General features: G+C 62.3%; 53 protein-coding genes, 1 tRNA gene and 1 pseudogene. 31 read left to right on the top strand and 24 right to left on the bottom strand.

Features of this window, described 5'->3' with window-relative positions; all coding sequences use genetic code 11:
• Nucleotides 1–315 (top strand): annotated as a pseudogene (locus tag ACIOTL_RS17760) (HNH endonuclease); the annotation flags it as partial.
• Between the two features lie 122 nt (nt 316–437).
• On the opposite strand, the gene ACIOTL_RS17755 reads toward ACIOTL_RS17760, so the two are convergent.
• Nucleotides 438–3,269 carry an FAD-binding and (Fe-S)-binding domain-containing protein gene (locus ACIOTL_RS17755; protein WP_400344150.1) on the bottom strand — a complete coding sequence of 944 codons (2,832 nt, stop codon included), beginning with the start codon at nt 3,267–3,269 and terminating at the stop codon, nt 438–440.
• A 130-nt stretch (nt 3,270–3,399) separates the two neighbouring features.
• Here ACIOTL_RS17755 and ACIOTL_RS17750 point away from each other — a divergent pair, with 130 nt between their 5' ends.
• The 9 genes from ACIOTL_RS17750 (at nt 3,400) to ACIOTL_RS17710 (ending at nt 9,401) form a co-directional block, all read left to right on the top strand.
• Nucleotides 3,400–4,068 carry a GntR family transcriptional regulator gene (locus ACIOTL_RS17750; RefSeq protein ID WP_400344147.1) on the top strand — a complete coding sequence of 223 codons (669 nt, stop codon included), beginning with the start codon at nt 3,400–3,402 and terminating at the stop codon, nt 4,066–4,068.
• 4 nt (nt 4,069–4,072) lie between these two features.
• Entirely contained in the window at nt 4,073–4,525 is a 453-nt protein-coding gene (locus tag ACIOTL_RS17745; protein WP_105658975.1) for a hypothetical protein, read from the top strand.
• A gap of 119 nt (nt 4,526–4,644) precedes the next feature.
• The gene (locus tag ACIOTL_RS17740; RefSeq protein ID WP_105658976.1) at nt 4,645–6,030 is read left to right on the top strand and encodes an MBL fold metallo-hydrolase; all 1,386 of its coding nucleotides are present in this window, start codon (nt 4,645–4,647) and stop codon (nt 6,028–6,030) included.
• A 32-nt stretch (nt 6,031–6,062) separates the two neighbouring features.
• Nucleotides 6,063–6,602 (top strand): rhodanese-like domain-containing protein, encoded by a 540-nt coding sequence (locus tag ACIOTL_RS17735; RefSeq protein ID WP_105658977.1) that lies wholly within the window; start codon nt 6,063–6,065, stop codon nt 6,600–6,602.
• Nucleotides 6,603–6,605: 3 nt separating this feature from the next.
• Nucleotides 6,606–7,475, top strand: coding sequence for a sulfite exporter TauE/SafE family protein (locus tag ACIOTL_RS17730; RefSeq protein WP_400344144.1), 870 nt, complete (start codon nt 6,606–6,608; stop codon nt 7,473–7,475).
• Complete coding sequence (trxA, locus tag ACIOTL_RS17725) at nt 7,472–7,816, top strand: thioredoxin (protein ID WP_105658979.1); 345 nt, start codon at nt 7,472–7,474, stop codon at nt 7,814–7,816. The genes ACIOTL_RS17730 and trxA overlap by 4 nt, the downstream gene beginning before the upstream one ends.
• A 27-nt stretch (nt 7,817–7,843) precedes the next feature.
• Nucleotides 7,844–8,122 carry a metal-sensitive transcriptional regulator gene (locus ACIOTL_RS17720; RefSeq protein ID WP_105658980.1) on the top strand — a complete coding sequence of 93 codons (279 nt, stop codon included), beginning with the start codon at nt 7,844–7,846 and terminating at the stop codon, nt 8,120–8,122.
• Between the two features lie 22 nt (nt 8,123–8,144).
• Nucleotides 8,145–8,303, top strand: a complete 159-nt coding sequence (locus ACIOTL_RS17715; RefSeq protein ID WP_166650877.1) for a hypothetical protein — start codon at nt 8,145–8,147, stop codon at nt 8,301–8,303.
• A gap of 114 nt (nt 8,304–8,417) precedes the next feature.
• Nucleotides 8,418–9,401, top strand: a complete 984-nt coding sequence (locus ACIOTL_RS17710; RefSeq protein ID WP_400344141.1) for a diaminopimelate dehydrogenase — start codon at nt 8,418–8,420, stop codon at nt 9,399–9,401.
• A 20-nt stretch (nt 9,402–9,421) separates the two neighbouring features.
• On the opposite strand, the gene ACIOTL_RS17705 is transcribed toward ACIOTL_RS17710, so the two are convergent.
• The 7 genes from ACIOTL_RS17705 to ACIOTL_RS17675 form a co-directional block, all read right to left on the bottom strand.
• Nucleotides 9,422–9,874 carry a pyrimidine dimer DNA glycosylase/endonuclease V gene (locus ACIOTL_RS17705; RefSeq protein WP_105658982.1) on the bottom strand — a complete coding sequence of 151 codons (453 nt, stop codon included), beginning with the start codon at nt 9,872–9,874 and terminating at the stop codon, nt 9,422–9,424.
• A 9-nt stretch (nt 9,875–9,883) separates the two neighbouring features.
• Nucleotides 9,884–10,309, bottom strand: coding sequence for a DUF779 domain-containing protein (locus tag ACIOTL_RS17700; RefSeq protein WP_013347532.1), 426 nt, complete (start codon nt 10,307–10,309; stop codon nt 9,884–9,886).
• A 168-nt stretch (nt 10,310–10,477) separates the two neighbouring features.
• Nucleotides 10,478–11,509 (bottom strand): alcohol dehydrogenase AdhP, encoded by a 1,032-nt coding sequence (gene adhP, locus ACIOTL_RS17695; RefSeq protein ID WP_400344138.1) that lies wholly within the window; start codon nt 11,507–11,509, stop codon nt 10,478–10,480.
• A gap of 149 nt (nt 11,510–11,658) precedes the next feature.
• On the bottom strand, nt 11,659–13,182 hold the full coding sequence (gene adh, locus ACIOTL_RS17690) for an aldehyde dehydrogenase (RefSeq protein WP_400344135.1): 1,524 nt from the start codon (nt 13,180–13,182) through the stop codon (nt 11,659–11,661).
• Between the two features lie 163 nt (nt 13,183–13,345).
• Entirely contained in the window at nt 13,346–14,566 is a 1,221-nt protein-coding gene (locus ACIOTL_RS17685; RefSeq protein WP_105658985.1) for a GAF domain-containing protein, read from the bottom strand.
• A gap of 93 nt (nt 14,567–14,659) precedes the next feature.
• Nucleotides 14,660–16,438 carry an alpha/beta fold hydrolase gene (locus ACIOTL_RS17680; RefSeq protein ID WP_133835049.1) on the bottom strand — a complete coding sequence of 593 codons (1,779 nt, stop codon included), beginning with the start codon at nt 16,436–16,438 and terminating at the stop codon, nt 14,660–14,662.
• Nucleotides 16,438–17,037, bottom strand: coding sequence for a TetR/AcrR family transcriptional regulator (locus ACIOTL_RS17675; protein ID WP_105658987.1), 600 nt, complete (start codon nt 17,035–17,037; stop codon nt 16,438–16,440). The genes ACIOTL_RS17680 and ACIOTL_RS17675 overlap by 1 nt, the downstream gene beginning before the upstream one ends.
• A gap of 502 nt (nt 17,038–17,539) precedes the next feature.
• Here ACIOTL_RS17675 and ACIOTL_RS17670 point away from each other — a divergent pair.
• The 7 genes from ACIOTL_RS17670 to ACIOTL_RS17640 all read left to right on the top strand — a co-directional run bounded on the left by ACIOTL_RS17670 (nt 17,540) and on the right by ACIOTL_RS17640 (nt 23,317).
• Complete coding sequence (locus tag ACIOTL_RS17670) at nt 17,540–17,878, top strand: helix-turn-helix transcriptional regulator (protein WP_105658988.1); 339 nt, start codon at nt 17,540–17,542, stop codon at nt 17,876–17,878.
• 11 nt (nt 17,879–17,889) lie between these two features.
• Nucleotides 17,890–18,861, top strand: coding sequence for an SRPBCC domain-containing protein (locus ACIOTL_RS17665; protein ID WP_400344131.1), 972 nt, complete (start codon nt 17,890–17,892; stop codon nt 18,859–18,861).
• Between the two features lie 59 nt (nt 18,862–18,920).
• The gene (locus ACIOTL_RS17660) at nt 18,921–19,622 is read left to right on the top strand and encodes a demethylmenaquinone methyltransferase (RefSeq protein ID WP_105658990.1); all 702 of its coding nucleotides are present in this window, start codon (nt 18,921–18,923) and stop codon (nt 19,620–19,622) included.
• Nucleotides 19,623–19,781: 159 nt separating this feature from the next.
• The gene (locus ACIOTL_RS17655; protein WP_400344153.1) at nt 19,782–20,564 is read left to right on the top strand and encodes a CPBP family intramembrane glutamic endopeptidase; all 783 of its coding nucleotides are present in this window, start codon (nt 19,782–19,784) and stop codon (nt 20,562–20,564) included.
• Between the two features lie 212 nt (nt 20,565–20,776).
• On the top strand, nt 20,777–22,381 hold the full coding sequence (locus tag ACIOTL_RS17650; protein WP_400344126.1) for an ABC-F family ATP-binding cassette domain-containing protein: 1,605 nt from the start codon (nt 20,777–20,779) through the stop codon (nt 22,379–22,381).
• Nucleotides 22,382–22,456: 75 nt separating this feature from the next.
• A complete protein-coding gene (locus ACIOTL_RS17645; protein ID WP_105658992.1) occupies nt 22,457–22,708 on the top strand; it encodes a hypothetical protein in 252 nt (83 codons plus the stop codon).
• 18 nt (nt 22,709–22,726) lie between these two features.
• Entirely contained in the window at nt 22,727–23,317 is a 591-nt protein-coding gene (locus ACIOTL_RS17640; RefSeq protein ID WP_105658993.1) for a dienelactone hydrolase family protein, read from the top strand.
• A 90-nt stretch (nt 23,318–23,407) separates the two neighbouring features.
• Here the strand turns inward: ACIOTL_RS17640 and ACIOTL_RS17635 are convergent.
• Nucleotides 23,408–23,480, bottom strand: a tRNA-Lys gene (locus ACIOTL_RS17635).
• 160 nt (nt 23,481–23,640) lie between these two features.
• Between ACIOTL_RS17635 and ACIOTL_RS17630 the strand changes: the two genes are divergently transcribed.
• Together ACIOTL_RS17630 and ACIOTL_RS17625 are read left to right on the top strand one after the other, a co-directional pair.
• Nucleotides 23,641–24,306, top strand: coding sequence for a hypothetical protein (locus ACIOTL_RS17630; RefSeq protein ID WP_105658994.1), 666 nt, complete (start codon nt 23,641–23,643; stop codon nt 24,304–24,306).
• 63 nt (nt 24,307–24,369) lie between these two features.
• A complete protein-coding gene (locus ACIOTL_RS17625; RefSeq protein ID WP_400344123.1) occupies nt 24,370–25,581 on the top strand; it encodes an MFS transporter in 1,212 nt (403 codons plus the stop codon).
• Nucleotides 25,582–25,640: 59 nt separating this feature from the next.
• On the opposite strand, the gene ACIOTL_RS17620 is transcribed toward ACIOTL_RS17625, so the two are convergent.
• Entirely contained in the window at nt 25,641–25,886 is a 246-nt protein-coding gene (locus ACIOTL_RS17620) for a hypothetical protein (protein ID WP_181148953.1), read from the bottom strand.
• On the opposite strand from ACIOTL_RS17620, the gene ACIOTL_RS17615 reads away from it, so the two are divergent.
• Nucleotides 25,873–26,433 (top strand): hypothetical protein, encoded by a 561-nt coding sequence (locus ACIOTL_RS17615; RefSeq protein ID WP_286134712.1) that lies wholly within the window; start codon nt 25,873–25,875, stop codon nt 26,431–26,433. The two genes, ACIOTL_RS17620 and ACIOTL_RS17615, sit on opposite strands and share 14 nt — an antisense overlap.
• 5 nt (nt 26,434–26,438) lie before the next feature.
• On the top strand, nt 26,439–27,467 hold the full coding sequence (locus tag ACIOTL_RS17610) for an inorganic phosphate transporter (RefSeq protein ID WP_105658997.1): 1,029 nt from the start codon (nt 26,439–26,441) through the stop codon (nt 27,465–27,467).
• Here ACIOTL_RS17610 and ACIOTL_RS17605 read toward each other — a convergent pair.
• The 6 genes from ACIOTL_RS17605 to pstS all read right to left on the bottom strand — a co-directional run bounded on the left by ACIOTL_RS17605 (nt 27,464) and on the right by pstS (nt 32,465).
• A complete protein-coding gene (locus ACIOTL_RS17605; protein ID WP_105658998.1) occupies nt 27,464–27,661 on the bottom strand; it encodes a helix-turn-helix transcriptional regulator in 198 nt (65 codons plus the stop codon). The two genes, ACIOTL_RS17610 and ACIOTL_RS17605, sit on opposite strands and share 4 nt — an antisense overlap.
• Nucleotides 27,661–28,125, bottom strand: coding sequence for a hypothetical protein (locus ACIOTL_RS17600; RefSeq protein ID WP_105658999.1), 465 nt, complete (start codon nt 28,123–28,125; stop codon nt 27,661–27,663). Before ACIOTL_RS17600 ends, ACIOTL_RS17605 begins: the two co-directional genes overlap by 1 nt.
• 203 nt (nt 28,126–28,328) lie before the next feature.
• Nucleotides 28,329–29,108, bottom strand: coding sequence for a phosphate ABC transporter ATP-binding protein PstB (gene pstB, locus ACIOTL_RS17595; RefSeq protein WP_105659000.1), 780 nt, complete (start codon nt 29,106–29,108; stop codon nt 28,329–28,331).
• 47 nt (nt 29,109–29,155) lie between these two features.
• Nucleotides 29,156–30,295 (bottom strand): phosphate ABC transporter permease PstA, encoded by a 1,140-nt coding sequence (gene pstA / locus ACIOTL_RS17590; RefSeq protein ID WP_105659001.1) that lies wholly within the window; start codon nt 30,293–30,295, stop codon nt 29,156–29,158.
• Nucleotides 30,295–31,230, bottom strand: a complete 936-nt coding sequence (gene pstC / locus ACIOTL_RS17585; protein ID WP_105659002.1) for a phosphate ABC transporter permease subunit PstC — start codon at nt 31,228–31,230, stop codon at nt 30,295–30,297. Before pstC ends, pstA begins: the two co-directional genes overlap by 1 nt.
• Before the next feature lie 119 nt (nt 31,231–31,349).
• Nucleotides 31,350–32,465 (bottom strand): phosphate ABC transporter substrate-binding protein PstS, encoded by a 1,116-nt coding sequence (pstS, locus tag ACIOTL_RS17580; protein ID WP_105659003.1) that lies wholly within the window; start codon nt 32,463–32,465, stop codon nt 31,350–31,352.
• 326 nt (nt 32,466–32,791) lie between these two features.
• Here pstS and ACIOTL_RS17575 point away from each other — a divergent pair, with 326 nt between their 5' ends.
• Genes ACIOTL_RS17575 through disA form a run of 3 tightly spaced genes read left to right on the top strand, consistent with a single transcriptional unit; the run spans nt 32,792 to nt 36,358 of the window.
• Nucleotides 32,792–33,820 (top strand): aromatic acid exporter family protein, encoded by a 1,029-nt coding sequence (locus tag ACIOTL_RS17575; protein WP_286134711.1) that lies wholly within the window; start codon nt 32,792–32,794, stop codon nt 33,818–33,820.
• 35 nt (nt 33,821–33,855) lie between these two features.
• Nucleotides 33,856–35,250: a DNA repair protein RadA gene (gene radA, locus ACIOTL_RS17570; protein WP_105659005.1), complete on the top strand. Its 1,395-nt coding sequence runs from the start codon at nt 33,856–33,858 to the stop codon at nt 35,248–35,250.
• 34 nt (nt 35,251–35,284) lie between these two features.
• On the top strand, nt 35,285–36,358 hold the full coding sequence (disA, locus tag ACIOTL_RS17565) for a DNA integrity scanning diadenylate cyclase DisA (RefSeq protein ID WP_105659006.1): 1,074 nt from the start codon (nt 35,285–35,287) through the stop codon (nt 36,356–36,358).
• 6 nt (nt 36,359–36,364) lie between these two features.
• On the opposite strand, the gene ACIOTL_RS17560 is transcribed toward disA, so the two are convergent.
• Complete coding sequence (locus tag ACIOTL_RS17560; protein WP_400344118.1) at nt 36,365–36,982, bottom strand: hypothetical protein; 618 nt, start codon at nt 36,980–36,982, stop codon at nt 36,365–36,367.
• A gap of 123 nt (nt 36,983–37,105) precedes the next feature.
• On the opposite strand from ACIOTL_RS17560, the gene ACIOTL_RS17555 reads away from it, so the two are divergent.
• The 3 genes from ACIOTL_RS17555 to ACIOTL_RS17545 all read left to right on the top strand — a co-directional run bounded on the left by ACIOTL_RS17555 (nt 37,106) and on the right by ACIOTL_RS17545 (nt 38,878).
• Nucleotides 37,106–38,014 carry an A/G-specific adenine glycosylase gene (locus ACIOTL_RS17555; RefSeq protein ID WP_105659008.1) on the top strand — a complete coding sequence of 303 codons (909 nt, stop codon included), beginning with the start codon at nt 37,106–37,108 and terminating at the stop codon, nt 38,012–38,014.
• 64 nt (nt 38,015–38,078) lie between these two features.
• Nucleotides 38,079–38,597 carry a DUF1206 domain-containing protein gene (locus ACIOTL_RS17550; protein WP_400344116.1) on the top strand — a complete coding sequence of 173 codons (519 nt, stop codon included), beginning with the start codon at nt 38,079–38,081 and terminating at the stop codon, nt 38,595–38,597.
• Nucleotides 38,552–38,878 (top strand): DUF1206 domain-containing protein, encoded by a 327-nt coding sequence (locus ACIOTL_RS17545; protein ID WP_400344114.1) that lies wholly within the window; start codon nt 38,552–38,554, stop codon nt 38,876–38,878. The genes ACIOTL_RS17550 and ACIOTL_RS17545 overlap by 46 nt, the downstream gene beginning before the upstream one ends.
• A 5-nt stretch (nt 38,879–38,883) precedes the next feature.
• Here the strand turns inward: ACIOTL_RS17545 and ACIOTL_RS17540 are convergent, their stop codons facing one another.
• Nucleotides 38,884–39,393 (bottom strand): amino-acid N-acetyltransferase, encoded by a 510-nt coding sequence (locus ACIOTL_RS17540; protein ID WP_105659010.1) that lies wholly within the window; start codon nt 39,391–39,393, stop codon nt 38,884–38,886.
• 130 nt (nt 39,394–39,523) lie between these two features.
• Here ACIOTL_RS17540 and ACIOTL_RS17535 point away from each other — a divergent pair, with 130 nt between their 5' ends.
• From ACIOTL_RS17535 to ACIOTL_RS17520, 4 genes are read left to right on the top strand one after another with little or no spacing between them, the layout of a single operon-like run.
• A complete protein-coding gene (locus tag ACIOTL_RS17535) occupies nt 39,524–40,741 on the top strand; it encodes an MFS transporter (protein WP_400344113.1) in 1,218 nt (405 codons plus the stop codon).
• A 57-nt stretch (nt 40,742–40,798) separates the two neighbouring features.
• Nucleotides 40,799–41,143 carry a helix-turn-helix transcriptional regulator gene (locus ACIOTL_RS17530; RefSeq protein ID WP_219844379.1) on the top strand — a complete coding sequence of 115 codons (345 nt, stop codon included), beginning with the start codon at nt 40,799–40,801 and terminating at the stop codon, nt 41,141–41,143.
• Nucleotides 41,144–41,191: 48 nt separating this feature from the next.
• Nucleotides 41,192–41,614 (top strand): VOC family protein, encoded by a 423-nt coding sequence (locus tag ACIOTL_RS17525; protein WP_105659013.1) that lies wholly within the window; start codon nt 41,192–41,194, stop codon nt 41,612–41,614.
• Entirely contained in the window at nt 41,611–42,057 is a 447-nt protein-coding gene (locus ACIOTL_RS17520; protein WP_105659014.1) for an iron chaperone, read from the top strand. Before ACIOTL_RS17525 ends, ACIOTL_RS17520 begins: the two co-directional genes overlap by 4 nt.
• Nucleotides 42,058–42,089: 32 nt before the next feature.
• On the opposite strand, the gene ACIOTL_RS17515 is transcribed toward ACIOTL_RS17520, so the two are convergent.
• The 6 genes from ACIOTL_RS17515 to ACIOTL_RS17490 form a co-directional block, all read right to left on the bottom strand.
• A complete protein-coding gene (locus ACIOTL_RS17515; protein ID WP_105662701.1) occupies nt 42,090–42,557 on the bottom strand; it encodes a hypothetical protein in 468 nt (155 codons plus the stop codon).
• Between the two features lie 90 nt (nt 42,558–42,647).
• A complete protein-coding gene (locus ACIOTL_RS17510) occupies nt 42,648–45,161 on the bottom strand; it encodes an ATP-dependent Clp protease ATP-binding subunit (protein ID WP_105659016.1) in 2,514 nt (837 codons plus the stop codon).
• 269 nt (nt 45,162–45,430) lie between these two features.
• On the bottom strand, nt 45,431–45,751 hold the full coding sequence (locus tag ACIOTL_RS17505; protein ID WP_105659017.1) for an Lsr2 family protein: 321 nt from the start codon (nt 45,749–45,751) through the stop codon (nt 45,431–45,433).
• Nucleotides 45,752–45,888: 137 nt separating this feature from the next.
• Complete coding sequence (locus ACIOTL_RS17500; protein ID WP_166650875.1) at nt 45,889–46,056, bottom strand: hypothetical protein; 168 nt, start codon at nt 46,054–46,056, stop codon at nt 45,889–45,891.
• A 2-nt stretch (nt 46,057–46,058) separates the two neighbouring features.
• Nucleotides 46,059–47,573 (bottom strand): lysine--tRNA ligase, encoded by a 1,515-nt coding sequence (lysS, locus tag ACIOTL_RS17495; RefSeq protein ID WP_400344112.1) that lies wholly within the window; start codon nt 47,571–47,573, stop codon nt 46,059–46,061.
• A gap of 138 nt (nt 47,574–47,711) precedes the next feature.
• The gene (locus tag ACIOTL_RS17490; RefSeq protein ID WP_105662699.1) at nt 47,712–49,685 is read right to left on the bottom strand and encodes a M13 family metallopeptidase; all 1,974 of its coding nucleotides are present in this window, start codon (nt 49,683–49,685) and stop codon (nt 47,712–47,714) included.
• Nucleotides 49,686–49,890: the final 205 nt, after the last annotated feature.

The following is a 49,890-nucleotide window of genomic DNA, read 5'->3' as shown; positions in this document are numbered from 1 at the left end:
GGCATCGTGGAGGAAATAGACCACGTCAAGCAATACGCCCGCGGCGGCAAGAGCACCGTCTTCAACGGCGATGGCCGATGCGCTACTTGCAACAAGGCCAAGGAAGCCGCCGGCTGGTACGAATACACGACCTACGGCAACGGCCACACCATCATGATCTGTCCCGGCTCGGCGATGTCCTACAAGTCCACCGCCCCACCAGCCACGGGCTACGCGCACAAGCCGTTCCCGCAATTGAGACGCGACTCGAAATGGATACAGCAGCTCAAGGAACGGCTGAAGCCCAAGGACGGCCCCGAAGACCTCGCAGCCTGACTCCCGGCAATCAACCATTGCGCGTACCCATGGCTTAATGCCGCTCGACGCCACCGGCTTTGCGCAGCATCCTGCGACAAAGCCGCCTGGAAACTACTTTCCAAGCGGCTTTGCTCCGACCTCTACTTGCTGGCGGCGTCTGCCAGCAGTTCAACGATGTGGCGGTATTCTTTGCCCGTCGCACGGGTCATGCCCAGTTCACAGGTGCGGTTGCACGAAGCGTGTTCCTGCGCATCCAGTTCACGAACCTCGGCAGCTTCGCGAGCGGTAGCCGACTCGGTCAGCTCCGGATGCAGCATGCCGCGGTCACCGGCAAAACCACAGCAGCCCCAGTTCACCGGGGTGTTCACGGTATCTGCCACAGCCTCTGCGATCTTCTGCATGTCCGGGTTCAGGCCCATCTGCGTGGACGAGCAGGTTGGGTGCAAGGTGACCGAGGAGATCTTCTCGAGCGCTGGCAGCTTTTCCAGCAGGTGCTGCGAAGTGAACGCCAGCAGGTCAACCACTTCGTAGCCATGCTCGGCCAGGGTATGCGCAAAGCCTTCGGTGCAGCTGGAGGCATCGGAGATGATCGGCAGGGCCTTGCCCGGCATGGCCGCACGGACTTCTTCCAGCACGCGCTGGCCCATGACCTCATGGCCCTGTTCGTAGCCCTTGGAAGTCCACGGGGTACCGCAGCAGGTGGATTCAATGCCCTCGGGGACGTAAACCGAGACGCCAGCAGCGTGCAGCAGCTTGGTGAACGCCGGGGCAACTCCTTCCCCGTCTCCTGCAGGGCCGAACATCGAATTCACGCAGGCTGGCAGGTAGATGGCCAGCGGCTCGGTGCCAGCTGCACCCAAGTTGCCGGCCATGGGCTTGCGCGCCTTGCCGCCGCCGGGAAGGTCGGCGTCATAACGTGGCATGGTGTCGGTACTGACTACCTTGCGCGCAGCATCGGTGGCACCGCGGACCAGCGAAGCAGGGAATTTATCGGCGATGCTCAGGGCCAGCGAACCAGCACGCGTGGCAGGTCCCCATGCCTTGGCCGCGGCCTTGAAGCCGGCTTCCAGGACCGGGTGCGCGTCTTCGCGGCGCAGGCGCTTGACCAGCAGGCCCGTGTTGATGCCCACCGGGCAGGCGGTGACGCACATGCCGTCCACGGCACAGGTCTGCACGCCGTTGTATTCGTAGTCGCGCTCCAGTTCGGCCGCCAGCTCGGCGTTGCCCTCGGCTTCGGCCTTGGCGATGGCCCGGCGCACGACGATGCGCTGGCGCGGGGTCAGGGTCAGGTCCTTGGACGGGCAGGCCGGCTCGCAATAGCCGCATTCCACGCAGTGGTCGGCCTCGATCTCGATGGTCTCGTTGAGCTTGATGTTGCGGATGTGCGCGGCGTGGTCTTCGTCGATGATCACCCCGGGGTTCATCATCAGGCGCGGGTCGCAGGCGGCTTTCAGCTCCAGGTGCACCTCGTAGAGCTCATCGCCGTACTGCGCGCGCACGAACGGCGCCATGGCGCGGCCGGTGCCGTGCTCCGCCTTGAGGTTGCCGTCCTTGTCCAGAATCAGCTGGACCATCTTGTCGTTGAAGGAGTTGTAGCGGTTCAACGCCGCATCGCCTTCGAAACGGTCGGTGAGCATGAAGTGGATGTTGCCGTCCTTGGCGTGGCCGAAGATCACCGAATCCGCGTAGCCGTACTCGGTGAACAGCTCCTGCAGGCTGTCGCAGGTTTCGGCCAAGGACTCTACCGGGACCACGACGTCCTCGAGCAGCGCGGTGGTGCCTGTGGCGCGGGCACCGGCCACCGAAGCATACAGGCCCTTGCGGAACTTCCACGCGGCCTGGCGGTTCTTCGCATCTGGGGACAGCACCGCTGAGGCGCGCAATGCCGATGCGTCGAGCAGCGACTGGCCAGCGGAGCGCAGCCCGGCCAGTTCCTCTTCGGTGTCCGCATGGTATTCGACCAGCAAGGCGGCCTGCTGGTCGACGTCGAAGCCCATGATGGCATCCGGCACGCCGGGCAGCGACTGGCCCACGCGCAGCGAGGTGGAATCCATCAGCTCCAGGGTGGCAGCACCGGAATCCACGAGTTCAGGCAGCGCCCGGGTGGCCAGATCCAGGTTATCGAAGACGGCCAAGGTGGCGATGGCCAGCTTGCGGATCGGCACGGTGCGGAAGACGGCCTCGGCGACGAAAGCCAGGGTGCCCTCGGAGCCGATGATCAGGTGGGCCATCAGCTCTGCCGGGGTGTCGTAGTCCAGGAAGGCATTGATGCCATAGCCCATGGTGTTCTTCAGCGCGAAGTGCTTCTCAATCTTGGCGACCGAGGCCGGGTTGCTGCGCACGCGCTGGCCCAGCTTGTCCAGCGTGGCGACCAGTTGCGGTTCAGCGGCGGCCAGCTTGCGGTCGGCCTGCGGATCCGCGGTGTCGATCATGGTGCCCGAGGGGAGCACGAAAGTCATGGATTCCAGGGTGCGGTAGGTGTTGAATTCGGTGCCGCAGGCCATGCCCGAGGAGTTGTTCGCGATCACGCCTCCGATGGTGCAGGCCGCCTCGCTGGCCGGATCCGGCCCCAGCTTGCTGCCATAGACGGCCAGGCGCGCGTTGACCTGGCGGACGGTGGCACCGGGCTGCACACGCACGCGCGCTCCGTTATCGAGCACGGTGATGCCGCGGAAGTTGCGGCGCACATCAATCATCAGTCCGTCGCCGCTGGCTTGCCCGGCCAGCGAGGTGCCGCCCGAGCGCAGGGTGACCGGCTGGTTGCCGCGCGCGGCCGCAGCCAGCAGCGCGGAGACTTCCGCGGTGTCCTTGGCCAGCACGACAGCTTGCGGCGTGTACAGGTAGTGCGAGGCATCCGAGGCGTAGGCAACGCGGTCGATGGATCGGGTCTTGACGCGATCCTGGTCGCCGACCAGATCGAGGATGCCGGATGAAACCGTCGTTTCTCCGAGTGCTGGCGTGCTCAATGCCATGGTGCGCTCCTGTGCAGTTGGCAAGCGGCGCTTGCCGAATACGAAAATTGTCTTACAAGTACACAAGCCATAGTAGTACTATTCATGGGATACTTGTTAGGTAAATTTTCCGCGGCTCGAAAGGACCCTGATGGCGGCCCGTTTAGGTGTGGTTTCCGTGGTTCAGGCCGTCATCGCGTCACTGCGTGCCCGGATTTTCAGCGGGGAACTGTCCCCCGGCACCCCGCTGGGCGAAGTGGACGTCGCCGCGCACTATGAAGTGGCCCGGCCAACCGCCAAGGCCGCGCTGGAGAACCTCGTTGCCAGCGGCCTGCTGACGCGCAACGCGCATCAGAGCGCGAAAGTCACGCTGCTCTCATCCGCCGACGCCCGCGACATCTACCGCACCCGCGCCATCATCGAAGCAGAGGCCGTGCGGCTGCTGGCCAGCACCGGACAGGTCCCGGAAGCTGCACGCGAGGCCAATGCCGAAATCACCGCACTGCGCGATGCTTCCCCGATCCAGATCGTCGATCCGGATGTCCGCTTCCACTCCGCACTGGTCCAGGCCCTGGATTCGACCCGTACCAGCGCAATCTACGGCCAGCTCAGCGATGAGATCCGCCTGTGCATGACCCACGTCCAGGATGCAACGCTGCTGAACACCGCGGACATCGCCAGCGAACATGAACGCCTGCTCGAATGCATCGCCGCCGGCGATGCCCAGGGCGCGGCAGAGGTTTTGGCCCAGCACCTCTCCCGCGCCAGCACCCGATTGGCCGAGCACCTCGACAGCCTTTCCCAAGGTAGGCGAAGATAGGAGCATGGGCATTTTCGCAAGCAGGAAAAGCATTGAGCAGGACTTCGCGCGCATGACACAGCGCCTGGATGCGGTAGCCGCCTTCCAGGCCGAGGGGCTCAGCGCGAAAGCGCGCGTCCTGGCCACGGGCCTGCGCAAGATTGTTCCCGAAGCCGGGTTCGAGCTGGCTGCCAAGGATGCCACCGCATGGATCCACGCGCACGAGGCCCTGCGCCTGCTGGAAGGCACCATCTCGATCCTCGAGGGTTGGAACGGTTCACCCGACGAGGTCTTCATCTCCAGGGCGGCGAGCGCATCGCCCGATTCCCCGGCTGGCGAGGCGATGTCCGATGTTCCAGCCGATCACCTGGGTATTCTGCGCCCCGCAGACGACGGCACCCTGCAGCTATTGGCAACCTTGGACCCCGCGGAGCAGCTGCGGCTAACCGGCTGGCTGCGCACTTTCACCCGGGCATAAAAACACCTTTCCCACCTAGCGGCATTGCGGGCCTCCGCACATACCCCCACCCGTATTTTTGACATACCCCCGGGGGTATAGTTTAGTCTGGTTCCAATCCACCTTGAAAGGAACCAACCATGCTGCTTGAACGCCTCTACGACGAAGATCTCGCGCAGGCCAGCTACTTCATCGGCTGCCAGGCCAAAGGCGAAGCTCTCGTGGTCGACGCGCGCCGCGACATCGCCGACTACCTTGCCCTGGCTGCCAAGCACGGCATGCGCATCACGGCCGTCGCTGAAACCCACATCCACGCCGACTACCTTTCCGGAACCCGCGAACTAGCCGCCGCCACCGGCGCCACCAGCTACGTTTCGGGCGAGGGCGGCAAAGATTGGCAGTACGGATTCGAGGCAGAACGTTTGATGGATGGCGATATCATCACGCTGGGCAACCTGCGCATCGCCGCCCGCCACACCCCGGGCCACACCCCGGAGCACCTGGCTTACGCCATCACCGACGGAGCCTTCAGCCAAGACCCTGGCTACCTGCTCTCCGGCGACTTCATCTTCGCCGGCGACCTAGGCCGTCCGGATTTGCTGGACGAGGCCGCCGGCGGTGTCGATACCCGCTTCGAAGGCGCCCGCGATCTCTTTGCTTCGCTGAAGAAAACCCTGGCAGAATTGCCCGATTACATCCAGGTGCATCCAGGCCACGGCTCGGGCAGCGCCTGCGGCAAAGCGCTGGGCGCGGTCCCTTCCACCACGTTGGGCTACGAACGCGAGTTCGCCTGGTGGAGCACCTACCTGGCCAACGACGACCAGGACGGCTTCATCGCCGAACTGCTCAACGGCCAGCCTGACGCCCACGCCTACTTCGGCCGCATGAAGCGGCAGAACCGCCTGGGCCCAGCCATCCTGGGCCAGCTCGACCCCCTAGCTGAAATACCCGTCCAGCAGCTCCTCCAGCAGCTGGAGGCGGGGGTCTCGGTGTTCGTCGATACCCGTGGGCACACCCAGATCGCCGCAGGCACCGTTCCCGGCGCGCTGTCCATCCCGGGTACGGCGAAGACCGCCAGCTTCGGCGCCTGGGCCTACGATCCGGAAAAGGACCAACGCGCCCTGATCGTGCTGGCCGAGACCGGCGAACACGCCGCGACGATCCGCGCCCACCTAATGCGCGTGGGCATCGACGCGGTCAAGGGTTTCACCACCAGCTTGGAAGGCCTGCCAACGGTGAAGCCGAAGTCGATCACCCCGGCACAGCTGGACGATTTCGAGTACGAGATGCTGCTGGATGTCCGCAACAAGACCGAGTTCGCCGCCGGGCATATCCCGGGCGCCAAGCAGCTGTCCGGCGGACGGGTGTTGTGGAATCTCGATCAGCTGCCCGCCGGCGGCACCATCGTCACCTACTGCCAAAGCGGCATGCGCAATGCCGTGGCCGCCAGCGCACTGCGCGATGCCGGCTACAACGTCGTCGAGCTTGAGGGCAGCTACCTCGGCTGGTCCTCCTTCGCCAACTAGCCACCCCCGCCACGAAAGCTGAACTGCATTCAATGACTACCCCTTTGACCACCATGGACGCCGAAGCACTTAAATGCCTGGTGGAAGCCCCCGACACGGACCTCGCCTTGATTGACGTGCGCACCGCGGGCGAATTCGAAACCCTCCACATTCCCGGCTCGTACAACGTGCCGCTCGAAGAATTCACCGCCAACGCCACCGAGGTGCTCGCCAAGATTCCAGGCAAGCCGGTGCTGATCTGCCACAGCGGCAACCGTGCTTCCAAGGCGCAGCGTGCCCTGCAGGAGCAACAGATCGAGCACAGCACGGTACTGCTTGGCGGCGTCACCGCCTACGAAAATGCCGGCGGCACCATGGTGCGCGGCGTGCAGCGTTGGGCGCTGGACCGCCAGATGCGCATGACCGCAGGTTCCGTGGTGCTCGCCGGGTTGCTCGGAGCGAAGTTCATCTCCCCGAAGTTCGCCTATCTTTCGGCGGCCATCGGTGGCGGACTGGTGTTCTCAGCCCTGCGGGATTCTTGCCCGATGATCAGCTTCTTGGGCAAGATGCCCTGGAACAAAGTAAAGAAGTAGGCCATGGAGTTCGGACCGCTGCTGGTTCTGGCCCTTGCACTAGCGAGCATCGTCGGGCTGTCCCTGGGACTGTTCGGCGGCGGCGGTTCAATCCTGATGGTTCCCCTGCTCAGCTATGTAGCCGGGTTGCCCGCCAAGGAAGCGATCGCCACCTCCCTGCTGGTGGTCGGTGCGACCTCGGCAACGAGCCTGATCCCGCATGCCCGCAAGGCCAATGTGCGTTGGAAACAGGGGATGGTCTTCGCGGCCACCAGCATGCTTGGCGCCTTTGGCGGCGGGCTGCTGGCCAGCGGGATCCCTGCCCAGCTGCTGATGCTCGGTTTCGCGATCATCATGCTGGCCAGTGCCCGCGGGATGATCCACGGACGGAAAAACACTGGCAGCGCAACACAGTCGTTGTGGCTGTCCGCCCCGGTCGGCTTGGGCATTGGCATGGTCACCGGCCTGGTCGGTGCCGGAGGCGGTTTCCTGCTCGTCCCTGCACTGGCTTTGCTGGCCGGGCTGTCCATGCAACAGGCGGTGGGCACCTCCCTGCTGGTGATCACCCTGAATTCGATCACTGGCCTGGCCGGGCAGTTGAATTCAGTTGCACTGGATTGGCCGCTGGCCGCAGGGCTGGCGACCACCGCGATCCTCGGTTCGTTGATCGGCGCACGGCTTTCGCGCAGGATCGACGAACGCGCTTTGCGCAAGGGTTTTGGCTACTTCGTCTTGGCCATGGGCGTGTTCGTGCTCAGCCAGGAACTGCCGGCTCCCGGCGGGCTGGTCGTAGTTGCGGTTGCAGCCCTCGCGGGCGCATTGGTGCTGCTGTGCAACAAAATTCCGGCGATGGGGGCGCGCTGCCCGCTCGTTCTGAAAGGAGAAACCCGATGAAGCCGCTTGAATTGTCAGCTTCGAACTTCGCTGGGTTCATCGCAAGGAACCGGCTGGTGCTCGTGGATTTCTGGGCGCCTTGGTGCGGTCCTTGCCGCGGCTTTGCCCCGATTTTCGACGAAGCATCCGCGGCGCATCCTGAAATCGCCTTCGCCAAGGTGAATACCGAAACCCAGCCGGATTTGGCGCAGGCAGCCCGGATTGCATCCATACCGACGCTCATGGCGTTCAAGGATGGGATACTTGTACATTCAAAACCCGGAGCGTTGAGCTCTGGCGCTATGGAGCAGTTGCTCGTCCAACTCAAACACCTGGATGCCGAAATTGCAGAAGACGACTAACCCGCTACCCGTACCAAGGAGAAATTGATGCGTACTGCTGACGAAGCGACCCGCAAGCGGATCCTCAACCGCCTTAAGCGTGCCCGAGGCCAGCTTGATGCGGTGATCAACGCCGTGGAAACCGATGGTTCGTGCAAAGAGGTAGTCACTCAGCTGGCCGCCGTCTCCACCGCGCTGGACCGGGCCGGATTCGCCATTGTCTCCACCGCGATGCAGTACTGCATCGCCGATCCCGAGAAGGCTTCCGAGGAAGAAGACGGCCTGAGCGTCGAAGAACTCGAAAAGCTCTTCCTCTCCCTGTCCTAACCACTACCCCAAGGAAAAAATTATGTGCCGCCAGGTTCAATGCAAGATCTGCCAGAAGACCACGTGGGCTGGCTGCGGCCAGCACGTTGAAGCAACTATGCGCAATGTCCCCAATAAGGACCGCTGCCAGGGTCACGAAGCCGAACCGAAGAAGGGCTTCTTCAAGCGCCTGTTCGGCTAAGCCGGGGTCATAGAGGGTCAAGGGTTTCACTGCCCCGGGATTCGTTGGCATAATCCGAAGTATTTAGCCCATCCGCGGCTGAGCAAACTTCACTCCCCCAAGGAAACGGCAGGCATGACTTCAAAGATCCGCATCGGTATTGCTGGCTATGGGAATCTGGGACGCGGCGTCCAAGCCGCGATCGCCAAGAATCCCGATATGGAGCTGGCGGGCGTCTACACCCGCCGTGACCCGCAGGCCCTCCAACTGGCTCAGCCGGCACCGCGGTTCGGCATCGATGAGCTGGAAAAGCACGCCGCGCAGATCGACGTATTGATCCTTTGCGGCGGCTCGAAATCGGACTTGCCGCAGCAGGGCCCGAAGTTCGCGGCGCTGTTCAACACCGTGGACAGCTTCGATACCCACGCCCGCATCCCCGAGTACTACGCGTCCATCGACGGCCCGGCGAAGGCAGCTGGCAAGACCGCGCTGCTCTCCGTGGGCTGGGATCCGGGCATGTTCTCGATCAACCGGGTCTTCGGGGAGGCCTTGCTTCCCGACGGCGAAACCTACACCTTCTGGGGCCGCGGGCTGAGCCAGGGGCATTCGGATGCGATCCGCCGCGTCCCGGGCGTCGCCGCCGGTGTGCAGTACACCATCCCGAGCCAGGAGGCTATCGACCGGGTCCGGGCCGGCGAGCGCCCTTCCTTGAGCACCCGCGAGAAGCACCAGCGCGAATGCTTTGTCGTGCTCGAAGACGGTGCCGATCCGGAGTCGGTGCGCGAAGCCATCGTGACCATGGAGCACTACTTCGACCAGTACGACACCACGGTGCAGTTCATCGACGAGCAGACCTTGGCCGCCGAGCATTCGAGTATGCCGCATGGCGGGTTCGTGATCCGTTCGGGCAATACCAGCGACGAGCAGAAGCAGGTCATCGAGTATTCGCTGGCCCTTGGCTCCAACCCGGAATTCACTTCCAGCGTGCTGGTGGCTTACGCCCGGGCCGCCTTCCGGATGAACCAGCGCGGCATCACCGGTGCGCAGACCGTTTACGATGTGGCCCCGGGGCTGCTCTCGCCCAAGTCCCCCGCACAGTTGCGCGCAGAGCTGCTCTAGGATTTTGCCGGGCCAGCAGCTCACCCGCTGGCGAGCGCATCCTTCTCCCAGGCCTCCACTGGCCCCGGGACCTGCACGAACAGCGGATGCAGGGCCACCTGCCCTGCCGGTTCCAAGCGGGCGATGCGCGCGGGATCCCGGACGGAGAGCTTGCGCAGCAGGTGCTCGCGCTCGAAGTGCACCTGCCCCTGGGTGACCGGGATCTTTTCCAGCTGCGCGGCGGCTGCCGGATGCAGGATTTTCGCGGCGTCGAAGCGATAGCCCCGGACAGCCGCTTCATCCCACAAGCCCTGCAGATAGCCGCCCATATGCACCAGCGGGGCGGGCTGCGCCTTGAACCGGAGAAGCTGCGGGTGCCCGGTATAGCCCTTGGTCTGGCCGGCGAGCACCTTCTGGGCCAGCAGTGTTTCACGCCAACAGGCAACCAGCCCTTTGGCGTCGAGCAATGAGGGGTGCAGGGACCACAGTCGCATGGGCCAAGCCTAGTCGGGGTTCGGGCCAGCCGGGAACTCGATGATCTCGCTGCGGATCAAGAAGCGCTTGCCCTCCGGGGCTTCGACGGAGAAACCGGATCCCCGCCCGTTGACCACGTCCACGGTGAGCTTGGTGTGCTTCCAGTATTCGAATTGCTCCTTGGACATCCAGAAATCAATGTCGCCCAGGGCGGTGCCATCAGCGCCGTCCAGGGAAAGCACGCCGAGCCGGATGTCCGATCCCCCGGTGCGGAACTCGCCGGCCGGATAGCACATCGGCGAGGACCCGTCGCAGCATCCTCCGGACTGGTGGAACATCAGCGGGCCATGGATCCCCCACAGCTTGCGCAGCAGGTCCAGGGCTTCGGAGGTGAAGGCCACCCGCGAGAACTCTTCGCCCTCGATTGCGGCGCGTGTTTCGGTTACGGTGCTCATGTCCTGCTCCTGCCTCGTTGTCCACGTCCGGATTTATCTCGTTGTGGCCAGTGTCCTCTTTTTGGGCCGCACCGTCCATCGCTCGGCCAGGGCGGCCAGGGCACCGGTACCGGATGCCGCTTCGAAAAGCCGCATCCGGTACCGTGCCATCAACCGTTGCGGATCCGGCTACGCCCTGCCGGTGTAGTCGATGACAACGCGCCCATCGATCTTGCCATGGCGCATTTCGTCGAATACGGCGTTGATATCTTCCAGCGGGCGGGTATGGAAGGTCGGCTTGATCTTCCCTGCCGCATAGAATTCCAGCGCCTCGATCATGTCCTGCCGCGTTCCCACGATCGATCCGCGGATGGTCAGGCCCTTGAGCACGATGTCGAAAATGGGTGCGGGGAAATCACCGGCGGGCAGCCCGTTGAACACGATCGTTCCGCCGCGCCGGGTCATGCCGATCGCTTGCCCGAACGCCTTTGGATGCACCGCCGTAACCAGCACGCCGTGCGTTCCGCCAACCTTCTGCTGGATGATCTCGGCCGGGTCCTGGGCGAAGGCATTGACGGTGATTTCCGCTCCATGCTTCGAGGCCAGCGCCAGCTTGTCATCGGCCACGTCAATGGCGATCACCCGCATTCCCATGGCCACCGCGTACTGCACCGCGATATGGCCCAGTCCGCCGATACCCGAAATAGCCACCCACTGGCCGGGCTTGACCTCAGTCATCTTCAGGCCCTTGTAGACAGTCACTCCCGCGCACAGCACCGGCGCGATTTCATGGGGATCCGAGCCCTCCGGGATGTGCGCGGCATAGCGGGAATCCACCAGCATGTACTGGCCGAAGGAACCGTCCACGGAGTACCCGCCATTGGACTGGGCTTCGCACAGCGTCTCCCAGCCGGTGCGGCAGTACTGGCAGTGCCCGCAGGCGCTAGCCAGCCACGCGTTGCCGATCATGTCCCCGAGCGCGACCTCGGTGACTCCTTCGCCGAGCTTTTCCACGATGCCCACGCCTTCATGCCCGGGAATCAGCGGAAGCTTCGGCTTGACCGGCCAATCGCCCTCGGCGGCGTGCAGGTCGGTGTGGCAGACGCCCGAGGCGATCAGCTTCACCAGCACCTGGCCGGGGCCGGGCTCGGGGATCGCGGCGTCCTTCACCTGGAACTCTTCGCCGAAGCCCTCGACTATTGCAGCTTTCATCTTGCTCATGTACTTTGTCCTTTGCATGGCATTCGAAGGTGCGGGGTGCCGGCTGGTGTTCGGGGGATGAGGCCAATCGATCCCCGGACGCTGTCCCGGCTGGCCCCGTACCTTCGAGGTCTGTTGTCATCTCATGCTGCTCGTGGCAGCTACTGCTCCTAGAAGAAGCCCAGCTTGTCTTCCGAGTAGGAAACCAGCAGGTTCTTGGTCTGCTGGTAGTGGTCCAGCATCATCAGGTGGTTCTCGCGGCCGATGCCCGAGGACTTGTATCCGCCGAAGGCCGAGTGCGCCGGGTAGGCGTGGTACTGGTTGACCCACACGCGTCCGGCCTGGATCGCGCGGCCGGCACGGTAGGCCACGTTGCCATTGCGGCTCCACACCCCCGAACCCAACCCGTACAGGGTGTCGTTGGCGATGGAGATCGCGTCGTCGTAGTCCTTGAACTTGGTCACCGCTACCACCGGCCCGAAGATCTCCTCCTGGAAGATGCGCATGTCGTTAGTGCCCTCGAAGATGGTCGGCTGCACGTAGTAGCCGCCGGAGAGCTCTCCGCCCAGATCCGCCCGTCCCCCGCCGAGCAGCACCTTGGCGCCCTCGGACTTGCCGATGTCCATGTAGGAGAGGATCTTCTCCAGCTGGTCGTTGGATGCCTGGGCACCCATCATGGTGCCGGTATCCAGCGGGTGTCCCTGCTTGATGGCCTTGGTGCGGGCCACCACATCGCCCATGAATCGGTCGTAGATGCTTTCCTGGATCAGCGCACGCGATGGGCAGGTGCAGACTTCACCCTGGTTCAGCGCGAACAGCGTGAATCCTTCCTGCGCCTTGTCGTAGAAGGCGTCATCCTTGGCCGCGATGTCCTCGAAGAAGATGTTCGGGGACTTGCCGCCCAGTTCCAGGGTGACCGGGATCAGGTTTTCCGACGCGTACTGCATGATCAGCCGGCCGGTAGTGGTTTCGCCGGTGAAGGCGATCTTGCGGATGCGCTTGTTGGAGGCCAGCGGCTTGCCCGCTTCCACGCCGAAGCCGTTGACCACGTTCAGCACGCCTGCCGGCAACAGGTCGCCGATCAGTTCCATGAGAACCAGGATGGAGACCGGGGTCTGCTCGGCGGGCTTGAGCACGATCGCATTGCCGGCAGCCAGGGCCGGGGCGAGCTTCCACACGGCCATGAGCAGCGGGAAGTTCCACGGGATGATCTGCCCGACCACGCCCAGCGGCTCGTGGTAGTGGTACGCGGTGGTGTCCTCGTCGAGCTGGGAGAGGCTGCCTTCCTGGGCGCGGATGGCGCCGGCGAAGTAGCGGAAGTGGTCAACTGCCAGCGGCAGGTCGGCATTCAGGCACTCGCGGATCGCCTTGCCGTTATCCCAGGTCTCGGCCACGGAGAGCATTTCAAGGTTTTCCTCGATGCGGTCCGCGATCTTGTTCAGGATGACTGCGCGTTCGGCCGGGCTGGTCTTGCCCCAGGCGCCAGCCGCCGCATGCGCCGCGTCGAGCGCCACTTCGACGTCCTCTGCGGTGGAACGGGCCACCTCGCAGAAGACCTTGCCGGTGACCGGGGTGATGTTCTCGAAGTACATGCCCTTGACCGGGGCTACCCATTCACCGCCGATGTAGTTCTCGTAGCGCGGCTTGAAATTGACCAGTGCTCCATCGGTATTCGGGTTTGCGTAAACCGCCATTGCTCCACGTCTCCTTAATCGGATGTCCTGGCCGCGACGGCATCATCGCGGAACCATGCTTGTGACTCTAATCACATAAAGGTTGCAGGCAGGTTGCAACGGGTCCCAGATGACCGCAATGGCATGTTCGTGCCTGGCGGGAGGAACGGCAATGGCAAGGAACCTAGTTCTCGAGGGCCTGGACCTCGGCGACGACAAGTGAGCGCGCTGGCGATTGCGCAGGCAATTCGCGCAAGGCAGCTCGCAAGAGGCCAGGGTCAGCCAGCTGGCGGCCCAGGTTCAGCAGCTGATGCGCAGTTCCTCGATCCAGCACCATTTCACGCAGCGCGGCCTCGGTCCGGTACAGCAGCGAGACGATGCCTGGCGCCTGGGAGCGGGCCAGCAGGCCCGGGGAGTACAGCGGCAGGGCGGAATCGAGATCGCCCTGCTCCAGTGCACGCCATAGGCGGCCAAGGGTCGTATGCAGGTCCCACTGAAGGCGGTACGGGCGTGAAGTCAAGGCACGCCCGCCTGGGCCCGCGAGTACCTTGCGCAGCCTGACGATTTCGGCGCGGACCGTGCCCTCGGCCGCGGAATCGGGACGCTCGAACAGCTCTTCCACCAGCTGGGCAGTGCTCAGGCCTTCCCGGTAGTGCGCCAGAAGGGTCAATATTTCTGCATGGCGAAGGGAAATCGGCACTGATCCCAGATGGGCCCCATCAGAGCGCCCCAAGTCCAGGTAGTCGGGATCGGCCACGACTCCGGCACCCGGCAAGAGCAGCTGCGTTTCCGCAGCCATGACCGCCGCTTGCAGCAGCGGCAAGGAGTGCGTGGCAACGGCTTCCGGGCCACCGGTCAGGTCGATTGCGCCAATTACCTGACCAGTGCGCGGATCGCGGATCGGTACCGCCGAGCAGCTGTACTGCTGGGCTTGCTCATAGAGATGCTCAGCCCCCGAGACCTGCGAACCGGCCCCGGTTGCCAGCGCCATTCCCGGCGCGGATGTGCCAACACTCTTTTCTGCCCAGTCGGCACCTGCCATGAAGCCCACGTGCTCGGCTTGGCTCATCGAACTGGTGCTTCCCGCAACCCACAACAAGGTTCCGCCGGCATCCGCAAGGGCGACCAAGAGATTGGCGTCGGTTGCGGCGGGAACAAGGAGCTTTTCGAAAACAGGCCAAATCCGCTGGAGCTCGCTGCGCTCGCGGGCAAGGCGCAACCGGTCGTTGCTCAGAACCGGCGGTTCTTGAACCGAGCCTGTTTGGGCCAGCGACCGTTTCCAGGATTCGCGCACGTCATTGCGCAATGGGAGGTCGCCCAGTCCGGTTTCCTGCGAGGAGAGCAGCTCGCGGGCTTTTTGTGCGCGGCGAGTTGCGTTGGACCAGTCGATGGCAGATGTGCTCACGCTCCCCCTTCACCCCGTCGGAAAGATGGTTCTGTGCAGTTCCAACCAGACTAGGCGAAGAGGGGATGCTTGAGAAGAGGCGTGCTCCAACCCCTACTTCAACAGTTCAATCAGGGCATCCTCGTGGGTCAGCTGCGGGTGGTGCCCCGCGGAGGGAATGGAGTGCAGTCCAGCCTCGGGCCGGGACTCCAGCTGCCGGATTGCGGCGGGGTCCAATGGGTCTTCGGCTCCCCAGATAATTCGGAGCGGACCGTCATAGCGATCGAGCATCTCCCGCAACTGCCGGCGCCACTGCTTGGAACTCGCCAGGGCGAGATGGCCAGCTACCGCGGCGGCGGTACTTCGCTTCAGATCGCTGACGCTGGAGACCAAGGCAGTTGAGCTCGCCTCGTTGCCGGTCAATTGACGTGAGAGTTGCTCCGCGGTCGCATGGCGCAAATAGCCGCGGACCAGCGGCTGGAACCTTGGCGCCTTCCCTGCGTGCCCTTGCAAGAAAAACGGCGCAACCAAGGTCAGCGAGCGGACCTTGCCCGGCAGTCGACCCGCGGCGAGCGTGGCGGCGGCTGCCCCGATGGAGTGCCCGATCAGATCCACCGGGCCGCCTGCCAGGAGAGCGGGAAGCCACCGGTCCCAATCCGGGACGCCCCGTCCGCCGCTGAGCCCAAGCCCTGGCAGGTCAACGGCCCGTCCGCCAATGCCCTGAGCTACTGCGGCCCAGGTATCGGCATTTACCGGAAGGCCAGGGAAGATCAACCGGCGTTCCTCGCGGTCGCCCAGCTCAAAAGTTCTCACTCCCCCGACATCTACATAGCGGCGTGCCCCAGATGCCGCGGCCCCGAATCGGTGGGCGGCCAGATAGTCGGCCCAGCGCTCCAGAGAGGAACCAACATCAGGCATCTGGATTCCGTGCCGGTTGGCGAATTCGATCGCGGGCCCGGTCGGATAGCGGTCCGCGGACATGAAGTGGAGCGTTTCCGGATCGGCTTTGGTGACCCACGAAGGAAGAGCCTTGATTAGACCCACGGGCAAGCGCAGCTTGGGGACTTTCGCGCCAAGATGCCGGCCAGTTTCGGCCAGCAAGCGCCCCAGTGGCGCAGTGGCATCATCCAGCAGCCAGTAGGATTTGCCTATCGCCTCCGGCGCAATGGCCACGGCCGCCATGAACGCAGCCATATAGTCGACCGTGAGCACCGGCAAGAAAGTCGAGTCACCTGCGGGAAGAGCTGCGGTTTTCCCTTCCCAGAGCTGCTCAATGGTGCCGGCCAGCCCGATGTGCTGGTCGGATTCCCCGGTAATGCTGTGGCCGATGACGCTGGCCGGATTGACGATGGTCCAAGGGATTCCGTGTTCTTTGCCGAGGGCTTGGAAGACCGCGTCGGACTCCACTTTCGAGGCTTCGTAAGCGCCTAGTTTCCGGTAGAGATGATCGCGGCAGTCCTGCGGCCACGGAACCTTCGAGGGATCCTGCCCGCCGACTCGGTAGCCGGAAATATGCACAATGCGCTGCAGCTCTGGCAGTGCTGCAGCAAAATCCACCAGCTTCTCGACAATGCCAACATTAGCGCTGCGGGCTTCCTGCGCACTCATGCCGAATCGGTAGGTTCCGGCGCAATTGTGAATTTCGGTGACGCTGGTGAAGGCCGCAGGTCCGCCAGCCAGGATTTCAGGGGCGTCGAAGTCGACGATCGCGGTATTGATCTCTTGTTCCAGTCCGTGCTGGCTCAGCCAATTCTTGACCTTCGCTGCGGATTCAGCATTCCGGACAGCTGCTGTTACCTGCGTTCGGGCGTCGAGGAGGGCAAGGATCAGATGCCTGCCGATTAGTCCCGATGCCCCGAAAACCAGCGCATGGCGAAGGTTGGCTCCGTGCATCAATTCTGGTCCCCTTCGCCCTGTTGGCGCAGGCCAATGAGGTCGGCTACCGCGTCGGCGGCGGCGAGAAGCGGCCGGGTGCTTTTCATCGCCCGGGAAACGATGGCGGCCCCTTCGATGGTCGAGACGATAACAGTTGCCAGGGACTTCGCTTGGGCATTGCCCACGCCATCGGCTTCGAGCAGGGCAGTGGTCGGAGTGATCCATGACTCGAATGCGGTGGCGCAGGCTTGCCGCAGGCGTTCACTTGAGTCTCCCATTTCCAAGGTCACCACTGACACGGGGCAGCCTAAGCGGAAGCCGCTATCGCTGATGATGGCGGCCAACGCTTGGATAGCAAGCTTGGCGGCTTCGGCAGCACCTCCTGCGCTCTGGGCGACCTGGATAATCATGGTCTCGAATTGCTTGGCGGCCAGTTCTACTGCGGCCACGCCCAGCCCCTCTTTCCCATCGGGGAAGTGGAAATAGACCGACCCCTTTGGTGCTGCAGCGTGCTCGATCACTGCATTGAGGCCGGTGCCGCTGTATCCGCTGGTCTGGATGAGTTCAAGCATGGACTCTGCGAGCCGTGCCTTGGTGAGGTCTCCTTTGGAAGTCATACAATTAAAAATAGACCAGTCTATATATTTTTACAATCCGGCCTCTCGAACGCCCCGGGCAGCGCATCCACTTGCCACGCGCGCCCAAGCAATCCTGGGCGCGACGCTGCAGAAGCGCTGAATCATGATCACCGGAGCCATGGATGATGCTTGCCCCGTCCAGGCTTTGCGCAAGCAGTCGCCTCAGGGCGCACTGGGGAATTCGCTCCGCTCATGCCCGACGCCTCGCCGAGGCAAGGGATGCGATCGCATCGGCCACCGCCTCGGGTTCGGCAAATCGGAAATCCGCGCACGATGCGCATCAGCACCCTGTTCCCGACATGGGAACGGCTGCTCGCGAGTGGCATGGGGGCGGCCCCGCGGCGCGCAATCCCAAGGCTAAAATTCGCAGGTGACATATCACCTATACAATGTCGATTATATAGGGGATAAGTACACTACCTCCAAAAGTTTTGATCCACCTCTTTACTTCCAGCCCATTCCGGGCGTAACATACAACCAAATGGTTGTATATGAGTTGAGCGAAGAACAGGCAAACAAGGTCTTCCGCGCCTTGGCAGATGCCACACGACGAGACATCGTGCGGCGGACGCTAAACGCCGAGGTGAGCGTTTCGGAAATTGCTGCAAGCTATGACATGTCTTTTGCGGCAGTTCAGAAGCACGTCGCGGCATTGGAATCCGCTGGTCTGGTCACAAAAATCGCACGTGGTCGCGAACGCATAGTTCGCGGGCAGCCGGATACCATCCGGCACGCGCAAGAGCTACTCTCTTCCCTCGAAGACATCTGGCGCCAACGCATCAGCCGGCTCGATGATTTCCTCGCCGATGGGGACAAATAAGGAGCATTCCCATGCCTGTCACATCCGTTGTCAAAGATTCCGAAGCACTCTCACTGACTGTCCACGCAGAATTTCCGGTCAAGGTTTCCCGCCTGTGGGATGCTTACCTGGACGCCCGGCAACTTGAAAAATTCTGGGGGCCGGTGGAATACCCGGCAACTTTCACCCGGCACGATGCCACCCCTGGTGGCCGCTCGAACTACCACATGACTTCTCCCGAAGGCGAAGAATTCCACGGTTACTGGATCTGGAATGAAGTCGTCGAGCACAAATTCTTTGAGGTCAGCGACGGCTTTGCGCACGCCGACGGCACTCCGAACCCCGACCTGCCCCTCAACCGCATGGTTTTCTCCTTCGACCCGACGCCTGAAGGATCAAAACTGACGATTACAGCAGTTTTCGATTCCGTTGAGGAGCTGGAACAAGTCGTCTCCATGGGCATGATCGATGGCACCCGCTCGGCCATGAGCCAGATCGAGCAAGTCCTCATCGACCTGCGCAATTATGCCGAAAATTTCATCACCGACGCACAGATCCTGTCGGACACCCAGGTGCGCATTACCCGCTTGGTTCGCGGGTCAGTGGAGCAAGTCTGGCAGGCCCACCATGACCAGCGGCTCATGAAGCGTTGGATGCTCGGCCCCGACGGATGGCAGTTGGCTGAATGCGTGACGGCGCAAGAGGCCGGCGAGACCTACCGGTACTGGTGGGAACCGCTATCTGCCGATGACGGCTCCGGTTTCGGTTTCACTGGAACCGTGCTTGAAACGCTGCCCCAGTTCTACGAGCGGACCACGGAGCAAATGATCGGCACCGATTACCCGGCCACGGTGAATGAATTAACGCTGACATCCAACCAGGGCGGCACCCTGCTGACGATCCTGATCACCTACCCAGATGCGCAAACCCGCGACATGGTGCTCGCCACCGGAATGACCGACGGGATGGAGGCCAGCTACGCCCGGCTCGAATCGATTCTCTAAAGGGCGATTCGCCCCACATCCGGCGCCTTGGCGCGCGCAAATATGGAAGACTTAGACCCATGAGTTCTCAGAATGCGCGCGCAGGCCTGGACAAGAAGGCCGAACAGGTTCAGGAAATGTTTGACAAGCTGGCTCCTCGCTACGACTTGCTCAATACCTTGATGACCGGCGGCATCGTGAACTACTGGCGCAAGATCACCACCGAAGCGATCGCGCCAAAGCCCGGCGAGCGCATTCTCGACCTCGCCGCAGGCACCGGCACCTCCTCGGTCCCGCTCGCGGAAGCCGGCGCTGACGTCACCGCTTGCGACATGTCCCACGGCATGCTCGATGAGGGCCGCAAGCGCTACCCGCAGCTGAACTTCGTCTACGGAGACGGAACCGACCTGCCGTTCGAAGACAACACCTTCGATGCAGTGACCATCTCCTACGGTCTGCGCAATATCGCGGATACCGAGAAGGCCCTGTCCGAAATGCGCCGCGTGGCCAAGCCCGGCGGACGGATCGTCGTCGCCGAGTTCTCCACTCCGACCGTCGCCCCGATCAAGACGGCCTACAAGCAGTTCCTGCCGCGCGCCATTCCTGCGCTGGGCTATCTGGTTTCCCCTAACCCGACCGCTTACGCCTACTTGGCTGAATCCATTGCAGCTTGGCCAGACCAGGACGAACTGGGTGCCAAGTTCGTCAACGTTGGCTGGAAGAACGTGGAATACCGCAACCTGACCGGTGGCATCGTCGCCGTGCACCGCGCCTGGAAGTAGCACTTCTCCAGAGTTCTCTTTTGGCCCGCATCCACTGGTGGATGCGGGCCAAAATCCTTTAAGCGCCTGATCCGCGAAACCGGACGGTGTTTTTCTGCCCGCCCAGCTGGCATGCTGGTGTCCGTGAGCCAGACCCCTACCGAATCGCACCGCTCCGCTATGAGCTGGAAGCTGCTGCCTGCCTCCTTGCTCTCGGGGTCCGCAGTGCTGCTCTTCGGCGCCGGCAACGACCCGGTGGGCTACGGCCTGCTGGCCCTGAGCCTGCTGTGCGCAGCGGTCATCCAGCGCAGGCTCGCTCGGCATCTGGCATTGATCGCTGCAGGGCTGGTGATCATCAGCCTGGTTCCGCTCAACGCCGATCTGGACCTGGGCCACATGGCGCTGATGGGCGCAGCGCTGGCCGCCGCAGCCCTGCTACCCTGGCTGATCTCGCGCTTCGCCTTGCGCGAGCAGATCATCAAGTTCCCGGTGAATACCGGCCGCAAGTGGCCGCTGGCGGCGAAGCTGTACTTGCTGGGGGTGGCGGCCCTGGGCTTCTTCATCCTCCCGGTGTACCTGATCAGCACCGGTGTCTACCAGAACTGGCCGGACGCCTCGGACCCAGCCATCTTCTGGCGGCTCTTCCTCGGAGTTAATTCGGTGGGCATCTGGGACGAGCTGTTCTTCATCTGCACGGCATTCTCATTGCTGCGCCAGCACTTCCCGGACTGGCAGGCCAACATCCTGCAAGCGGTGATCTTCTCGTCATTCCTGTGGGAGATCGGCTACCAATCCTGGGGGCCATTACTGACCTTCCCCTTCGCCCTGCTGCAGGGGTATACCTTCAAGCTGACGAAGTCCCTGTCCTACGTAGTTAGCGTGCACCTGATCTTCGACCTTGTCCTGTTCCTCGCGCTGGTCCACGCGCACAACCGGGAATGGCTCCCGGTCTTCTTGTACTGAGGGGTTAACACCTGAATTCCTCCCTGCTACACTCGTTGGCATGGATACCTACTGAGCCAGCCAATGACCCCGCACCGATTCCGACCGGTGCATCTTGTTCATTTCGGCTACCGGCTTCGGTATCCTTTTACTTTCCGGCTCCCCTGCGGGGTTGAGCCAATTCTGCGATCCCCCAAGCCGGCAGCCCCTTCGCAATTGCGGGAGGAACCTGCATGTCTTTGACACCACCAATTACCCTGAATAACCTCAGCTTCGCCTGGCCCTCGGGAGAACGCGCCCTGGCCAATCTGGACGGTACGTTTCCATCCGGACGGACCGGGTTGATCGGCGCCAACGGGAGCGGCAAATCGACGCTGCTCAAGCTGATCGCCGGGCAGCTGCACCCAACCAGCGGAACGGCAGAAACGAGCGCGCCGCTGAGCTACCTTCCGCAAACGCTGGCTTTGGAACAGGACGCAACCGTCGCCCAGCTGCTGGGGGTTCATCGGGTCCTGGCGGCCTTGGAAGCTATCGAGTCCGGCAGTGTCGACCCAGCGGATTTCGATGCGGTGGGCGCGAACTGGGATGTGGAAGCCCGGGTTCGAGCTGAACTGGCGCCGCTGGGCTTCGACGGGCTGGATCTGGGCCGCAAGGTAGCCACGCTATCGGGCGGGGAAGCAATGCTGCTGGCAGTGATCGGCTTGCGCATCGCCGATTCACCCATCACGTTGCTCGACGAGCCGACGAATAACCTCGATCGCCCCACCCGTGAACTGCTCTACGACCTTGTACGCGCCTGGAAGGGCACGCTGGTCGTGGTCAGCCACGATATCGAGCTGCTCGAGCTCATGGAGCATACGGTGGAGCTCTACGACGGGAAGCTCAGCGTTTTCGGAGGGCCCTACAGCTCATACCGCGAGCAGCTTGAAACCGAGCAGCAGGCGGCCGAGCAGGCAGCCAGAACTGCCCAGGCCTCCCTGAAAGTGGAAAAGCGCCAACGGACAGAAGCCGAAACGAAGTTGGCGCGGGCCAAGCGCAAGGGTCGGGCCACCCAGCTTTCCGGAGGCATGCCGAAGATCCTTGCCAACCACCTTCGCCAGAAATCCGAGGCGAACGCCGGGAAGATGCGTTCAAACCTGGATGGCAAGGTCGATTCGGCCCAGGCCAGGCTCGACGATGCCGATCGGCGGGTTCGGCAGGCCGAGCACATCAGCATCGAGCTGCCCGATCCCCAGTTGCCCTCGGGCAAGCAGGTCGCGGCGCTAGGTGCAGAAGATCACCAGTTCATCATCCAGGGAGCCGAACGCGTGGGCCTTGTCGGCCCCAACGGTTCCGGGAAGACCCGGCTGATCCAGCAGATGCTCGCCGGCGAAGATCCCGGCCCCGGACTGGGCGGACAGCTCTTCCTGGACCGGGTTGGGTATCTGCCCCAGCGCCTGGACGGCCTGGATGGGGAACTGAGCGCCATGCAGAACGTGACATCGGTGGCGCCAGAAGCAACCGCGAACGACGTGCGCAAGATGCTTGCCCGGTTGCTGCTGCGCGGTGACAGCGCCGACCGGCCATTGGCGGTGCTTTCCGGCGGCGAGCGTTTCCGGGTCTATCTGGCGACGCTGCTGCTGGCAGAACCAACTGCGCAGCTGCTCATCCTCGATGAGCCGACGAATAATCTGGATATGGACAGCGTGCGCCAGCTCAGTGAAGCACTGGGCGCCTATAAGGGTGCGTTGCTGGTAGTCAGCCACGATCAGCATTTCCTGTCGCAGCTGGATCTGGACTATTTGCTGGAGCTGGATGCGCAGGGAACCTTGGCGAAGTCCTACCCGAATCCAGTTTGATAACCCCACGGCGGTGTGCTGCCGGTTTAGACTTGTTCAAAGCACACCGCCAAGGACCCCGAAAGCAAGTTGAGTATGTCCTACCCCCAGCGCACCGTCGAAGTCGTCAAGAGCGGCCTCGTGATCGACCAGTCCGCAACCCTGCTCTGGCAGGACATCAAACGTGCCTTCATCTATGAAACCGGTTCCGGCCAGGAAATCCTCACCTGCGCAGAATTCATGCTGGTCGAGGGGTACAGCGTGGAGATCAATAGCCAGATGCCCGGCTGGGACATGGCCATTGAGCACTTGCCGCAGCGCATCGAGAACCTGGTCGACGAACGCTAGAAACCGCTAGGAGCACCCATGGCTACGATTGTTCTTTTCCATCACGTCCAGGGCCTGACCCCCGGGGTGCAGGAGATGGCCGCAGAATTGCGCGCCGCTGGCCACACCGTGCACGCACTGGATCTGTACGCCGGCAAGCTGCCCAAGGATTTCGATGCCGGGATGCGCATGGCAGGCAAGCTGACCGCGGACAAGATCCAGGAACGCGTCGACAAGCTATTTGGCAAACTGCCCGAAGAGCTGGTCTACATCGGCACTTCCTGGGGCGCGGCCCTGGCCCAGCAGTGCGCGCAGCAACGTCCCGGCGCCATCGCCGCGATCCTGCTCGAATCCTTCGTGGATCTGGACGCCGACTGGAGCTTCGGGCCGTGGCCGGAAAATGTCCCGGTGCAGATCCATGGCATGGACCAGGACCCGTTCTTCGCGAAGGAAGGCGACCTGGAGGCAGCTCAGCGCTTCGTTGAAGCAGAGGGCGGCGATATCGCCCAGCTCTTCACCTACCCTGGCAAGCAGCACCTGTTCACCGACAGCTCGCTTCGCTCGCATGATCCAGAAGCTCGCGCGTTGGTGATGGAACGCATGGTCAAGTTCCTTCAGCCCTACGTCTAGCACGAGGGCAGTCCGCTGGTTCCATGCCGGACAATAAATCGAAAAACCGGACCCGGCTTGCGTTAGCAAGCCGGGTCCGGTTTCATTTTGTGCGCCCTGCGGGGATCGAACCCGCGACCAATGGATTAAAAGTCCAGTGCTCTACCAGCTGAGCTAAAGGCGCACGGCACAAGGCCAAAATCCATACTACCTGATGGACCGGCATGAGTATTAATCGGCGTATTCCGCAATTCGGCAGCCCGTAATTTCCGCTGGATCTTGGGGTTTGCAAGCTAAATCACTTGTTGGCGCAGAACTCAGGATCAGCGAGTATTCTGGAGCGCATGAGAGGTGCACGTGCAGGATCAAAAGTTGCCCAGGATGCGGGATTCCGCCATCACAAACCACGCCCCTTCGCCCCGGCAGATTTCGAGCCCTACGAGGGAGGCGCTGATCCGGCGCGCGTATCCGAGGCAGCCCATCTGTCCGCCCAGGCTTTCGTGCAGCGCGGCATTGCCAACAACGACCCCGAAGTTTCACGCCGGCTGATTGCGGTGGCCGAAGAAGAAGGGCTGGAGGTGCTCGCGCAGCTGTGGAGCGAGGCTCCGGCCCGCTCCCTGCCAGGTGCCCTGTGGCGCTTGTATGCGGTTCGCGCGGCAACAATGAGCAAGCCCGAGGTGCATTCTGCACGCTTCCAGGCTGGAGCCCATCGTGCCCAGGTCGAACGCATCGTCGCCGGAGTGGCCGAGCCGCCGACCGCCGAGGAGATGAAGAAGATGACCGGGTCGATTCTCTCCGGCGCCTTCGACGGCGACTTCGCCCACGCCTTGGAACGCACCGCCGCCTATTGCCGGGTACTGGCGCTGGGCATGACCGAGCATGCCGATGCCGCGGATTTTTCCAGCAGCGATCGGGGAACCAAGCTGACCCAGCAGGCCAAGGCCCTGATGGGCACCGCCGTGGATCTGGAAGCCTGCGCCCGGCTTTGGCGCCAGGACGCATTGGACTGAAACATGATCCCGCGCCCTTAGGATGGGTTGAGGAAGTTGCCCCTCAATTTTAGGCAGGTGGGTGTGGGCGCCGCATCGAGGACCAACTCTTCAGGGCTCGTACGCTGGTTGCTGATCCTGATCGCAACGGCGTTGCTTTCCCAAACGGCGCTGAACCTCATTCGTCCGGTGACCACCTATAAGCTCATCTCTTTTGGCTCCGGCGAGTTCACCGTCGGCGTGGTGACCGCCGCCTATGCCATCCTCCCGCTGTTCACCGCAATGATGCTGGGCCGGGCCAGTTCGCGGATCCGCAGGATCCGGTTCCTGATGGTTGCCGGCGTGGCCTTGCTGGCCGCGGGCGGCATCGGCATCAATTTCTCCCCGAATGCCTTGACCGTGGCGCTGGCCAGTGCCGTGCTCGGGCTCGGGCATCTGATGTTTACCATTGGCGGGCAATCTTCCATCGCCCGGTTCTTCCCCGACAGCGATCTGGACAAGGGCTTTGGCTGGTTCACGGCCGCCTACGCGGCTGGGCAATTCATCGGGCCGCTGATTGGCGGAGTGGTGCTCGGCTCCGGTACCGATGCCGCCTCCCCTGAGCGCATCGCCGGCATCAGCCTGTCGCTGTGGATTGCGGCCGGGTGCTCACTGCTAGCTGTCCCCTTCTTGCTTCCGAGCTGGCAGCCGAGGATTTCCAAGACGGCGCCGCAAACCCGCCCGGCGAAGTCCGAAGCCTCCATTCCCTCGGTCTTGCGCATCAAGGGCATGGCTTCGCACATGTTCGCCTCGATGACCTTGCTGGCCATGCTGGACATCCTCACGGCCTTCTTGCCGCTGGTGGCGGAGAAACATGGCGTCACACCCGAAGATGTTGGTGTGCTTTTGGCCATTCGAGGTTTCGCTTCGGTAGTTTCCCGGCTGTTCATCCCCAAGCTCTCGGCCCACTTCGAACGCAACCACCTGCTAGTCACCAGTTTGTACATTTCGGGCATAGCCATCGCGCTGGCCCCGATCTTCATCGATTCGCTGTGGGCCTCCGGGGCCGCGTTGCTGGTCGGCGGCTTCTTCCTGGGCCTGGGCCAGCCGATGACCATGACTATGATTTCCACCTCGGTACCGGCGGTGGACCGCGGTGCCGCATTGGCCGTGCGGCTCATGGGAAACCGGGTCGGACAAGTAGCTTTGCCGATCATCTCGAGTACGGTCGCCGCGGGTTTGGGGCCGGCGGGAGCGATCTGGTTCTGCTGCGCGCTGCTCTGCCTGAGCGGAGCGGAGAAGAGCGTGCGCCGCTAGCGTGAGAAAACGCACGAGCGCCGCCCTGCGGTTGACAGCACACCGGTAGGGCGAGAACACTAGGTAACGGTGCCGGGCCGCTGGTAACCCCGGGCTCCAAAATTCTGCCGCTTCGAGCGGCCTTCCGCCGAGAGGCGTTCCCGGTCCGGCACCTTCAAATACCCGGTGTTAACTTCCACGTCGTAAACTGTTCTGCGTTGGTACCAATAGCCGTCGAATCGAATGGTGCGCCGTAAAGTGAAGTTCCAGATCTTTCCCTCCGCCTCGCGCGGCATCGAGTTGCTGTGCGGGTTGACGACGACCATTCGCACCTCCGTTGCCAATGTCGCCGAGATGATCGGCTCACCCGATACCCGTGCGGACCAGCTGCGGGATCTGGCCTCCGCGGAAGCCGAGGCCTCCGATCTGGTGCACGCGGTGCTCACCCACCTGCGAACCAGCTATATCAGCCCGCTTCCCCGCGAAGACATGTACACGCTTTCGCGCTTGCTGCACGAAACCATGGAACAGCTGCGCGGCACCGGCGAACTGATCATGACCGTTGGCTCTACCCCGCTTTCCGAGCGTTCCTCGGAGCAGCTTGAACTCATTTCGCAGCTGGCCGAGCTGGCCTCCGATTCGGTCCAGCGCCTGCATAACCTCGATGACCTGGAAGACAACTGGCTGCAGATGCTGCAGTTCTCCAAGCGCGCGGCCCGAACCCACCTGGTGTGGGTCAATGAGATCGCGAAGTTCGCCAAGCCAGGGACCATCCACCGCCACCAGCGCGTGGCCGACCACCTGATGCTTACCGCCAACACCCTGCGCCAGTTCGCCGACCACCTGGGTCGCGTGCTGGTGAAGGAGTCCTAGGGGAAATGACCATCCTTTCGGTCCTCACCGGATTCGCGATCGTCCTGACCCTGGGCTATGGCGTGCTCAACGGCTTCAGGGATTCCTCTACGGCCGTTGCGGCCTCCGTCCGCACTAGGGCGCTGCGCCCGGCCATTGCGGTCTCTGTGGCGGCGGTATTCGCCTTCCTCGGCACCTTGGCGACCTCGGGGCTGAGCGTGGCGCTGGTGGACAAGCTGAACTTCAATCTCCCCGATGGCGTCGTCGGATTGAAGCTGCTGATCTGCGGCCTGCTGACCGCCGGCGCGTGGGGCCTGTATTGCTGGTGGCGCGGCCTGCCGGTCAGTTCCACCCATGCGCTGTTCTCCGGCTTGGTGGGCGCCAGCGGCGCCTCGGCTTTCATGGGCGACCTGTCGATGTCCGGGGCCTGGGGTCTGCTGCTCGGCTCGGTGCTGCTGCCCATGCTGATCACCCCGGTCATCGCCTACCTGTTGTCCTATGCGCTGGTGATTCCGGCGACCTGGCTGATGCGCCACAACTCCTCGCGTTCGGTCAACAACGGCTCGCGCGCAGGCCAGGCCATCACCGCCTGCGCCGTGGCTCTGGGACTGGGGCTGCAAGATGGCCAGCGCACCGGCGCGATGATCGCACTGGTGCTGATCACCGGTCATGCAATGGACCCGGGGCCCGTGACATGGGCTATCCAGCTGGCCGCGGCCTCGGCACTGGGGCTTGGCGTGCTCCTGGGCGGATGGCGCATCACCTATACGCTCGGCCGCCGGCTGGTGAACTTCGATCCGCTGCGCGGCATGATCGCCCAGGGCGTAGCCGCGGCAATGCTGTTCCTCGGCTCGCTCGTCTTGCACCTGCCGCTGTCCACCACGCAGGCGGTAACCAGCGGCATCGTCGGTGCCGGCAATAACCAGTCTTTCGAATCGGTGGTGTGGCGCAATGTCACCAAGGTGCTGCTGCACTGGGTGCTGACCCCGATTGCCTGCGTTGCCTGCGGCGCGATTCTCACCCTGGCGGTGCACCCGCTGCTGGGCAACGCCTAGTCTTCGCCCGGAATGAAGAGGTCTTCGATCTTGCAGCCGAAGACCGCCGAGAGCTTGAATGCCAGCGGCAGGGACGGGTCGTAGCGGCCTTTTTCAAGCGAGATGACGGTCTGCCGGGAGACGCCCAGCAGGTCGGCCAATGCTTGCTGGGAGAACCCGCGTTCCCTGCGGTATGCACTGAGATTGTTCTCCACTAGCTTTCTGCCCGCTTAATGATGAAATAGCGGATTCCGAAGTCAAGCAACGCCAGCAGCACGACACCAGCCAGAACGAGGCCAAGTGATGCTTGGATCTGAATGAACGAAAACACTGCACCACCGAGGCCGCAAACTAACAGCAAATCCTGGAACACTCCGATGGCAGCTCGGTCATACCACTGGCTCTCCACCGATATCTCGGGGTTCCTTGTGGCACCGCGCAGGGTGTCGCGATCCAGCAGCAACGCCCAGCAAGCTGTAGAAAGCACCGGCAGCAAGCCGGCGGCCATGAGCAACGCTGCCAAGACGAAATGCTCCGGGGCGTTCAGCCGGGCGAAGAGCACACCTGCACCGGCTGAAAGCACTGCCCCTGCGCTGAGGCTGACGGCAATCAGGGCGCCCGACCCGCCACCGAAGCGCGAACGGCCCCATTTGCTCTGGCCAACTGCTTTTGAATCCATCGTTGTCCCCTATCCCTATTGATGTAAACCACACTTTACTGACAAGCGTGCTTTACAGTCAAGGGTGCTTTACATGAATAGTTAAAGTGCAGCGGCGCACCGTAATCGGCGCGCCGCTGGCGGTGATCCCCTCCAGGATCCCCGGAAGACCCCCCTTCCGGTCCGTCTACCGCCGGCTCAAGGAGCGGCGGTATCCGAAATCTTTATCCGAAGCGTCCGGAGACGTAATCCTCGGTGGCCTTCTGCTCCGGGTTGGAGAAGATGGCTGCAGTGTCGTTGTACTCGATGAGCTTGCCCGGCTTGCCGGTGCCCGCAATGTTGAAGAACGCGGTCTTGTCGCTCACGCGTGCAGCCTGCTGCATATTGTGGGTCACGATCACTACGGTGTAGTCGTTCTTCAGCTCGTTGATCAGGTCCTCGATAGCCAGGGTGGAGATCGGGTCCAATGCCGAGCAAGGCTCATCCATCAGGATCACGTCCGGCTTGACCGCAATGGTGCGGGCGATGCACAGGCGCTGCTGCTGGCCGCCGGAGAGTCCCGAGCCCGGCTTGTCCAGGCGATCCTTGACTTCGTTCCACAAGTTGGCGCCGCGTAGCGACTTCTCGACCAGGGCATCGGCATCGGACTTGGAAATCCGCTGGCCGTTCAGCTTCACTCCGGCGAGCACGTTGTCCTTGATGGACATGGTCGGGAACGGATTCGGACGCTGGAAGACCATGCCGATCTGGCTGCGCACGGTGACCGGGTCGACGCCGGCGCCGTACAGGTCATCGCCGTCCAGCAGGACCTGGCCCTCGACGCGGCCGCCCGGGATGACCTCGTGCATGCGGTTCAGGGTGCGCAGGAAGGTGGACTTGCCGCAGCCCGAGGGGCCGATGAAAGCGGTGACGGACTTCGGCTCGATGTTGATCGAGACGCCTTCAACGGCGAGGAACTTGGAGTAGTAGACGTTCAGGTCGTTGACGTCAATGCGTTTTGCCATGATGTAATCCTTGAAAAGTTCGGGTTTGTCCGGACCGGAGCCTTAGCTCAACGGCCCTTCTTTGGGGCGAAGATCGAAGCGACCAGGCGGGCGATGAGGTTCAAAGCCATGACCATGAAGATCAGCAGCAGGGCAGCAGCCCAGGCGCGCTGCACCGACGGGTCGATGTTCGTCGGGCTGGTCGGAGTCAGGATCTGGTAGTAGATGAACGTCGGCAGCGTGGACATCCAGTTTGCGAAGACGTTCATGTTGATCTGGCTTGCGATGCCTGCGGTGACCAGGATTGGCGCGGTCTCGCCGATCACGCGGGCGATGGCCAGGGTGACGCCCGAGGCGATGCCGGAGATCGCGGTCGGGATGACGACCTTCAAGATGGTGCGCCAGCGGCGCACGCCCAGCGCGAAGGAAGCTTCACGCAGTTCGTTGGGAACGATCTTGAGCATTTCCTCGGTGGAGCGGACCACCGTTGGGATCATCAGCACGCTCAACGCGACCGCCGCGACGATGCCCATGCGGGCGTTCGGACCCAGGATCATGCCGAAGAAGGCCGCTGCGAACAGGCCGGCAACGATCGAAGGGATGCCGGTCATCACGTCGACGAAGAAGGTGATCGCCTTGGACAGCGCCTTGCCCTGCCCGTATTCCACCAGGTAGACAGCGGTCAGCATGCCCACCGGAACAGAGATCAAGGTGGCCCACAGGGTGATCAGCAAGGTGCCCATCACCGCGTGGTACGCGCCGCCGACTACCGGGGTGCCATTGGCGACGGATTCATTGTCCACCGCGCCGGTCACGCCGTTCATGGAGCTGAACAGGAAGTGGCTATTCAGGCCCGGCATGCCCTTTTCCAGCACCGTATAGAGCACGGATACCAGCGGGATTACGGCGACGATGAACGCCGCGTAGATCAGGTAGGTCCACATCGCGTTCTTGCCGCGGCGCTTGCCTTCAGCTGCGGTGGTGATCACGGAGGCGGCCACCAGGAAGATGAGCGCCGAGTAGATGGCGAAGGAGGCAACGTTGAAGCCGGTCAGCGTGGACGCTGCCGCGCCGACAATGATGGCGCCTGCGGCGATCGCCCAGATGGCCCACTTCGGCAGCTTGCCCTTGGCCAAGGAGTTGCGCTTGCGCACCGGTGGAGTCGGGGCCCCGGGCCTGTTGCTCTGGTTAGTAGTCATGGTGCTCATCAGTTAGCTCCCGAGAATTCCTTGTGGCGGGCGATGATTCCACGAGCGATCATGTTCACGACCAGGGTGATCAGGAACAGGACCAGGCCGGCAGCGATCAGCTCTGCCAGGCGCAGGCCGAAGGCCTCAGGGAAGTTCAAGGCGATTTCCGCGGCGATAGTCTGGTTGCCGGTCTTGATCAGCGATGGGATCAGGTTGCCGGTGGAGAGCACCAGCGCAACGGCCATGGTCTCGCCCAAGGCGCGGCCCAGACCCAGCATGACGGCGGAAATGATGCCCGGACGGGCGAACGGGATCACCGCGGTGGTGATCATTTCCCAGCGGGTTGCGCCCAGTGCCAGCGCGGCTTCCTCGTGCAGCTTGGGAGTCTGCAAGAAGATCTCGCGGCTCAGCGAGGTGATGATCGGCAGCACCATCACGGCCAGCACGATGCCGGCGGTGAGCATGGTCTTGCCGGTCTGGCTGGCGGGGCCTTCGAAGATGGGGATGAAGCCCAGATTCTTGGCCAGCCATTCGTAGCCTGGAACCAGAGCCGGAGCGAGCACCATGTAGCCCCACGCGCCGTAGATCACCGAGGGGATCGCGGCGAGCAGATCGATCAGGTAGCCCAGCGGGCCTGCGACCTTGCGTGGAGCGAAGTGCGAGATGAACAGCGCCACGCCGATGCCGATCGGGGTGGCGATCAGCAGCGCGATAGCCGCTGCGATCACGGTGCCGATAACAATCGGCCAGATGTAAGCGAAGAATCCTGCGCCGCCGGAAATCTCCGCCGGATCGGCGAAGAACGTCGGCAGGGCTTGGATCAGCAAGAAGACCGCGACCGCGAAGAGCGTGATCAGGATCAGGACACCGGCGCCCAGGGCGGCACCGGAGAAGATCTTGTCACCAGCGCGGCCGGAAGTCGATGACTTGCTTGTCAAAGCATTGGTAGTCATGGCTAGAGCCTTTACGAAACGGGGGTGGTGCAGTTTTCACTGCGGGGGTGGAGGGGTACTGCTGGTGCGGGTGGGTGAGTTCGTCCACCCGCACCTGGTGCCGGTTGCCCGGCGGGGTACTACTCGGCGACGGTGATGCCGTCGATCGACTTCTTTGCCTTCTCGGCAATGGCTGCCGAGATCGGGGCGTTGCCTGCCGAAGCCTGCGCGGTCTTCTGGCCATCTTCGGAGATGACGTAGTTGCCGAAGGCCTTGACCAGATCGGCTGTTGCCTGGTCCTTGTAGCTGCTGCAGAAGATGTGGTACGAAACCAGGACGATTGGGTAGGTGCCCGCTTCGGTGGTGTCGCGCTCCAGGTCCAGAGCCAGGTCGTTCTCGGCTGCGCCTTCAACTGGGGTTGCGGTCTCCAGGGCCTTGGCAGCTGCTTCAGCAGAAATCTTGGTGTATTCCTCGCCGACCTTCACGTTCACGGTGGACAGGCCGCCCACTGCGGAGAAGTCGGCGTAGGTGATTGCGCCGTTGGTGGAGGTGGTGGTCGAAACCACGCCAGAGGTGCCCTTGGCATTCTCCGACTGGATGTCGCTTGGCCAGTCGCCGGAAACATCGTAGCTCCAAACGTCAGCCGCTGCGGCCTTCAGGTACTCGACGAAGTTCTCGGTGGTACCGGACTCATCATTGCGGTGCACCACGGTGATTGCGGTGTCCGGGAGTTCAACGCCTTCGTTCTGCTTGGCGATAGCCTCATCGTTCCACTTGGTGATTTCCTTCTTGAACACCTTGGCGATGGTGGCTGCGTCCATGTTGATCTCTTCAACGCCTTCGAGGTTGAAAGCGATCGCGATCGGCGAAACGTAGGCCGGGATGTTGAATGCGCCTTCTGGGCCGCAAACTTCCTTGGCCTTTTCGGCTTCGTCTTCCTTCAGGTATGCATCCGAGCCGGCGAACTGCGCGCCACCTGCCAGGAATGCTTCGCGGCCTGCGCCGGAGCCATCTGGCGAGTACTGCACGTTGGCTTCCGGGTTGGCGGTCTTGAAGCCGGTGGTCCATGCTTCCATGGCCGAGTTCTGGCTGGATGCGCCGATGCCGGTCAGGGTTCCGGTGACACCGGATGCTGCCGACGCCTCGGCACCTTCAGAACCTGCTGCGGCGGTTGGGTTATCCGAGCCGCAAGCGGTCAGCGCGAGTGCCGCTACGGAAAGAACAGCAGCTGCGCTGCCAAAGCGATTGAGCTTCACGAGATTTACTCCCCATGTTGGTAGATCGATGTAAAACCTTCAGCGGCGTCTTCCCGCTTCATCTACGACGTTAAAGATCGAAAGTAACCAGCTCCCCCGGCAAAGGTGAACATAAGGTTAACAACATACCTGAAGCCAAGTGATCCTGCTCACCAGCGCAATATCCCGGCAGCTTCTGCCACCTGCCGCCGAACACGTGGAAGACTGAAGCCATGGCAACTGGGCGGAAAGTGAAGCGCATGCCAGCGCATCTATTCGGATTCATAGCGCAGCGCAATCGCGCTGGGCTGATACGCTCGCGCAACTCCCTGCCTAGAATCCTGCGCATGACGCTTGGCGCAATCGGAGCCTTTTGGATCGCCGAAAGCATCTGGGGACATTCCCAACCGATTTTCGCAGCCACCAGCGCGCTGGTTTCCCTGGGCTTCGGCGCCTCCACCACCGTGCGCAAAACCGCCGAAGTCGCCCTGGGGTGCACCCTGGGGGTGGCGCTGGGCGATACCCTCATGCACTGGTTCGGGCAGGGGATCTGGCAGGCCGCACTGGTGATGTCGCTGAGCCTGGTCATTGCCCGCTATTTGGATTCCGGTGCCATCTTCTCCACCCAGCTGGGCATGCAATCGGCACTGGTAGTGCTGCTGCCCATCAGCGCGGATGGGCCATTTGCCCGTTCCATCGATGCCCTGACCGGGTCCCTGCTTGCCCTGCTGGTGATTATTTTCTGGCCTACCGACCCGCGGCGCAGCCCGGTGTCCGCGTTATCGGATCTGTTCAAGGAGCTCTCCGAAGCGCTTTTGGAATGCGCCTGGGCCATCCGCGACGATGACCGGCGCGCAGCCTTCCACGCACTGATCAAGGCTCGCGGAACCCAGAAGTACCTGGATATGCTGCCAGCCGCCTTCCGCGCTTCGAAGGAAATCGCAACGATTTCCCCCACCGGGCGTCGCCACCGCCATGAACTGAACCGGCTATCCAAGCGTTTCAACCACTACGACTGGGCCGCCCGCAACTCGCGGGTCTTCGCCCGGCGCCTTGCTTCCGTGCTCAGCAACAGCGCACTGACCCCGGAAGGCGCGCAAACCTTGGCTCCCCTGATGCGCGAGCTATCCGAGGCGGTCAACACCTTGGCGCACTCGGTGCGCGAAACCACGGTGGCTGGCCAACGCAAATACGAGAAGGCCGCCCAGCTGCAGCTCGAAGGCGTCGCCGCCCAACTGGATCCGCGCGCCCTGGGAGTTGAGGGGCTCCAGGGCGAAGGCCTGGTCTTGCTGCTGCGCCCGATGGTGGTGGATCTGCTCGAAGCGGCAGGCCGCGAACACGAGGAAGCCATCGAAGTGCTGCCCAAGCTGTCCTGAACGAAAATGTCCGCATAGCTCGATAGCATTGAGCCATGGCCAAAACCTCCACTCGCAGCAAGTCTTCCGCATCGTTCAAATGCTCTGAATGCGGGTGGACCACGATTAAGTGGGTGGGCCGCTGCGGCGAATGCCAGGCCTGGGGCACTGTCGAAGAAGTGGGTGTCGTCTCCGCCCGTACCGTAGCCGCGGCCAAGGTGGCCCACCCAGCCAAGCCGATCGCGCAGATTGACGGCTCCGAAGCGGCCTTCCGCCCCAGCGGCGTCTCCGAACTTGACCGCGTGCTCGGTGGCGGCCTGGTTCCGGCAGCCGCGATCCTGCTGGCCGGCGAACCTGGCGTGGGCAAGTCCACGCTGCTCTTGGACGTTGCCGCGAAAGCCGCGCAAACCGGCTTGCGCGTGCTCTATCTAACCGGTGAAGAGTCCGCCGCGCAGGTAAAGTCCCGCGCCGAACGCATCAACGCCATCGCCGATACGCTGTTCCTGGCCGCCGAAACCGACCTGGCTCTGGCCTTGGGCCAGATCCAGGAGATCGATCCGCAGCTGCTGATCCTGGACTCGGTGCAGACCTTCTCCTCGGCAGAGGTGGACGGCGCTGCCGGCGGCGTTTCCCAGGTGCGCGAAGTCGCTGCCTCGATCATCAACGCGGCCAAGACCCGAGCCATGTCCACCATCATGGTCGGCCACGTGACCAAGGAAGGTTCGGTCGCCGGCCCACGGCTGCTCGAGCACCTGGTGGACGTGGTCTGCCAGTTCGATGGCGAGAAGCATTCGCGGTTGCGCATCCTGCGCGCGCTGAAGAACCGCTACGGAGCCACCGACGAGGTGGGCTGCTTCGATTTGAATGAAGACGGCATTGAATCGCTGACCGATCCTTCCAAGCTTTTCGTCACCCGAACCCGCACCCCGGTGCCGGGCACCTGCATCACCGTCACGATGGAGGGCCGCCGGCCGCTGGTTGCCGAGGTGCAGACCTTGCTCTCGCGCAGCAATGCCCCTGCTGCCCGCCGGGCCACCAGTGGCTTGGATGCCGCGCGGGCGCAAATGGTTGTGGCGGTGCTGCAGGCCCGCGCGCATATGGATCTGTCGTCCATGGACTCGTATATCGCCACCGTGGGTGGCGTGAAAATTGCCGAACCCGCCTCGGATCTGGCCTGCGCGCTGGCATTGGCTTCTTCGATGAATGAATTCCCGCTGCCGCAGGACTTCGTGGCCTTCGGCGAAGTCGGCTTGGCCGGCGAAGTTCGGCAAGTACCGGAAATCTCACGGCGCATCACCGAGGCGCAGCGTCTGGGCTTCTCTTTCGCGATGGCTCCGGCCACCCCGGAACCGTTGAAGAATATCCCCGAGGGCATCCGCGTATTCCAGGTGGAGAACATCGCGCAGGCGCTGGATATTGCGTTTAACCAGCGACAGAAGCCCGCAGGATAAACTTGATTGTTGCTGCCCGCCGAAAGGACGCAAGTTGAAAGCGCACCCAACCCCCGGATTCCTTGCCGTTCTGGCCCAGATTGCCCCGGGTACCGAGCTCGCCCAGGGTCTTGAACGGATCCAGCGCGGCCGTACTGGCGCTCTCATAGTGCTGGGCCATGACAGGCTCGTGGAGTCGATCAGCTCCGGCGGCTTCAGGATCAACACCGAATACACGCCTACACGCATCCGCGAACTGGCCAAGATGGACGGCGCGATCATTCTGGACGGCACAGGACGCCAGATCCAGCAGGCCGGCGTGCAGCTGATGCCGGATGCGCAGATTGAAACCCAGGAGTCCGGCACCCGCCACCGCACGGCAGAACGCGTAGCCGCGCAAACCGGGTTCCCGACGATTTCGGTTTCGCAGTCCATGCAGACCATCACCCTCTATGCCGACGGCGAGCGCCATGTGCTCGAGCCAGCCGAGCGCCTGCTGGCCCGCGGCAACCAGGCTATTGCTACCTTGGAACGGTACCGCCACCGCCTGGACCAGGTCACCAGCGCCCTGTCAGCTGCGGAAATTGAAGATGTCGCCACCGCGCGGGAAGTGCTCGCTGTCTTGCAGCGCACCGAGATGCTGCGCCGTACCAGCGAAGAAATCTCCCGCTACGTGCTGGAGCTGGGCATCGATGGGCGCCTGCTGGCGGCCCAGCATGCGGAATTGCTCTCCGGCATCCAGGCGGATAACCAGTTGCTCCTGCGGGACTATTCCGACGCTGAAGGCCAGGAGCTGGATATCGAGCGTGCCCTGGAGACGCTGCATGAAGTTTCCGATGCCCAGCTCATTGAGCTTGATGGCCTGACCAAGATCCTGTTCCCGCACTCCACCATTGGCCAAGACGACCAGCTGACCCCGAAGGGCTACCGCCTGCTTTCGCAGATCCGCACAGTGCCCAAGCTGGTCGGGGACCGCCTGGTGGCGTCCTTCGATAACTTGCAGCTGCTCATGGCAGCGTCCACCAGCCAGCTCATGGAAATCGAGGGCGTCGGCGAGCAGCGTGCACGCTCCATCCGGGAAGGGCTGGCCCGCATGGCCGAATCCTCGTTGCTGGATCGCTACATCTAGGCGTTTTCACTCCAAGGTGAAGGTGACCGGCTCCGAAACGAAGTCGCCGATAGCGGCGGTGAACTTGTAGGTTCCCGGACGCGGCTGCACGCTGACCGACTTGCACCCGGGAGCCGAACGCTCGCGGTTCCAGGTGAAGCGCGCGTTCTCCTTCTGCCCCGGCTTGAAGGCCAGATTCACATCTTCTGCGCCATCCAGGCAATCGATGGTGGAGAAGATGCGGTCCGCGCCGCTGGAAACCAGGAACTCCTGCTGCGTGGTTCCGACGTTCAATTCGCATTCGCGCTTGGAAACATTTTCGATGCCCAGCAGCAAGGTCGGCTTCTTGTCCGAGGCGTAGCTTTTCGCATCGGTAGTCGCAGTAATCTCGACCTCGTCGCTCTTGCACTTCTTGGCCGCAGCTTCGTCGTCTTCCGGCTCTGGCGATGGCGAAGGAACCGACTGGGTTTGCTGGGCGCTTGACTCATTGCCTGCAGTTTTCTTCTCATCAGGGGAGAACAATCCGGCCAGCGCAACGACGCCCCAGACAAGCAGGCCGACGAGCACCAGGGCAAGTACTGCCACGGTGATCCGCCTGCGCCGGTAGACGCTGGCCGATGGTTTCCCCCCTGATGCGTTGCTCATGGCTTAAGGCTAATTCATTTGCCTGCCCGAAGCCGGTAATGGCGTAGGATCCAGGGCAAATCACGTTCTGCAATCCATTCCCGCTGATTCCGGGCCGACGGTGCGCTGGCTTAGAGTGGTGGGGTGCAGCAAATCCACAACACCATCAACACCTGGTACCTAGAGAACGCCCGCGACCTGCCTTGGCGACGCCCCGGAGTGAGCGGCTGGGAAGTCATGGTCAGCGAGTTCATGCTCCAGCAGACTCCGGTAGTTCGTGTCTTGCCGGTTTGGGAAGAATGGATGCGCCGCTGGCCACGGCCGCAGGATCTGGCTGCGGAACCGCTGTCCGAAGCACTGAAAGCGTGGGGACGGCTGGGCTATCCGCGGCGCGCGCAGCGCTTGCATGCCGCCGCCGTGGAGATCACCACCGAGTACAACGGCGAAGTCCCGCGCACCGAAGCCGAGCTCCTGGCCTTGCCGGGCATCGGCTCCTACACCGCGGCCGCCATTGCCTGCTTTGCCTTCGGCGAGCGCACCGTTGTCGTGGACACGAACATTCGCCGCGTGCATGCACGGCTCTTTGGCGGCATGGCATTGCCCGAGCCAAGCCCGCGTGCCAGTGAATTCGCCCGGGCTGCAGAAGTCCAGCCCGAGGATCATCAGGCAGCGAATCTGTGGAATATTTCGGTAATGGAACTCGGTGCCCTGGTGTGCACCGCTCGCAGCCCGAAGTGCGAGCAATGCCCGGTCTTCCAACAGTGCGCATGGATTGCCCAGGGGCAGCCGGCCCCGCACTACATCCCGAAGGGACAAGCTTGGAAGGGTACGGACCGGCAGGTCCGCGGCGCCATCATGGCGATCCTGCGCGAGCATGAGCAGGCGGTGCCAGAGCAGTCCTTCCTGGCCGAGCTGTCCCATGAATCGCATGCAAGGTATGTGGCGCTTGACCAATTGCAATCACCATTGGAGCAGCGTGAACGGGCACTGGCCGGGCTGCTCAAAGATGGCCTGGCGATCGCCGAAGAAGATGGAATCCGCCTGCCTTCGTAGCATCGGCCCGGAACGAGCCAGAAGCGGCTAGCTTTATGCCCTGATGCCTACCTATGCTTAGCCCATGAACGCTTCAGTTGATCCGGCCGCTGCTGTTCGCCACGTAGCCAAGCACCCATGGTTCGAACGCGCCGCACGCCTGGGATACGTCGCCAACGGCGTACTTCACGCAACCGTGGGAATCCTCGCAGCTTTCGTCGCTGCCGGCGGCAAGGCGGAAGCCGATCAGGGCGGAGCCATGGGCGCCTTGGCAGAGCAGCCTTTCGGCATGGTCTTGCTGTGGATCTGCGCAATCGGCGCACTATTGCTGGGCCTATGGTCCTTGGCGCAGGCCTTCTTGCCCGAAAACGAGCTGAAGGGCAGGCTCAAGTCCGCGGCCATCTCGGTGTCCTTCTTGGCTGTCGGCTTCACCTTTGGGCGGTTTGCGGTGGGAATTCCCAGTGATTCGGGAAAGACTGCCACCAGCTTCAGCGGAGAAATGATGAAGACCGGACTTGGCCGGGGGTTGCTGATCGCCTTGGGCCTGGGCTGCTGGCCATGGCCGGCTACTACATCTACAAGGGTGCCACCCGGAAGTTCTTGAAGGATCTCTCCGGTTCCGGAAATACCGAGGTATCGCGCGCGATCAAGTACTCGGGCATGCTGGGCTATCCTGCCAAAGGCGTAGTCCTCGGTGCCGTGGGCCTGCTCTTCATCGTGGCCACGGTACAGCGCGACCCGGAAGAGGCCAGCGGCATCGATGGCGCGCTGAAGGCCATCCAGGATCAGCCGTTTGGGCCGGTTGCCCTGGTTGCTATCGGTGCGGGCCTGGTTTGCTACGCGCTGTACCTGATATTCCGTGCGCGCTACGACCGGATGGACTAGAAGTATCAGTCCAGCGTAATGATCATCCGGGTGTTGCCCAAGGTATTCGGCTTCACGCGGGCGAGGTCCAGGAATTCAGCAACGCCTTCATCCCGGGAGAGCAGGATCTCCTGGTATACCGCTGGATCCACGGCGCTCTGGTCAGCCATCACCTTGAAGCCTTGGCGTATGAAGAAATCCACTTCGAAGGTCAGGCAGAAGACGCGGCCAACCCCGACTTCCCGGGCACGTTCCAAGAGTTCGGAGAGCAGGACATGGCCTACGCCCTTGCCACGCAGCTCGCCCGAGGTCGCCAAGGTACGGATTTCGGCGATGTCTTCCCAGATGACGTGCAAACCGCCGCAGCCGACAACATTGCCGTCCGCGTCCTCGGCGACCAGGAATTCCTGGATGGACTCGTAGTAGGTGACCGCTTCCTTATCCAGCAGGATCCGTTCCTCGGCCAACGGGCGCACAAGATTGCGGATAGCGTTGACATCACTGGTTCTGGCTGAGCGGACGGTAAAAGAGTTCACGTTCTAAATCCTATGCCCCACCGTTTGCAGAATCGAAGCAGATGCCGGATATGTCATTGAAGGAACATCCCGCAACACGGTGTGCCAAGATAAACTTGAACATTGAAGTCGCACTGGAGCAAGGATGAGGATGCCAGCTAGAACAGCACGCCCCGGATTCGGGTTGCTTGCCATCCTCCTATCCGCCGTCGGCATCGCTCCCCTGCTTAATTACGGGTTGAACGCCACCAGCGACCTGGTCATCAGGGATTTGGGAATCACCGAATCCCAGTTCGGCCTGTTGGCGACAGTGTGCTTCGGCTGCGCCGCACTGGGTAACGCCGTCTTCGGGAAGTTCTCCGACAGGCAACCGGATACCAGGCTGGTCCTGCTGATCTTCGGCACGACGGCGGTCGCGCTGGGCTTGGCAGCCATTCCCGCAGGCTACGTCTTGCTCCTGGCGGCTTCCGGCCTGGCCGGCTTCGCCCAGTCATTCCCCAACGGGGTCACCAACCGCATTCTGGCCCAGCGCGTCCCTAGTGCCCAGCGCATCACGTGGACTGGCATCAAGCAGTCTGGCGTGCAGGTTTCGCAGCTCGTAGGCAGCGTGGGGTTCCCGCTGCTGGCTGCATTCATTGGCTGGAACGGAGCATCGCTGGCCGGCGCCGTGCTCGCCGCGGTCCTCGCGGTGATCGCTGTACGGGTTATCCGCGCAACCCCCGTGCTCGCCGCGCCTGCCCCGCAGAAGGCGGCAGCGGGCGCGAGCCAGCCGGTGGCTGCGGCCGCCCCCTCCACGAAGTTCGTCATTTTTGCGCTGGCCCTATTCGGTTTCATCAACGGTGTCGGCGTACAGGCAACCAACGTCTACCTGGCGCTCTTTGCGGTCCGCGAGCTGGACTTCTCCTTGGTCGCTGGCGGCCTGACCGCCGCGGTCGCTGGCGTCATTGGCGTTTCCGCCCGCGTCGGATGGGGGCAGATGATGTCACGCGGCGTATCAGCGCCTAAGCTCTTGCTGCTGCTGGCGTCACTGGCCACTGCGGGCGGTGCCAGCTTCCTGATGGCCCAGCAGCTGCACTCGGTGGCCTTGCTCTGGCTAGCGGTCTGCCTGCACGGGGCCTCGGCCCTGGGAGTTTCGGTAGTGCTGATGGCGGGCTTGCTGCGGGTGATCCCCGCAAGCCGCCTGGGAAGTGCCAGCGGAATCGTCTCGGCGGGCCAGTTTGGCGGTTTCACCGTGGGGCCCTTGGCCATGGGCCTGCTGGTCGGCTCGGCCGGTGGCTTCACCGCGGGCTGGATCACCGTCACCGGGATCTACCTGTGCTCAACGGTGCTGGGTGCATTCCTTGTCCTGCGAGCCAGGAACCGGGGCTAGCCGGTGGATGCCGAAGCGCTGAAAACCCTGGCGCACCTGCGCCGGGCCAGGGACCTGATGGACCGGCACTATGCGGAACCATTGGATGTGCCTGCGTTGGCCCAGCGTGCTTCCATGTCTCCTGCTCATTTTTCCAGGGAGTTCAAGCGGGCCTATGGCGAGACCCCGCATGCCTATTTGCTCACCCGCCGTATCGAGCGCGCCATGCATCTGCTGCGCGCATCGGTCTCGGTAACAGATGCTTGCATGCAAGTGGGATGGACCTCTCTGGGTTCCTTCAGCACGCGCTTCACGGAAGTGGTCGGCGAAACTCCCTCGTCATACCGGGAACGGGACCATTCAGCCACCGAGCAGATCCCTGCCTGCATCGCCAAGATCCTTTTGCGTCCCGAGAGATTCTGAGCAGTTTTGAAGAAGCGCTATCTGGTCGGCGCTCCCTAGGCTGGAGCCATGGCAAGCATTTCAATCAATCATGTCCCTTTGACCGTGCTCGATGTGGATGAGGCGCTCGCGTTCTACCGCGATGCGCTGGGCTTCACGGTCCTCTCCGATGTCGCCAACGGCGGCTTCCGCTGGGTGTCCCTTGGCGGCTCCGACGGCGCCGGCACCAGCCTGGTGCTTTCGGCTCCGGGCGCTGGCCGGTCAGCTGCCGATGCGCAGGCCTTGGCCGAGCTGGTAGCCAAGGGCGCGATCGGCCCGCTGGTGCTGTCCACCAATGATCTGGACAAGGTCTTTGAAACTTTGAGCGCGTCGGGCGCTGAAGTCCTGCAGGAGCCAATGGACCAACCGTGGGGTCCGCGCGATTGCGCCTTCCGCGATCCTTCGGGAAATATGGTCCGTATCAACCAAGCAGTTCAGGGAGAAGAAGCATGAGCAGTTCAGAACAAGAAGGCTTTTCAGCCGCCGAGAAGGCCGCGATGAAAGAGCGGGCCGCTGAGGTGCGCACTTCGAAGAAGCGCATGACCAAAGCCGAGAAGGCGGAACAGGCCCGCAAGGAAGTGGAAGAGAAGATTGCTTCCTTCGAGGGCAACGACAAGGTGCTTGCGCAGAAGCTGCACCGGATCATCACCGAGACGGCTCCGGAATTGGAGCCGAAAACCTGGTATGGCATGCCCGCTTACGCTTTGGACGGCAAGATCTTGTGCTTCATGCAGGATGCCAAGAAGTTCGGTACCCGCTACCTGACTTTCGGCTTCAACGATGTTGCGCAGCTGGATGAGGGCACCCTATGGCCCACCTCGTTCGCCATTACCGCGCTTGATGGGCAGCTCGAAGAAATGCTTGCCGAGTTGGTAGCCAAGGCGGTGGCCCGCTAAGCCCAGCACGCCCGGAGGGAATCGATTGCTCTTCAGGCGTCGAGGCTTTCTTGCTCCGCCTGGGGCAATGCCTTTGCCAGCAGCGAGGCGGAAAGCGCGAAGACCCCGATCAGCCCAAGCAGTCCCATGCCAATAGGCAGGGTGCCTTGCTGCGCGGCGTCTTCTCCCATGGCAGCGAGAAGCATGGCAGCGCCCAGTCCGAGGATTCCGAAGCCAGCGGCCAGGAAGCAGACCACAATCGATTTCGGTCCCGGGTTCCAGTGCCCCAATGAGGTGAAGTCGCGGTAGGCAATGATGCCGATGGCAATACTGAGCGTGCCCGCGGCACCAATCACCAGCACCACCAGCCACGTTGGGCCGTATCCGGCTCCGTCGGTGCCGGCATGGCGCACCAATTGTCCAGGAAGCTGGGGACGGAGGAGAAGGTACAGGGCTGAATAGGCCATGACTGCGAGGCAGGAAGCGGCAATCAGCTGTTGCCCTTTGCTTCGCTTCTTCATGTGTTGAGCCTACGACATGGCCGGATTAAAGCCAATAGCCGTGGAACTGAACGTTGTCAGTTCCACGGCTATGGGTTATGCCTCTGCGGCCTAGCTTTCCAGTGCTGCCGGTGCCGGCTCGCCTTCCAGCTGGCCGGTGCCGCCTTCAGCATGGAAGACGAACTTGCGGCTCTCGCCTTCGCCCTCGACGTCGACGGTGACCTTCTGGCCCGCAACGATCTGGCTGAAGAGGATGCGCTCGGAGAGCTGGTCCTCGATATCGCGCTGGATGGTGCGGCGAAGCGGGCGGGCACCCATTGCTGGATCGTAACCGCGCTGGGCCAGCAGGCTGCGGGCAGCCTGGGTCAGCTCGATGGTGATCTCGCGTTCTTCCAGGCGCTTGGCCAGGCGTGCGATGAACAGGTCGACGATTTCTTCGATCTCGTCCTGGTTCAGCTGCGGGAAGACCACCGTGTCATCAACACGGTTCAGGAATTCAGGGCGGAAATGCTGACGCAGTTCTTCCTGGACCTTGGCCTGCATGCGCTCGTAACCGGTCTTGGTATCCGCGGCCGACTGGAAGCCGGTCATCACACCCTTGGAGATGTCGCGGGTACCGAGGTTGGTGGTCATGATGATGATGGTGTTCTTGAAGTCCACCACACGGCCCTGGGAGTCGGTCAAGCGGCCGTCTTCCAGGATCTGCAGCAATGAGTTGAACAAGTCGGCATGCGCCTTCTCGACCTCGTCGAAGAGCACTACGGAGAACGGACGGCGGCGGACCTTCTCGGTCAGCTGCCCGCCCTCTTCGTAGCCGACGTAGCCCGGAGGAGCACCGAAGAGCCGGGAAACGGTGTGCTTCTCCGAGTATTCGGACATGTCCAGGGTGATCAGCGCGTCTTCTTCACCGAAGAGGAACTCTGCCAGCGCCTTGGCCAGCTCGGTCTTGCCTACACCGGTTGGGCCGGCGAAGATGAACGAACCACCTGGGCGGTTCGGATCCTTCAGGCCTGCACGGGTACGGCGGATCGCCTGGGAGATGGCCTTGATCGCCGAGTCCTGGCCGATGACGCGCTTGTGCAGCTCGTCTTCCATGTTCAGCAGGCGCGTGGACTCTTCCTCGGTCAGCTTCACAACCGGGATGCCGGTGGAGTTGGCAAGTACCTCGGCAATAAGGTCCTCGGTCACCTCGGAGACTTCGTCCATGTCGCCATTGCGCCAGGACTTCTCCTTCTCGTTGCGGGCCTCAATCAGCTTGGATTCCTTATCGCGCAGCGAAGCAGCCCCTTCGAAGTCCTGCGCGTCAATCGCAGCTTCCTTCTCCAGGCGCACGGTGGCGATTTCCTCGTCCATTTCCTTCAAGGCCGGAGGAGCGGTCATGCGCTGGATGCGCAGGCGTGCGCCCGCCTCGTCGATCAGGTCCACGGCCTTGTCCGGCAGGAAGCGATCGGAGATGTAGCGGTGCGCCAGCGTGGCAGCGGCCTGCAGTGCACCATCGGTGATGGTCACGCGGTGGTGCGCCTCGTAGCGGTCGCGCAGGCCACGCAGGATCTGCGTGGTCAGCTCTACCGAAGGCTCCTTGACCTGGATCGGCTGGAAGCGGCGCTCAAGCGCTGCATCCTTCTCGATATTCTTGCGGTACTCATCCAAGGTGGTGGCACCGATGGTCTGCAGTTCGCCACGAGCCAGCATCGGCTTGAGGATCGACGCGGCATCGATGGCGCCCTCGGCGGCACCAGCACCAACGAGGGTGTGGATCTCGTCGATGAACAGGATGATATCGCCACGGGTGCGGATTTCCTTGAGGACCTTCTTCAGGCGTTCCTCGAAGTCGCCGCGGTAGCGGGAGCCGGCCACCAGGGAACCGAGGTCCAGGGTGTACAGCTGCTTGTCCTTGATGGTCTCGGGCACATCGCCGCGCACGATCGACTGGGCCAGGCCCTCGACGACTGCGGTCTTGCCGACACCAGGCTCGCCGATCAGCACCGGGTTGTTCTTGGTACGGCGCGAGAGGACCTGCATGACGCGTTCCATCTCGTGCTCGCGGCCAATCACTGGATCGAGCTTGCCCTCGCGGGCAGCTGCGGTGAGGTTGCGGCCGAACTGGTCGAGCACCGCCGAGCCTGCCGGGGTGCCTTCCTGCTGTCCGCCCGAGCTGACGCCAGCGGAGGCAGTTTCCTTGCCGCCCTGGTAGCCCGAGAGCAGCTGGATGACCTGCTGGCGCACGCGACCGAGGTCAGCGCCCAGCTTCACCAGTACCTGGGCTGCGACGCCCTCGCCCTCGCGGATCAGGCCGAGCAGGATGTGCTCGGTACCAATGTAGTTATGCCCCAGCTGCAGCGCTTCGCGCAGCGAGAGCTCCAAAACCTTCTTGGCGCGAGGAGTGAACGGGATATGACCGGAAGGCGCCTGCTGGCCCTTGCCGATAATCTCCTGAACCTGCTCACGAACGGCACCCAGCGAAATATTCAGCGACTCAAGCGCCTTTGCGGCGACACCGTCGCCTTCGTGGATTAGACCGAGCAACAGGTGCTCGGTGCCGATGTAGTTGTGGTTGAGCATGCGCGCCTCTTCTTGGGCGAGCACGACAACTCGACGGGCACGGTCGGTAAATCTCTCAAACATCTTCGGCACACTCCTTGCTTACCAATAATTCGATGCTACGCACCAAGCGCCGGCAATGCGCCCTTGTTCGCCACAGGGATAACCGAAGCGGTCCCCTGGTACCGGAAATCCGTAATTGAGGTGCAATTAATTTCCAGATTTACTTGGCTCGCCAATATTGCGATGTTCAATGAAAGTATTGGATGAATTACGAACGTCGTTATAAGAATAAGAGCCGGCACGCATTGCGTGCCGGCTCTTATATTGAGACTTGTTGAAAACCTCGCAAATTACTTCGCGCGGTTTCGTCCGCCCTTGCGCATTGCAGCATTGTAGGCATCTACAACTTCTGCATTAAGGCGTCCGCGTGCGTTGACCTTGATGTTGTTTTCCTTCGCCCATGCGCGGATTGCTGGAGCTTCGCTCGCTGCAGTCTGCTTCGACGAGCGCGCCGCATCGATGTACGGCTCGATGGCTGCATGGAACTGAGCAGCATGCTCGTCGTTCAGGTCGATTTCAAAATGCTGACCAGCGACGCTGAATGCAATAGATTCAGTCGCCTCGCTACCATCAATATCGTCGATCAGGGCAATTTGAACCTGACGTGCCATTTAGGAATTCCTCCGAGCTTGAATGTACTGGACCAACTGACATTCGATCATCAGCCCATTTCAAACAACAAGCATATACAAATAGCCGCACTAAACTCTAATTATCATCAGAATTCACAAGGTTCTTTCAGGAAAGACTAATTCTCGTTTACTGGATTATTAGAATCCGAGCGATTTTGAATTAGCGCATCAGCTTCAGCTTCAGCTTGGCGTTCTTTTCGATCCGCGTTTGTAATTGCTTTCATCACGTACCAGAAAAGCAGCGCCAGGCCGATTGTCGGGACGATCGCCTCAATATATGGCATTCCTATGCCTCCGGCTTTAGGAGTGGGAACAGAATAGTTTCACGAATACCGACGTTGGTGAAAAGCATAACCAGACGATCGATACCCAAACCGATACCGCCCATCGGCGGTGCACCGTATTCCAATGCACGAAGGAAGTCTTCGTCAAGCTGCATTGCTTCCGGATCGCCGCCAGCAGCCATCAGGGACTGCTCGGTCAGGCGCTCGCGCTGGATCACCGGGTCAATCAGCTCGGAGAACGCGGTACCGCGCTCCATGCCGCCGATGATCAGGTCCCAGGCCTCGATGACTCCCGGCTTCGAGCGATGCGGGCGTGCCAGCGGCTGTGCCAGTGGCGGGTAGTCGCACACGAAGGTCGGATCGATCAAGGTCGGCTCGACGATTTCGCCGAACAGCTCGATGACCAGCTTCTGGGCGCCCCAGGCCGGATCGATCTTCACTTCGTGCTTCGCAGCGACTTCGCGCAGCACCGAAGCATCGGTTTCCGGGGTGATCTCCACGCCGACAGCTTCAGACAGGCCAGGGTAGACGCTGACCCAGCGCCAATCGCCGTCCAGGTTAGCGGTGCCCTTGGGGGTCTCGATGGTGCGGCCGGCACCAATGGCATCAGCGGCATTGAGAATGATTTCCTTGATGCGATCGGCCATGACGTACTGGTCGGCGTAGGCTTCGTATGATTCCAAGGTGGTGAATTCCGGCGAGTGGGTCGAGTCGACACCCTCGTTGCGGAAGATGCGCCCCACTTCGAAGACGCGGTCAACACCGCCAACGACGCACCGCTTGAGGTACAGCTCGGTTGCGATGCGCAGGGTCATTTCCTGGTCAAAGGCGTTCAGGTGCGTCTTGAATGGACGGGCCGAAGCGCCACCGTGAACCAGCTGCAGCATCGGGGTCTCAACCTCGACGTAGCCGCGGTTCTCCAGGGTGTTGCGTACGGCGCGGACGATCGCGGCGCGCTTGTAGACTATTTCGCGGGCCTCGTTGCGCACGATCAAATCGGCGTAGCGCTGGCGCACGCGGGTCTCTTCATTCAGATCGGCGTGCAGCACCGGCAGTGGGCGCAGGGCCTTGGAAGCCATTTCCCAAGCGTCTGCCATGATGGACAGCTCGCCGCGGCGCGAGGAGATGACCTTGCCGGTCACGAACACATGGTCGCCCAGATCGACGAGCGACTTCCACTGGGCCAGGCGCTCTTCGCCAACGTTGGCAAGCGAGAGCATGACCTGCAGGCGAACCCCTTCGCCCTTCTGGCCGCCTTCCTGCAAGGTGGCGAAGCACAGCTTGCCGGTGTTGCGCATGAAAACGATGCGGCCGACAATGCCGACGACGTCTTCGGTCTCTTCACCAGCTTCGAGGTGCTCGTACTTGTCGCGGATTTCCTGCAACGAGTGGGTGCGAGCTATGCCTACCGGGTAGGCTTCCTCGCCCTTGGCCAGCAGCTGGTTGCGCTTATCGGTGCGCACCTGTCGCTGATCGTTTGGATCTGGGGCCTGTGCGGAATTATTTTCGGAAGTCACAATAGACCATTCTACGTGTCATGGCGTGCAGTTGAAGCCCTTCATGATCAGCCTTACACAGTGATCTTGGCCCGTAACGCAGGATAGGGCAGGGGCAAAGCTGGCTTTGCCCCTGCCCTATCCATTCAGTTATGCGGTTTACCAGATTTCTACGCGGTCAGCTGGATCCAGCCACATGCCATCGCCGGGCTTGGTGCCGAAGGCCTCGTGGAAGGATGCCAGGTTCTTCGGAACCTGGTTGCAGCGGAACTCCCCGGGTGCATGCGGGTCGGTGGTCACGCGTACTACCGCGGTCTCCGGACGAATCAGCGTGCGCCAGCATTCGGCCCAGGAGTAGAAGAAGCGCTGGTCTCCTGTGATGCCGTCGATCACTTCATCTTCCTGTATGCCAAGGGCGGCCAACTCGAGCTTGTAGGCCTTGTAGGCAATGCCCAGGCCTCCGAGGTCGCCGATGTTCTCGCCCAAGGTCAGTGCACCGTTGACGTTGTGTTCCGGGGCTTCTGAAGGGGACAGCGCGTTGTACTGGTCCACCAGCTTGGCGGTCAGCTTCTCGAAGGAAGCCCGGTCCTCATCGGTCCACCAATTGGTCAACTGGCCAGTGCCATCGAACTGCGAGCCCTGGTCATCGAAGCCGTGGCCGATTTCGTGGCCGATGACCGCGCCGATGCCACCGAAGTTCGAAGCGATATCGCGGTTCACGTCGAAGAATGGCGGGCGCAGGATTGCCGCTGGGAACGCGATTTCGTTCAGCAGCGGGTGGTAGTAGGCGTTCACCGTCTGGGGGAACATGAACCACAGTTCGCGATCCACCCCGTCATCGATCTTCTTCAATTCACGAGCGAACTCGAATTCGTTCGCCGAGGCAATATTCGCGATGACGTCCAGTTCATCAGCCTGGATGGCAGAGTAGTCGATCCATTGGTTCGGGTAGCCGATCTTCGGACGGAACTTGGAAAGCTTATCCAGTGCCTTTTCGATGGTCTCCGGGCCCATCCAGGACAGTTCGCTGATCGAGATGCGGTAAGCCTCGATGAGCCGTTGAACCAGCGCGTCCATGGCGTCCTTGGCCTCTGCAGGGAAGTGCTCAGCCACGTACAGCTGGCCGATGTCTTCGCCTACAGCACCTTCGGTGAATGCGACACCTCGCTTCCAGCGCTCCTTGAGCTGTTCCACGCCACCGAGCTTGGCCGAGTAGAAGGAGAAATTCTCATTGACGAATGCGCTGGACAAGTAGGGAGCGAAGGAGCGCAGCACCTGGACCCGCAACCAGTTCTTCCAGGCATCCAGCGGCTGGGAGCCGAATAGCTCAGACAATCCCTGAAGGTAGCTTGGCTGCCAGACGACAACTTCGCTGTAGTACTTCGGCTCAATGCCGGCGCCAGCCAGCCAGGTCCTCACACCCGGGAAAAGCGCGGAAAGCTCCTCATCGGACATCAGGTTGTAGCGTGCCTGAGCATCGCGGACCTTGACCCGGTCCCAGTGATGCGAGGCCATGGCCTTCTCGAGCGCTACGACATGTGCGGCCGCGGCTTCGGCATCAGCAATACCGCCAAGGGCCAGCAGGCGGCCAAGGTGGTCCTGGTAGTCGGATACGGTTTCAGCGAACTGCTCTTCGCGATAGTAGGACTCATCAGGCAGGCCCAGTCCGCCTTGCAGGAAGGTCAGCAGGTTCCGGTCCGGATTGCCGGCGTCGTTCATCGCGCCGATATCCATGAAGCCGCTGATGCCTTTGCGCTGGAAGAAACCGCATACTTCGAGCAGTTGTTCGGTGCTCTGGATATCCGAAATAGTATTCAAGAAGACAGCAACCGGATCGGCACCGCGTTCTTCGATAACGGCTTCATTCATGAATGAGCTGTAGAGGCGGGCAATGCGCTGGGTGGCGGCGTCAGTTTCTGCACCGGAATCGACCTTCTGCACTGCTTCATTAATGATTCCGTGGACCGCAGCCTCAGCCTGGTCGCGGAGTTCCATGAAGGAACCGTAAATTCCTTGATCTCCTGGAATTGTTGCTGTCTCGAACCACTTGCCATTGCTATGGCGGTAGAGATCGTCCTGGGGACGAATTGAATCGTCGCGGTATGTCAGTGGACTCGTAGTCTCGGTGGTCACGGAAAGCCCCTCGTGTAGAAGATCTTGTTATTTCTACTACACACCTTATCTACTTCCATGAAGATAGGAAGGGTGAGGACGGCCGATGCGCGTACGGCTTAAATAGTCAAGTTAAACAGGTGAGGCCCCGGCACCAAACGGTACCAGGGCCTCAAACCATCTACTCAAGTTAAGTCCGGCGGTGACCTACTCTCCCACACCCTCA

The organism is Glutamicibacter sp. NPDC087673, assembly GCF_044743255.1.
GTDB lineage: Bacteria > Actinomycetota > Actinomycetes > Actinomycetales > Micrococcaceae > Glutamicibacter.
The sequence above is the reverse complement of the archived record's forward strand: the minus strand, read 5'-3'. Positions and strand labels throughout refer to the sequence as shown.

Excerpts from the sequence above, each read along its gene's own strand:
- ACIOTL_RS17525 (WP_105659013.1), top strand. The coding sequence starts at position 41,192 with ATGGCAAGCATTTCAATCAATCATGTCCCTTTGACCGTGCTCGATGTG.
- ACIOTL_RS17500 (WP_166650875.1), bottom strand. The coding sequence starts at position 46,056 with ATGCCATATATTGAGGCGATCGTCCCGACAATCGGCCTGGCGCTGCTT.
- ACIOTL_RS17655 (WP_400344153.1), top strand. The coding sequence starts at position 19,782 with ATGAGCTGGAAGCTGCTGCCTGCCTCCTTGCTCTCGGGGTCCGCAGTG.
- ACIOTL_RS17520 (WP_105659014.1), top strand. The coding sequence starts at position 41,611 with ATGAGCAGTTCAGAACAAGAAGGCTTTTCAGCCGCCGAGAAGGCCGCG.
- ACIOTL_RS17665 (WP_400344131.1), top strand. The coding sequence starts at position 17,890 with ATGCCTGTCACATCCGTTGTCAAAGATTCCGAAGCACTCTCACTGACT.
- trxA (WP_105658979.1), top strand. The coding sequence starts at position 7,472 with ATGAAGCCGCTTGAATTGTCAGCTTCGAACTTCGCTGGGTTCATCGCA.
- ACIOTL_RS17600 (WP_105658999.1), bottom strand. The coding sequence starts at position 28,125 with ATGGATTCAAAAGCAGTTGGCCAGAGCAAATGGGGCCGTTCGCGCTTC.
- ACIOTL_RS17755 (WP_400344150.1), bottom strand. The coding sequence starts at position 3,269 with ATGGCATTGAGCACGCCAGCACTCGGAGAAACGACGGTTTCATCCGGC.
- ACIOTL_RS17645 (WP_105658992.1), top strand. The coding sequence starts at position 22,457 with ATGTCCTACCCCCAGCGCACCGTCGAAGTCGTCAAGAGCGGCCTCGTG.
- ACIOTL_RS17720 (WP_105658980.1), top strand. The coding sequence starts at position 7,844 with ATGCGTACTGCTGACGAAGCGACCCGCAAGCGGATCCTCAACCGCCTT.
- ACIOTL_RS17745 (WP_105658975.1), top strand. The coding sequence starts at position 4,073 with ATGGGCATTTTCGCAAGCAGGAAAAGCATTGAGCAGGACTTCGCGCGC.
- ACIOTL_RS17560 (WP_400344118.1), bottom strand. The coding sequence starts at position 36,982 with ATGAGCAACGCATCAGGGGGGAAACCATCGGCCAGCGTCTACCGGCGC.
- adhP (WP_400344138.1), bottom strand. The coding sequence starts at position 11,509 with ATGAGCAAGATGAAAGCTGCAATAGTCGAGGGCTTCGGCGAAGAGTTC.
- pstB (WP_105659000.1), bottom strand. The coding sequence starts at position 29,108 with ATGGCAAAACGCATTGACGTCAACGACCTGAACGTCTACTACTCCAAG.
- ACIOTL_RS17530 (WP_219844379.1), top strand. The coding sequence starts at position 40,799 with ATGGACCGGCACTATGCGGAACCATTGGATGTGCCTGCGTTGGCCCAG.
- adh (WP_400344135.1), bottom strand. The coding sequence starts at position 13,182 with ATGGCGGTTTACGCAAACCCGAATACCGATGGAGCACTGGTCAATTTC.
- ACIOTL_RS17630 (WP_105658994.1), top strand. The coding sequence starts at position 23,641 with ATGAGAGGTGCACGTGCAGGATCAAAAGTTGCCCAGGATGCGGGATTC.
- ACIOTL_RS17675 (WP_105658987.1), bottom strand. The coding sequence starts at position 17,037 with ATGACTTCCAAAGGAGACCTCACCAAGGCACGGCTCGCAGAGTCCATG.
- ACIOTL_RS17680 (WP_133835049.1), bottom strand. The coding sequence starts at position 16,438 with ATGCACGGAGCCAACCTTCGCCATGCGCTGGTTTTCGGGGCATCGGGA.
- ACIOTL_RS17700 (WP_013347532.1), bottom strand. The coding sequence starts at position 10,309 with ATGAGCACCGTAACCGAAACACGCGCCGCAATCGAGGGCGAAGAGTTC.
- ACIOTL_RS17670 (WP_105658988.1), top strand. The coding sequence starts at position 17,540 with ATGGTTGTATATGAGTTGAGCGAAGAACAGGCAAACAAGGTCTTCCGC.
- ACIOTL_RS17620 (WP_181148953.1), bottom strand. The coding sequence starts at position 25,886 with ATGGTCGTCGTCAACCCGCACAGCAACTCGATGCCGCGCGAGGCGGAG.
- ACIOTL_RS17735 (WP_105658977.1), top strand. The coding sequence starts at position 6,063 with ATGACTACCCCTTTGACCACCATGGACGCCGAAGCACTTAAATGCCTG.
- pstA (WP_105659001.1), bottom strand. The coding sequence starts at position 30,295 with ATGAGCACCATGACTACTAACCAGAGCAACAGGCCCGGGGCCCCGACT.
- ACIOTL_RS17550 (WP_400344116.1), top strand. The coding sequence starts at position 38,079 with ATGAACGCTTCAGTTGATCCGGCCGCTGCTGTTCGCCACGTAGCCAAG.
- ACIOTL_RS17545 (WP_400344114.1), top strand. The coding sequence starts at position 38,552 with ATGGCCGGCTACTACATCTACAAGGGTGCCACCCGGAAGTTCTTGAAG.
- ACIOTL_RS17510 (WP_105659016.1), bottom strand. The coding sequence starts at position 45,161 with ATGTTTGAGAGATTTACCGACCGTGCCCGTCGAGTTGTCGTGCTCGCC.
- ACIOTL_RS17535 (WP_400344113.1), top strand. The coding sequence starts at position 39,524 with ATGCCAGCTAGAACAGCACGCCCCGGATTCGGGTTGCTTGCCATCCTC.
- ACIOTL_RS17730 (WP_400344144.1), top strand. The coding sequence starts at position 6,606 with ATGGAGTTCGGACCGCTGCTGGTTCTGGCCCTTGCACTAGCGAGCATC.
- ACIOTL_RS17710 (WP_400344141.1), top strand. The coding sequence starts at position 8,418 with ATGACTTCAAAGATCCGCATCGGTATTGCTGGCTATGGGAATCTGGGA.
- ACIOTL_RS17575 (WP_286134711.1), top strand. The coding sequence starts at position 32,792 with ATGACGCTTGGCGCAATCGGAGCCTTTTGGATCGCCGAAAGCATCTGG.
- ACIOTL_RS17715 (WP_166650877.1), top strand. The coding sequence starts at position 8,145 with ATGTGCCGCCAGGTTCAATGCAAGATCTGCCAGAAGACCACGTGGGCT.
- radA (WP_105659005.1), top strand. The coding sequence starts at position 33,856 with ATGGCCAAAACCTCCACTCGCAGCAAGTCTTCCGCATCGTTCAAATGC.
- ACIOTL_RS17705 (WP_105658982.1), bottom strand. The coding sequence starts at position 9,874 with ATGCGACTGTGGTCCCTGCACCCCTCATTGCTCGACGCCAAAGGGCTG.
- ACIOTL_RS17515 (WP_105662701.1), bottom strand. The coding sequence starts at position 42,557 with ATGAAGAAGCGAAGCAAAGGGCAACAGCTGATTGCCGCTTCCTGCCTC.
- ACIOTL_RS17650 (WP_400344126.1), top strand. The coding sequence starts at position 20,777 with ATGTCTTTGACACCACCAATTACCCTGAATAACCTCAGCTTCGCCTGG.
- ACIOTL_RS17610 (WP_105658997.1), top strand. The coding sequence starts at position 26,439 with ATGACCATCCTTTCGGTCCTCACCGGATTCGCGATCGTCCTGACCCTG.
- ACIOTL_RS17660 (WP_105658990.1), top strand. The coding sequence starts at position 18,921 with ATGAGTTCTCAGAATGCGCGCGCAGGCCTGGACAAGAAGGCCGAACAG.
- ACIOTL_RS17750 (WP_400344147.1), top strand. The coding sequence starts at position 3,400 with ATGGCGGCCCGTTTAGGTGTGGTTTCCGTGGTTCAGGCCGTCATCGCG.
- ACIOTL_RS17740 (WP_105658976.1), top strand. The coding sequence starts at position 4,645 with ATGCTGCTTGAACGCCTCTACGACGAAGATCTCGCGCAGGCCAGCTAC.
- ACIOTL_RS17640 (WP_105658993.1), top strand. The coding sequence starts at position 22,727 with ATGGCTACGATTGTTCTTTTCCATCACGTCCAGGGCCTGACCCCCGGG.
- ACIOTL_RS17505 (WP_105659017.1), bottom strand. The coding sequence starts at position 45,751 with ATGGCACGTCAGGTTCAAATTGCCCTGATCGACGATATTGATGGTAGC.
- pstC (WP_105659002.1), bottom strand. The coding sequence starts at position 31,230 with ATGACTACCAATGCTTTGACAAGCAAGTCATCGACTTCCGGCCGCGCT.